Source organism: Streptomyces sp. NPDC043896, assembly GCF_056435605.1.
The window spans coordinates 113,080-168,149 of sequence record NZ_JBWKEE010000010.1 but is presented as its reverse complement, the minus strand read 5'-3'; the positions used below and the strand labels follow the sequence as shown (position 1 = coordinate 168,149).

At 71.3% G+C, this 55,070-nt stretch carries 64 protein-coding genes and 1 pseudogene (2 of these 65 only partly in view); 23 read left to right on the top strand and 42 right to left on the bottom strand.

Going from position 1 to position 55,070, the window contains the following annotated elements; genetic code table 11:
- The 8 genes from AC069X_RS17375 to AC069X_RS17340 form a co-directional block, all read left to right on the top strand.
- Positions 1-632, top strand: partial view of a hypothetical protein gene (locus AC069X_RS17375; protein WP_478729431.1) — the 3' end only. The gene continues 688 nt to the left of window position 1, outside the view; 632 of the gene's 1,320 nt are visible here — the last part of the coding sequence; its start codon lies beyond the left edge, outside the window; the stop codon is at positions 630-632.
- Positions 625-1,557 (top strand): NADH-quinone oxidoreductase subunit H, encoded by a 933-nt coding sequence (locus tag AC069X_RS17370; RefSeq protein WP_478729430.1) that lies wholly within the window; start codon positions 625-627, stop codon positions 1,555-1,557. The genes AC069X_RS17375 and AC069X_RS17370 overlap by 8 nt, the downstream gene beginning before the upstream one ends.
- A gap of 8 nt (positions 1,558-1,565) precedes the next feature.
- Complete coding sequence (locus AC069X_RS17365; RefSeq protein WP_478729429.1) at positions 1,566-2,126, top strand: NADH-quinone oxidoreductase subunit J; 561 nt, start codon at positions 1,566-1,568, stop codon at positions 2,124-2,126.
- Positions 2,123-2,428: an NADH-quinone oxidoreductase subunit NuoK gene (gene nuoK, locus AC069X_RS17360; RefSeq protein ID WP_478729428.1), complete on the top strand. Its 306-nt coding sequence runs from the start codon at positions 2,123-2,125 to the stop codon at positions 2,426-2,428. The genes AC069X_RS17365 and nuoK overlap by 4 nt, the downstream gene beginning before the upstream one ends.
- Positions 2,425-4,278, top strand: a complete 1,854-nt coding sequence (locus AC069X_RS17355) for an NADH-quinone oxidoreductase subunit 5 family protein (protein WP_478729427.1) — start codon at positions 2,425-2,427, stop codon at positions 4,276-4,278. Before nuoK ends, AC069X_RS17355 begins: the two co-directional genes overlap by 4 nt.
- A gap of 5 nt (positions 4,279-4,283) precedes the next feature.
- A complete protein-coding gene (locus tag AC069X_RS17350; RefSeq protein ID WP_478729426.1) occupies positions 4,284-5,792 on the top strand; it encodes a complex I subunit 4 family protein in 1,509 nt (502 codons plus the stop codon).
- 14 nt (positions 5,793-5,806) lie between these two features.
- Positions 5,807-7,201 carry an NADH-quinone oxidoreductase subunit N gene (locus AC069X_RS17345; RefSeq protein ID WP_478729496.1) on the top strand — a complete coding sequence of 465 codons (1,395 nt, stop codon included), beginning with the start codon at positions 5,807-5,809 and terminating at the stop codon, positions 7,199-7,201.
- A gap of 145 nt (positions 7,202-7,346) precedes the next feature.
- Positions 7,347-7,643 carry a heavy-metal-associated domain-containing protein gene (locus tag AC069X_RS17340; RefSeq protein ID WP_478729425.1) on the top strand — a complete coding sequence of 99 codons (297 nt, stop codon included), beginning with the start codon at positions 7,347-7,349 and terminating at the stop codon, positions 7,641-7,643.
- Positions 7,644-8,113: 470 nt separating this feature from the next.
- On the opposite strand, the gene AC069X_RS17335 is transcribed toward AC069X_RS17340, so the two are convergent.
- The 6 genes from AC069X_RS17335 to AC069X_RS17310 form a co-directional block, all read right to left on the bottom strand.
- Complete coding sequence (locus tag AC069X_RS17335) at positions 8,114-8,776, bottom strand: hypothetical protein (RefSeq protein WP_478729424.1); 663 nt, start codon at positions 8,774-8,776, stop codon at positions 8,114-8,116.
- Between the two features lie 86 nt (positions 8,777-8,862).
- Positions 8,863-9,234, bottom strand: coding sequence for a hypothetical protein (locus AC069X_RS17330; protein WP_478729423.1), 372 nt, complete (start codon positions 9,232-9,234; stop codon positions 8,863-8,865).
- Positions 9,235-9,518: 284 nt separating this feature from the next.
- The gene (locus AC069X_RS17325; protein WP_478729422.1) at positions 9,519-10,427 is read right to left on the bottom strand and encodes a F510_1955 family glycosylhydrolase; all 909 of its coding nucleotides are present in this window, start codon (positions 10,425-10,427) and stop codon (positions 9,519-9,521) included.
- Between the two features lie 90 nt (positions 10,428-10,517).
- Complete coding sequence (locus AC069X_RS17320; protein ID WP_478729421.1) at positions 10,518-11,153, bottom strand: DUF305 domain-containing protein; 636 nt, start codon at positions 11,151-11,153, stop codon at positions 10,518-10,520.
- Between the two features lie 125 nt (positions 11,154-11,278).
- Positions 11,279-11,683 carry a DUF6153 family protein gene (locus AC069X_RS17315; RefSeq protein WP_478729420.1) on the bottom strand — a complete coding sequence of 135 codons (405 nt, stop codon included), beginning with the start codon at positions 11,681-11,683 and terminating at the stop codon, positions 11,279-11,281.
- Between the two features lie 174 nt (positions 11,684-11,857).
- Entirely contained in the window at positions 11,858-12,484 is a 627-nt protein-coding gene (locus AC069X_RS17310) for a TetR/AcrR family transcriptional regulator (protein ID WP_478729419.1), read from the bottom strand.
- Positions 12,485-12,548: 64 nt separating this feature from the next.
- Between AC069X_RS17310 and AC069X_RS17305 the strand changes: the two genes are divergently transcribed.
- The gene (locus AC069X_RS17305; protein WP_478729418.1) at positions 12,549-13,568 is read left to right on the top strand and encodes a saccharopine dehydrogenase family protein; all 1,020 of its coding nucleotides are present in this window, start codon (positions 12,549-12,551) and stop codon (positions 13,566-13,568) included.
- A 194-nt stretch (positions 13,569-13,762) separates the two neighbouring features.
- Here AC069X_RS17305 and trxB read toward each other — a convergent pair whose 3' ends face one another.
- The 3 genes from trxB to AC069X_RS17290 are packed head-to-tail and all read right to left on the bottom strand — an operon-like array spanning position 13,763 to position 15,621.
- Positions 13,763-14,755 carry a thioredoxin-disulfide reductase gene (gene trxB / locus AC069X_RS17300; RefSeq protein ID WP_478729495.1) on the bottom strand — a complete coding sequence of 331 codons (993 nt, stop codon included), beginning with the start codon at positions 14,753-14,755 and terminating at the stop codon, positions 13,763-13,765.
- A gap of 5 nt (positions 14,756-14,760) precedes the next feature.
- Positions 14,761-15,180, bottom strand: a complete 420-nt coding sequence (locus AC069X_RS17295) for an arsenate reductase ArsC (RefSeq protein WP_478729417.1) — start codon at positions 15,178-15,180, stop codon at positions 14,761-14,763.
- 42 nt (positions 15,181-15,222) lie between these two features.
- Positions 15,223-15,621 carry an arsenate reductase/protein-tyrosine-phosphatase family protein gene (locus tag AC069X_RS17290; RefSeq protein ID WP_478729416.1) on the bottom strand — a complete coding sequence of 133 codons (399 nt, stop codon included), beginning with the start codon at positions 15,619-15,621 and terminating at the stop codon, positions 15,223-15,225.
- 76 nt (positions 15,622-15,697) lie between these two features.
- Here AC069X_RS17290 and AC069X_RS17285 point away from each other — a divergent pair, with 76 nt between their 5' ends.
- The 4 genes from AC069X_RS17285 to AC069X_RS17270 are packed head-to-tail and all read left to right on the top strand — an operon-like array spanning position 15,698 to position 18,505.
- The gene (locus tag AC069X_RS17285) at positions 15,698-16,012 is read left to right on the top strand and encodes an ArsR/SmtB family transcription factor (RefSeq protein WP_326476551.1); all 315 of its coding nucleotides are present in this window, start codon (positions 15,698-15,700) and stop codon (positions 16,010-16,012) included.
- A gap of 40 nt (positions 16,013-16,052) precedes the next feature.
- Entirely contained in the window at positions 16,053-16,847 is a 795-nt protein-coding gene (locus AC069X_RS17280) for an aquaporin (RefSeq protein ID WP_478729415.1), read from the top strand.
- On the top strand, positions 16,844-17,899 hold the full coding sequence (locus tag AC069X_RS17275; RefSeq protein ID WP_478729414.1) for an ArsO family NAD(P)H-dependent flavin-containing monooxygenase: 1,056 nt from the start codon (positions 16,844-16,846) through the stop codon (positions 17,897-17,899). The genes AC069X_RS17280 and AC069X_RS17275 overlap by 4 nt, the downstream gene beginning before the upstream one ends.
- A gap of 54 nt (positions 17,900-17,953) precedes the next feature.
- The gene (locus tag AC069X_RS17270) at positions 17,954-18,505 is read left to right on the top strand and encodes a DinB family protein (RefSeq protein WP_478729413.1); all 552 of its coding nucleotides are present in this window, start codon (positions 17,954-17,956) and stop codon (positions 18,503-18,505) included.
- Here the strand turns inward: AC069X_RS17270 and AC069X_RS17265 are convergent.
- On the bottom strand, positions 18,477-18,890 hold the full coding sequence (locus AC069X_RS17265) for a heavy metal-responsive transcriptional regulator (RefSeq protein ID WP_478729412.1): 414 nt from the start codon (positions 18,888-18,890) through the stop codon (positions 18,477-18,479). The genes AC069X_RS17270 and AC069X_RS17265 overlap by 29 nt on opposite strands.
- Positions 18,891-18,996: 106 nt before the next feature.
- Between AC069X_RS17265 and merB the strand changes: the two genes are divergently transcribed.
- From merB to AC069X_RS17240, 5 genes are all read left to right on the top strand, one after another.
- Positions 18,997-19,953, top strand: a complete 957-nt coding sequence (gene merB / locus AC069X_RS17260) for an organomercurial lyase (protein WP_478729411.1) — start codon at positions 18,997-18,999, stop codon at positions 19,951-19,953.
- A gap of 102 nt (positions 19,954-20,055) precedes the next feature.
- Entirely contained in the window at positions 20,056-20,394 is a 339-nt protein-coding gene (locus AC069X_RS17255) for a hypothetical protein (protein WP_478729410.1), read from the top strand.
- Complete coding sequence (locus AC069X_RS17250) at positions 20,391-20,837, top strand: MerR family transcriptional regulator (protein ID WP_478729409.1); 447 nt, start codon at positions 20,391-20,393, stop codon at positions 20,835-20,837. The genes AC069X_RS17255 and AC069X_RS17250 overlap by 4 nt, the downstream gene beginning before the upstream one ends.
- Positions 20,818-21,147 (top strand): hypothetical protein, encoded by a 330-nt coding sequence (locus AC069X_RS17245; protein WP_478729408.1) that lies wholly within the window; start codon positions 20,818-20,820, stop codon positions 21,145-21,147. Before AC069X_RS17250 ends, AC069X_RS17245 begins: the two co-directional genes overlap by 20 nt.
- Positions 21,148-21,238: 91 nt before the next feature.
- Entirely contained in the window at positions 21,239-22,183 is a 945-nt protein-coding gene (locus AC069X_RS17240) for an arsenic resistance protein (RefSeq protein WP_478729494.1), read from the top strand.
- 4 nt (positions 22,184-22,187) lie between these two features.
- Here the strand turns inward: AC069X_RS17240 and AC069X_RS17235 are convergent, their stop codons facing one another.
- The 3 genes from AC069X_RS17235 to AC069X_RS17225 are packed head-to-tail and all read right to left on the bottom strand — an operon-like array spanning position 22,188 to position 24,150.
- Positions 22,188-22,676 (bottom strand): N-acetyltransferase family protein, encoded by a 489-nt coding sequence (locus tag AC069X_RS17235; protein WP_478729407.1) that lies wholly within the window; start codon positions 22,674-22,676, stop codon positions 22,188-22,190.
- A gap of 5 nt (positions 22,677-22,681) precedes the next feature.
- Entirely contained in the window at positions 22,682-23,050 is a 369-nt protein-coding gene (locus AC069X_RS17230) for an ArsR/SmtB family transcription factor (RefSeq protein ID WP_362009032.1), read from the bottom strand.
- A gap of 41 nt (positions 23,051-23,091) precedes the next feature.
- Positions 23,092-24,150, bottom strand: coding sequence for a flavin-containing monooxygenase (locus AC069X_RS17225; RefSeq protein WP_478729406.1), 1,059 nt, complete (start codon positions 24,148-24,150; stop codon positions 23,092-23,094).
- A 111-nt stretch (positions 24,151-24,261) separates the two neighbouring features.
- Here AC069X_RS17225 and AC069X_RS17220 point away from each other — a divergent pair, with 111 nt between their 5' ends.
- The 4 genes from AC069X_RS17220 to AC069X_RS17205 all read left to right on the top strand — a co-directional run bounded on the left by AC069X_RS17220 (position 24,262) and on the right by AC069X_RS17205 (position 29,153).
- A complete protein-coding gene (locus tag AC069X_RS17220; RefSeq protein ID WP_478729405.1) occupies positions 24,262-25,623 on the top strand; it encodes an NAD(P)-binding domain-containing protein in 1,362 nt (453 codons plus the stop codon).
- Between the two features lie 5 nt (positions 25,624-25,628).
- Complete coding sequence (locus AC069X_RS17215; RefSeq protein ID WP_478729404.1) at positions 25,629-26,879, top strand: MFS transporter; 1,251 nt, start codon at positions 25,629-25,631, stop codon at positions 26,877-26,879.
- A 228-nt stretch (positions 26,880-27,107) separates the two neighbouring features.
- Positions 27,108-27,998, top strand: coding sequence for a transporter (locus AC069X_RS17210; protein WP_478729403.1), 891 nt, complete (start codon positions 27,108-27,110; stop codon positions 27,996-27,998).
- Between the two features lie 894 nt (positions 27,999-28,892).
- On the top strand, positions 28,893-29,153 hold the full coding sequence (locus AC069X_RS17205) for a hypothetical protein (protein ID WP_478729402.1): 261 nt from the start codon (positions 28,893-28,895) through the stop codon (positions 29,151-29,153).
- 61 nt (positions 29,154-29,214) lie between these two features.
- On the opposite strand, the gene AC069X_RS17200 is transcribed toward AC069X_RS17205, so the two are convergent.
- From AC069X_RS17200 to AC069X_RS17185, 4 genes and pseudogenes are all read right to left on the bottom strand, one after another.
- Positions 29,215-30,543, bottom strand: coding sequence for a DUF317 domain-containing protein (locus AC069X_RS17200; RefSeq protein ID WP_478729401.1), 1,329 nt, complete (start codon positions 30,541-30,543; stop codon positions 29,215-29,217).
- A gap of 27 nt (positions 30,544-30,570) precedes the next feature.
- Positions 30,571-31,707, bottom strand: a complete 1,137-nt coding sequence (locus tag AC069X_RS17195) for a DnaB-like helicase N-terminal domain-containing protein (RefSeq protein WP_478729400.1) — start codon at positions 31,705-31,707, stop codon at positions 30,571-30,573.
- Positions 31,707-32,912, bottom strand: a complete 1,206-nt coding sequence (locus AC069X_RS17190) for a DNA cytosine methyltransferase (RefSeq protein ID WP_478729399.1) — start codon at positions 32,910-32,912, stop codon at positions 31,707-31,709. The genes AC069X_RS17195 and AC069X_RS17190 overlap by 1 nt, the downstream gene beginning before the upstream one ends.
- Positions 32,909-33,253: pseudogene (locus AC069X_RS17185) on the bottom strand (hypothetical protein); the annotation flags it as partial. The pseudogene AC069X_RS17185 and the gene AC069X_RS17190, both read right to left, overlap by 4 nt.
- A 229-nt stretch (positions 33,254-33,482) precedes the next feature.
- Between AC069X_RS17185 and AC069X_RS17180 the strand changes: the two are divergent.
- Positions 33,483-34,739 carry an APC family permease gene (locus AC069X_RS17180; protein WP_478729398.1) on the top strand — a complete coding sequence of 419 codons (1,257 nt, stop codon included), beginning with the start codon at positions 33,483-33,485 and terminating at the stop codon, positions 34,737-34,739.
- A gap of 49 nt (positions 34,740-34,788) precedes the next feature.
- Here the strand turns inward: AC069X_RS17180 and AC069X_RS17175 are convergent, their stop codons facing one another.
- The 25 genes from AC069X_RS17175 to AC069X_RS17055 form a co-directional block, all read right to left on the bottom strand.
- The gene (locus tag AC069X_RS17175; RefSeq protein ID WP_478729397.1) at positions 34,789-34,935 is read right to left on the bottom strand and encodes a hypothetical protein; all 147 of its coding nucleotides are present in this window, start codon (positions 34,933-34,935) and stop codon (positions 34,789-34,791) included.
- A 419-nt stretch (positions 34,936-35,354) separates the two neighbouring features.
- Entirely contained in the window at positions 35,355-35,702 is a 348-nt protein-coding gene (locus AC069X_RS17170; RefSeq protein WP_478729396.1) for a hypothetical protein, read from the bottom strand.
- 152 nt (positions 35,703-35,854) lie between these two features.
- Positions 35,855-36,457 (bottom strand): hypothetical protein, encoded by a 603-nt coding sequence (locus tag AC069X_RS17165; protein ID WP_478729395.1) that lies wholly within the window; start codon positions 36,455-36,457, stop codon positions 35,855-35,857.
- A gap of 34 nt (positions 36,458-36,491) precedes the next feature.
- Positions 36,492-37,202: a hypothetical protein gene (locus tag AC069X_RS17160; RefSeq protein WP_478729394.1), complete on the bottom strand. Its 711-nt coding sequence runs from the start codon at positions 37,200-37,202 to the stop codon at positions 36,492-36,494.
- Positions 37,203-37,341: 139 nt separating this feature from the next.
- Positions 37,342-39,135 (bottom strand): type IV secretory system conjugative DNA transfer family protein, encoded by a 1,794-nt coding sequence (locus tag AC069X_RS17155; RefSeq protein ID WP_478729393.1) that lies wholly within the window; start codon positions 39,133-39,135, stop codon positions 37,342-37,344.
- Between the two features lie 48 nt (positions 39,136-39,183).
- Positions 39,184-39,963, bottom strand: coding sequence for an SPDY domain-containing protein (locus tag AC069X_RS17150; RefSeq protein ID WP_478729392.1), 780 nt, complete (start codon positions 39,961-39,963; stop codon positions 39,184-39,186).
- Positions 39,960-41,201, bottom strand: a complete 1,242-nt coding sequence (locus AC069X_RS17145) for an ATP-grasp domain-containing protein (RefSeq protein WP_478729391.1) — start codon at positions 41,199-41,201, stop codon at positions 39,960-39,962. The genes AC069X_RS17150 and AC069X_RS17145 overlap by 4 nt, the downstream gene beginning before the upstream one ends.
- Positions 41,202-41,238: 37 nt before the next feature.
- A complete protein-coding gene (locus AC069X_RS17140) occupies positions 41,239-41,832 on the bottom strand; it encodes a hypothetical protein (protein WP_478729390.1) in 594 nt (197 codons plus the stop codon).
- A 20-nt stretch (positions 41,833-41,852) separates the two neighbouring features.
- Positions 41,853-42,680: a DUF317 domain-containing protein gene (locus tag AC069X_RS17135; protein ID WP_478729389.1), complete on the bottom strand. Its 828-nt coding sequence runs from the start codon at positions 42,678-42,680 to the stop codon at positions 41,853-41,855.
- Complete coding sequence (locus AC069X_RS17130; protein WP_478729388.1) at positions 42,671-43,036, bottom strand: hypothetical protein; 366 nt, start codon at positions 43,034-43,036, stop codon at positions 42,671-42,673. Before AC069X_RS17130 ends, AC069X_RS17135 begins: the two co-directional genes overlap by 10 nt.
- Before the next feature lie 76 nt (positions 43,037-43,112).
- On the bottom strand, positions 43,113-43,904 hold the full coding sequence (locus AC069X_RS17125; RefSeq protein ID WP_478729387.1) for an SPDY domain-containing protein: 792 nt from the start codon (positions 43,902-43,904) through the stop codon (positions 43,113-43,115).
- Complete coding sequence (locus tag AC069X_RS17120) at positions 43,901-44,284, bottom strand: hypothetical protein (RefSeq protein ID WP_478729386.1); 384 nt, start codon at positions 44,282-44,284, stop codon at positions 43,901-43,903. The genes AC069X_RS17125 and AC069X_RS17120 overlap by 4 nt, the downstream gene beginning before the upstream one ends.
- 250 nt (positions 44,285-44,534) lie before the next feature.
- Positions 44,535-45,308: a hypothetical protein gene (locus AC069X_RS17115; protein WP_478729385.1), complete on the bottom strand. Its 774-nt coding sequence runs from the start codon at positions 45,306-45,308 to the stop codon at positions 44,535-44,537.
- A 25-nt stretch (positions 45,309-45,333) separates the two neighbouring features.
- Complete coding sequence (locus AC069X_RS17110) at positions 45,334-45,978, bottom strand: hypothetical protein (protein WP_478729384.1); 645 nt, start codon at positions 45,976-45,978, stop codon at positions 45,334-45,336.
- Complete coding sequence (locus AC069X_RS17105; protein ID WP_478729383.1) at positions 45,975-46,841, bottom strand: relaxase/mobilization nuclease; 867 nt, start codon at positions 46,839-46,841, stop codon at positions 45,975-45,977. The genes AC069X_RS17110 and AC069X_RS17105 overlap by 4 nt, the downstream gene beginning before the upstream one ends.
- A gap of 97 nt (positions 46,842-46,938) precedes the next feature.
- Entirely contained in the window at positions 46,939-47,355 is a 417-nt protein-coding gene (locus AC069X_RS17100; protein WP_478729382.1) for a hypothetical protein, read from the bottom strand.
- Positions 47,356-47,460: 105 nt separating this feature from the next.
- Positions 47,461-47,958 carry a hypothetical protein gene (locus AC069X_RS17095; RefSeq protein WP_478729381.1) on the bottom strand — a complete coding sequence of 166 codons (498 nt, stop codon included), beginning with the start codon at positions 47,956-47,958 and terminating at the stop codon, positions 47,461-47,463.
- Between the two features lie 34 nt (positions 47,959-47,992).
- The gene (locus tag AC069X_RS17090; RefSeq protein ID WP_478729380.1) at positions 47,993-49,792 is read right to left on the bottom strand and encodes a vWA domain-containing protein; all 1,800 of its coding nucleotides are present in this window, start codon (positions 49,790-49,792) and stop codon (positions 47,993-47,995) included.
- Positions 49,789-50,928 (bottom strand): AAA family ATPase, encoded by a 1,140-nt coding sequence (locus AC069X_RS17085; RefSeq protein WP_478729493.1) that lies wholly within the window; start codon positions 50,926-50,928, stop codon positions 49,789-49,791. The genes AC069X_RS17090 and AC069X_RS17085 overlap by 4 nt, the downstream gene beginning before the upstream one ends.
- 189 nt (positions 50,929-51,117) lie before the next feature.
- The gene (locus AC069X_RS17080) at positions 51,118-51,339 is read right to left on the bottom strand and encodes a hypothetical protein (protein ID WP_478729379.1); all 222 of its coding nucleotides are present in this window, start codon (positions 51,337-51,339) and stop codon (positions 51,118-51,120) included.
- Positions 51,340-51,439: 100 nt separating this feature from the next.
- Entirely contained in the window at positions 51,440-51,865 is a 426-nt protein-coding gene (locus tag AC069X_RS17075) for a hypothetical protein (RefSeq protein ID WP_478729378.1), read from the bottom strand.
- A 28-nt stretch (positions 51,866-51,893) separates the two neighbouring features.
- Entirely contained in the window at positions 51,894-52,997 is a 1,104-nt protein-coding gene (locus tag AC069X_RS17070; protein ID WP_478729377.1) for a hypothetical protein, read from the bottom strand.
- Positions 52,998-53,032: 35 nt separating this feature from the next.
- Positions 53,033-53,758 carry a glycosyltransferase family 2 protein gene (locus AC069X_RS17065; RefSeq protein WP_478729492.1) on the bottom strand — a complete coding sequence of 242 codons (726 nt, stop codon included), beginning with the start codon at positions 53,756-53,758 and terminating at the stop codon, positions 53,033-53,035.
- A 50-nt stretch (positions 53,759-53,808) separates the two neighbouring features.
- Positions 53,809-54,231 (bottom strand): hypothetical protein, encoded by a 423-nt coding sequence (locus AC069X_RS17060; protein WP_478729376.1) that lies wholly within the window; start codon positions 54,229-54,231, stop codon positions 53,809-53,811.
- Between the two features lie 182 nt (positions 54,232-54,413).
- A protein-coding gene (locus AC069X_RS17055) for a hypothetical protein (protein WP_478729375.1) crosses the window boundary here: on the bottom strand, positions 54,414-55,070 show its 3' portion. It continues 114 nt past the right edge of the window; only the last 657 of its 771 coding nucleotides appear in the window; the start codon falls outside the window, past its right edge; it ends in the stop codon at positions 54,414-54,416.

The window sequence follows — 55,070 nt, the reverse complement described above, 5'->3', positions numbered from 1 at the left end:
TCCCGGTGCGACCGGGTACGGGCCTCTCGCGACCGCCGTTCTGGAACGTGCCGTGGCTGGCTGCGGCTCAGGGGGAGCCGGTGCCGACCGGTATCGCCGAGCGGCGCCGGTGCACCGCGCACCTGGACAGCCTCGCGCGGCTCCTCGCCGTCGCCGGCTGGTCTCACCAGGCCGACCGGGCCCGCGGGCTGCGCGATGCGCTGCTGGCCAACGCCACCGCGGCGGACGTGGGCGGCGAACTGCGCCGTTTCACACGGCGGGTCCGAGCGTCCCGAGTGTTTCGTGGGCTGCTGGTCGGCCTGGGCCCCCTGCGGGCCGACCGAGCACGGGAGTTCGCCGTGACGGGCCCCGGGCTCGTGGCCGACGGGGACGTGTGGGACCGCCTCTGCGTGTGGCTGGATGAGACCGAGCGGGCGTTGGAGGCGGTGGACGAGACGAGGCCCTTGGCGGGACGGCGGGATCAGGGGCCGCGTGGTCTCGTCGGCCGCGAGCACCCTCCGTCGCAGGCGCTGCTCTCGGTCCTGCCCGGATTGGTGACCGGTGCCGAACTGGCCTGTGCGCGGCTCATCGTGGCGAGCCTCGACCCCGATCTCGACGAGTTCGTGACGCCGTCGGGAGGAGCCCATGGCTGATACAGCGCCGCTGTGGGCGGTGCTCGTCATGCCGCTGGGGCTGTTCGTACTGGCCTTGGCCGCCGCTGCGTTCGACTCCCTGGTGGGTGCCGCTCCGCGCGGTGGCCGCGCCGGGACCACACGGGCACTGGCGGCACCGGCACTCGACGTGGTCCGGCTGCTCTGCCAGCGGCGGCGCCGCACCGACGCCGCCGACCTCGCGCTCGGCCGAGTGGGGATCGGACTGGTGCCGGTCGCCGCCGTACTTGCCGCGGCGGTGGTGCCCTGGGGCGTCGGCGCGGTGACCGATCCCGACGTGGGCGTCGTGTGGTTCAACGCCATGGAGGCACTGGCCTGGGCGGCGGTCTGGCTGGCGGGCTGGGGCCCGAACTCGGCCCTCTCGCTGATCGGCGGCTACCGCTTCCTCGCCCAGGGGCTCGCGTATGAGCTCCCGCACATGTTCGCGCTGACGACGGCCGCGCTCGGGGCGGAGTCACTGCGGGTCGGTGACATCGTCGAGGCCCAGCGCGGGCTGTGGTTCGTGGTCTGGATGCCGGCGGCCTTCCTCGTCTACCTGCTCAGTGCGCTGGCCATGGCCTTCTGGGGGCCATTTGGGCACCCGTTGGGGCGGGACGCGGCCGGCGGCGCGGTCGCCGAGTACAGCGGTGCGGACCGACTGGTGCTGCTGGGCGGCCGGTGGCTGCTGTTCGTCGTCACCGCTGGGTTCAGCGTGCCGCTGTTCCTCGGCGGCGGGTACGGGCCGCTGCTGCCCGCGTGGGCGTGGACGCTGCTGAAGACGGCGGCGGTCCTCGCGGTGCTGATCGCCGTACGACGTCGGGTGCCGGTGCTGCGAATGGAGCGCTACATGGAGGTCGCCTGGATGGTCCTCGTGCCGTTGACGCTGGTGCAGGCGCTGTTCGTCGCCGTCGTAGTCCTCGGCCGGTAGGGCCGGCCATGGACGAGGTCGTGTTCTGGGCGCTCGGGGTACTCGCGGTGGCCGGCGGGGTGATGGTCTTCCGCTTCGACTCGATGGCCCGGGCCACGTACGCGTTGCTGCTGTCCCTGCTGTGCGTCGGCGGCCTCGTGATGCTGCTGGGCCTGGGCTACCTGGGCGTCGTCGTCATCCTGATGATGACGATCGAGATGGCCATCATGGCCGTGTTCATGGTGATGTTCATGATGAACCCGGCCGGTCTCATGCCGATGTCGATGGTCCACAACAAGCGCGGTGCGACGGTCCTGTGCGCGGCCGTCTTCGTGCTGCTCGTCGCCGGCATCGTGCTCGCTCCGTGGCCCGAGCGGGCCGGGAGGCCGGTCGACGATCCGACCAAGGCCCTCGGCGAAGCCCTGATGGGCGCCCAGATGCTCACGATGATGACCCTGGGCTTCGCCCTGTTCACCACGATCGTCGCCACCGTGGTCCTGTCCACCCGCCGCGGCCGCTACGACAGGATGGGCGACGGCCTCGACGCCCGCCGGGCGAACGACCCCGTCCGGGGAGGGGTCGGACGGTGAACCTGGAACCCTTCCTCGTGGTGGCGGCCGCGCTGTTCAGCGTGGGACTGTTCGGCGCCCTCACCCAGCAGTCCATCGTGATGCTGATGATGGGCCTCGAACTCATGCTGGGCGCGGTCATCCTCGCCGGCGCCGCCGTGTGGCACTTCATCGCACCCGCCTCCACGGACGGTCAGGTGCTGATCGTGCTCGCGGTCACCGTCATGGCCGTCGAGATGGCCGTCGGCTTCGCCATCGTCACCGCGCTCTTCCGCGCCCGCGAGGTCGACACCACCGACGAGGCCGCGGAGCTGCGCGGATGAGCGCACTGCTCTGGGCGCTGATCGCCGTCCCGCTCGCCACCGGTGCCGTCCTGGCCGGTTGCGGCAGGCGGGCCGACCGCGCGGCGCCGGGAGTCGCGGTGGCCGCGGCCCTCGTGGCCCTGGGCTTGGCCTGCGTGGCGGCGTGGTACCAGCCGGCAGCGGTGGCGCCTCTGCTGAGGACCGCGCCGTTCGCCCTGGCCGTGGACGGGCTCTCCGCGTTCATGGTCGTCACGGTGGCGGCGGTGACGGCGGCCGTGCTCCTCTTCAGCACCGCCGACATCGGCCGCCGTGAGGCCCGCGCCCGGTTCTTCGGCCTCATGCTGCTCTTCAGCGGCGCGATGCTCGTGACGGTCACCGCCACCACCCTGCCGGCCCTGCTGATGGCCTGGGAGGTGATGGGCGCCACGTCCTGGGCGCTCATCGGGTACTGGTGGCAGGACCCGGTCCGCGCCGCCTCGGCAGGTACCGCCTTCCTCACCACCCGCACCGCCGACCTCGGCCTGTACGTGGCCTCAGGCGCGGCCCTCGCCTCCGGCCCGGGCATGGCCTTCACGGGCCTGGAGGCCGCCCCGGACCCGTGGCTCGGCGTCATCACGGCCGGGGTGATCGCCGCTGCCCTGGGCAAGTCGGCGCAACTTCCCTTCAGCTTCTGGCTGTCCCACGCGATGCGGGGCCCCAGTCCCGTCTCGGCGTTGCTGCACTCGGCCACCATGGTCGTCGCGGGCGCCTACCTCCTCCTCCGGTTCGCACCCCTCCTCGCCGCCTCCGGGTGGGGTGCCTCCGTCGTGGCCTGGACCGGGGCGCTCACGGCTCTGGCCCTCGGCCTGGTGGCAGTCGCGCAGAGCGACCTCAAACAGCTGCTGGCCGCGTCGAGCTGCGCCCAGATCGGCTACATGGTCCTCGCCGCAGGCGTCGGCTCGACCGTCGGCGGAACCCTCCAACTCATGGCGCATGCCGCGGCGAAGAGCCTCGCCTTCCTCGTCACCGGCTTCTGGCTCACCCGTCTCGGTACCAAACAGCTCCCCGAACTGCGCGGGGCCGCCCGTCGCAACCGCACCGCCGGGGCGGCGTTCACCGTGGCGGCCCTCGCCCTCGCCGGGGTTCCGCCGCTGGCCCTGTGGGCGGCCAAGGACGTCGTGCTCGCGGGAGCCCTCGAAGCCGGCACGTCCCTCTACACGGTCGGGCTCGCGGCGGCCGCCGTCTCCGCCGTCTACAGCGTGAAGGCCCTGTGGTACGTCTGGCAACCGGAGCCGGCGACCACCGTCGGCCCCCTGAAAGCGCCGCCTGCCACGGTCGCCATCCCGTTCGCCTTCCTGGCCGTCGCCGCGGTGGGCCTGGCGATCCTCGTCCTGCCCGCGCCCCTCCAGTCCGTGTCCCGCGCCCTGGGAGCGAGCGGTGAGCCTGATCCGCACGCATGGGAGTTCGTCCTCAGCGGTCTGATCGCCGTCGCGGCCGCCGCCGTCACCTGGAACCGGGGTGAGAGCCCAATTCCTCGCGCACGGGGTGTAGTCCGCCCTGCCCGCGAGTGGCTCGGCCTGGAGGCCGCAGCCCGGTTCGCGCTCGTACGCCCGACGCTCCGCCTCGCGCACGCCCTCGCCGCCTTCGACGACCAGGTACTGGACCGCGCCGTGCACGGCCTCGCCCGTACGACCCTGCGGCTCGCCGCCTTCGCCGACCGCCGGGCGGAAAGCGCGGTCGACGGCGCCATCGAAGGAGTCGCCACCACCAGCCGGGCATTGGGCCGCGCCGCCCGTCGCCCGCAGACCGGCCTGGTTCACCAGTACCTGGCCCAGGCGGTGGCTGCCTTCACCGTCCTGGCCGTCGGCCTCGTACTCGTCCTCGTGAGGTGACCTCCGTGCTCACGGCCATCATCCTGCTGCCCACCGCCGCGGCGGCACTGCTGCTGTGCCTGCCACGGAGCACACCCCGCCACCTCATCCTCGGCGTGTGGATCGCAGTATCCGGCGCCGGCCTTGCCCTCACGATCACGGTCTGGGCCGGCTACCAGGACGGCGGCGGCATCCAGTACGAGACCAACGCCCGGTGGATCCCCAGTGCGGGCATCGGCTACCACGTCGGGATCGACGGGCTGTCCCTGCCCCTGCTGGCGCTGACCGCCGTCCTGTTCCTCGCCTGCTCACTCCATGCCGTGAGACAGACCCACCGGATCAGGGAGTTCGCGGCCCTCTTCCTGTTCCTGGAGACCACCTGCCTCGGGCTGTTCGCCGCCCTCGACCTGATCCTCTTCTTCGTCTTCTTCGACCTGTCCATCGTCGCGATGTATTTCATCATCTCGGGCTGGGGCCATGCGCCCGGAGCCGCCCGAGCCGCGCTGAAGTTCTTCCTCTACACCTTCACCGGCTCGCTCGCCCTCCTCCTCGGCTTCATCGGGCTCTACCTCGCCGCCGACCCGCACACCTTCGACATCCTCGAGCTCGCACTGCAGAACCCGCTCGCCGGGCGCTCCGCCTATGGCGCGGTCGTCCTCCTCGCCGTCGGCCTCGGCCTGGCCGTCAAGACCCCCACCGTGCCCTTCCACACCTGGCTGCCGCCCGCCCATACCGAAGCGCCCGCGGAAGGATCGGCCATCCTGGCCGGCGTCCTCCTCAAGATGGGAACGTACGGGTTCCTCCGCATCGCCATGCCGCTGCTGCCGGAGGCGTGGCGGTCCTACGCGCTGGTCTTCGTCGCCATCGGCCTGGTCTCGGTGCTGTACGGAGCGTTGGTCGCGCTCGCCCAGACCCAGTTCAAGCGGATGATCGCTTACACGTCGGTGAACCACATGGGCTACATCCTGCTCGCCGTCGGCGCCGCCGCCACGTTCGGTGCGGACACCGCCGATGCGAGCCACCTCGCGGTCACCGGGGCCACCTACCAGATGGTCAGTCACGGACTGTTGACGGGCGCCCTCTTCCTCATCGCCGGCATCCTCTACGAACGGGGTCGGACGTACGACATGGACGCCTACTCCGGCATCGCCGCGAGGGCACCGCTCTTCGCCGCGCTCACCGGGCTCGCCGTCTTCGGATCGCTCGGCCTGCCGGGATTCTCCGGCTTCATCGCCGAGTTCCAGATCCTCGCCGGCAGCCTCGCCCCCAGGCCCGTGGCGACGGCACTCGCCACCCTCGGCATCCTGCTCACCGCGGCCCTGCTGCTGAGGGCCCTACAGCGCATGTTCCTCGGCCCGCTGCGGCTGCCGGACGCACCCGGAGCCGCGCGGCCCTTCGGGGACATCCGCGCCCACGAGGGCCTCGCCGTCATCCCGCTGCTGGTCCTGGCCGTCGTCCTCGGCATCACCCCGCGCTTCCTCCTCGACGTCATCGAGCCCGCGTCGAGCCGGGTACTGGACCTCCTCGCCCGGTGAACGGGACGAACGGGATGGACGAGAACCCGCTCGACCTGCTGCCCGAAGTGCTCCTCGGCGCCTCGGCCGTGCTCGGCCTGCTCCTCGGTGCCTGGCTGCCACGCCGCCGGCAGTGGCTCGTGCCCGCCTTCGCCGGCGCCGCCTGCGTGGCAGGGATCGTCGCCGCAGCCGTGGCCGCGGCCGGCACGCCGAGGACGGCCTTCGACGGAGCCTTCGCGATCGACCAGGTCACCTCGACCGTCCGCATCATCGTTCTCGGGGGCACCCTCGTCGTCATCGCCCTCGGCTTCCACCCGTTCCGCGGACACCCCCGCGAGACCGAGTTCCACGTACTGGTCCAGCTCTCCGCGCTCGGCGCCCTCATGCTCGCCGGAGCCCAGGACCTGCTGCTCCTCGCCGCCGCGTATCTGCTGGCCAGCATCCCCGCCTACGCCCTCGCAGGCTTCCGCAAGGACGCGCCGGGCACCGAGGCGGCCCTGAAGTACTTCGTCGTCGGGGCCCTGCTCGGGGTCGTCCTGCTCACCGGGATCACCCTCCTGTACGCCGCGGGCCGTGGTACCGGATATCCGGAACTGGCCGCCGGGCTTCCCCGCGCACCGAAGGCATTGGTCGCGGTTGGCGTCGTCGGGGTCCTTGCGGGACTGCTGTTCAAGGCCGGTGGAGTGCCGGGGCACTTCTGGGTGCCCGACGCCGTACAGGGGAGCTCGCCACCGGTCGCCGCCCTGCTCACCACCGTGCCCAAGGTCGGCGCGCTCGCGGCCCTCTATCGGCTCGTCACCGTGCCCCTCGCCGAGACCGCAGTGCCCGTGCCCGAGGTCGTCGCCGTACTCGCGGTCCTCTCGATGACCCTCGGCAACCTCGCCGCGTTCTTCCAGACCGACGTCACACGTCTCCTGGCCTACTCGACCATCAGCCAGGTCGGGTACCTGCTCATGCCCATCGCCGCCGCCCACGGCAGCGAGCTCGCGCAGCCCGCCCTCCTCTACTACCTCGCCGCCTACACCGTGACCAACCTCGGAGCCTTCGCCGTCGTGTGCGCCCTCCCGCAGGCGCGGACCCTGGCCGACTACCGCGGACTCTTCGCACGCCGTCCCGGGCTCGTGCTGAGCCTGATCATCTGCCTCCTGGGCCTCCTCGGCACCCCGCCGACCGCCGTCTTCCTCGGCAAGCTGGAGGTCTTCACAGCCGCAGCCGATGCCGACCTGGGCTGGCTCACCGCGACGGCCGCCGTGAACACCGTCGCCTCCCTCTTCTACTACCTGCGCTGGATCCGTCCCGCGGTGGCACGCACGGTGCCCGGATCTCCGCCGCTCCGCATCGAGGCGCGCGCCGCCGTACTGTCAGGCGTCCTCGCAGTGGCGTCCCTGGTCCTGGGTGTCGCAGGTGGCATCGTCCTGGAGGTTCTGTGAAAGGCGCACGGGTGATGCCGTTGAGGCCTTTTCCACACAGCCCGGCATACCCCCTGGGGGTAGTATGTTCGGTAGTTGTGCGCGGTGCTGAGGCAGCAGCTGCGAAGCCCACGGCCCGCGGTTCCGAAGCCATGAAGGAGAGACCATGACCACCGAGACGAACACCAGCTCCTGCTGCTCTCCCAACGGCTCCTGCGGCACCGGCAGCGCGTCCAGCGCGCAGGCCGGGACGATCACCACCGTCTACAAGGTGTCCGGCATGACCTGCGGCCACTGCGAGGGCGCGATCTCCGAGGAGATTTCGGCCCTCGCCGGTGTCGTCTCGGTGCAGGCCGTGGCCGACACGGGTGCGGTCACCGTCGTCTCCACCGCGCAGCTCGACGACGCGGCGGTACGAGACGCCGTGGACGAGGCCGGCTACGAGCTCGTCGGCCGCGCCTGAGCAGCGCGTCCCGCCCGTGATGTTCGGGCCGACGTCCTCCCCGGGAGGCCATCGGCCCGACGCGTATGACCGGGTGGCGAGGCGCCTGCGAAGGCGCATCGTCAGCCCGCCGCAGTACGACACGCTCCAGCCGGTGGGCGACGGCCCGCTCTCGGCACAGCAGCTGCAGGAACCTACGGCACGCACTCGGGGACGCCGTCGCCCTGCACGCGTCCTGGCCGCCGGCCACGATCACTAGTGCGTGGCCCGGGTGCCGGTCGGCTGCGGGCCTGGGCCCGATGGCGTTGAGAGTCAACGGCATCGGGCTCAAGCGCCGGCGCATGGACGCAACGACGAGGCGTTCGCCCGCGAGAGCGCACCGCATGCCGAGCCGGTGGACGGCCGGCGCAAGCGCCATGAGCGAGACTGAACGAGCCCGGCTTGGTCCACGCTGGGCTTGCGGAGAACGGCTACGAGGTGCCGGACCGGCGTCAGTGGCTGTGGGACGAATGGCCATCCTGTGCCGGCGCGGAGGGTGCCTTGGCCGGCGGGGTCTGCTCAACGGGAGCCTGGTCCGGCTGTGCGGGGGTTCCGGTCGTGGTGCCCTGGTCGTGGCTGTGGCCGTCGGAGCTGATGGTGCCGGCGAGGGCGGTCATACCCAGCCAGGTGAGGGCCGAGATGGCCACGACGGCGGCCGCGAACGGGCTGATGAGGTGCCGCCAGCGGCCCTTGGAGTCCTTGGCGACGAACGCGATGTACGACATGAGCAGGCCGATGGGGGTCATCCAGGCGCTGCGCTCGGGGAACTGCTCGAAGTGCTGGATGCCGCCGCCGACCATGCCGACGCCGAAGGAGAGCAGCAGGGAGAACGCGACCAGCGAGATCGCCTGGCGCAGCACCGGACGCTCGTCGGCCAGTACGAACTCGTTGACGAGGGTGCCGAGGAGGAACACGAAGGCGCCGACGGCGCAGATGATCGCGTACAGCGACGGATTGATCGGGTAATGGACGACGGCGCCGGCGATGAGGGCGGCGCCCAGGAAGTAGAGCATCTGGCCGCTGTAGCGAGCCGGGAGTGACTTCTTGTCGAAGGTGGGGCGGCGATGTCCCGGGGCGGGAGGCTGGTGGAGCTCGGGCTTGAGAGTGGTGGTCACGCGGGTAATGCCTTTCAGATCTTGACGGTTGAGAGCAGGCAGAAGCCGCGCCGGCACCGGTGGTGCGGCGCATGCTGGTTCAGCTCTCAGCAGCGCAGGATCGAAAGTCGGTGGAGGCACGGCGGGTCGCCGCTGCGGCTGATCCAGGCGTGCGCGCGTTCTGGGAGTCGGCCTAGGACGCGGTTGGAGAGCCTGCGCCTGCGGGCGAACGTAAACAGGGCAGCGACGATGAACAGCAGCGCCAGGCAGGTCTCTTCGACTCCGCCGTGGTCGCAGGAGGACTCACCGTCCGGGCTGTGCGCGCTGTCCGGTGTCCTGGCGGCGTCCCCGGGAGCGACGTCGGAGTGAGCGTGCTGAGCCTTGTCCCCCGCGTCGACGAGCGGGAACGCGGCGGCGTGCCCGCTGTGGGCCGGCTGGTGTGAGGCCAGGACGTGGATCGCGAAGAGGGCAAGCACCATCGCGAGGAGCGTTGCCCGCAGCAACGCTCCCGTGTGATGGTCGCGACGGACCTTGCCTGATATCACGCTTCACGACCATAGGAGGGCTTGGTAGCGGAAATGCCGGCAGGAGCGCCCCTGCCAAGTGTTGCGAGGAAGATAGCACCAGGCGGAGATGCGTCTGAGCGGCGTCCACGGACTGGCCGTGCCCGCAACCTGCCGTGAGGGCGACACGACTCGACACACCGACAGCCCCCGACGGGAGCCTGCGGCCGGAGGCGCTCGCTTCCGAGGCGGAAGCCGCTTTATGGGTGTTCCGCTGCTGCCGAGGGCCTGTGGAGAACCGTCCACGTACGTCCGCCGTCGGTTGACTGGTAGACGGCGTCGGAACTGTCGGCTGCCAGGAGGCGGTCGGAGTTGACCGCTGTCAGAAGGACGGGCCTGGTACCCGGGGGCAGACTGCCCCGAGAGCTCCATGGACCGCCGTCGCGGCTCGCCAGGATCCGACCCTCCGGATCGAGCGCGAGGATCAGGCCGGGCTCGGGCCTTTCTACGGCCACGGCCGTCGGCGCGTCGGCCACTGGCTCGAAGGTGGCGGCGCCGTTGGTGCTGCGCATCAGTCCCTTACCGGTGGCCGCCCACACCTGCTCCGGCTGTGACGGGTGTGCTGCGAGGTCGAGCAGCGGCTGCTTGGCGCGCTTGTCCCAGGTCAGGCCGCCGTCGGTGCTGGCCCACACCTTGGAGCTCTGGCTGTCGAACCCGTAGGTCGCTGTGCCGGCCTGGACGAGGGAGTGGAAGTCGGCCTCGCCTTCGGCGGAGACCTTCTGCCAGGTCTGGCCCGCGTCCGTGCTCCGGACGAGACCCAGATGGGGCGAGCGGGCATCGGGGTCGGTGGGTGAGGGATGTCCGGAGGCGAGGAAGGTCGACGGGCCGATGACGGTGAAGCCCATCGTGTCCTGGTACCGGTCGGCGACGCGGACGGCCTTGCCGTCCGCGACCCGGAAGACGCCGAGGTGGCCCGCGGCGTAGATGGTGTTGTCGGCTGGGTCGACGCCGAGTCCGTGCAGATGCCCGGTGCCGGGGTCGGGATCAGCCGACCCGGTGCCGGCGGGCGAGTCGGGTGTCGCAGAACAGGCGGCCAGGAGGAGTCCAGCCGCGGCGAGCGCGACAGTCGCGAAGCGGCGGCGCGTTCCGAAAAGGGCAGGGGTGATCACGCGAGGGAGTCCAAGCTGTCGAGCAGGCGAAGGGAGGGGAACCGGGGCGGCGTTCGGACGCCCGCCCCGGTCCCGTGATCAGTCAGACGGTCAGTTCTTGCCGAGGAGCTTGTTCATCTGTTCGATCTCGGCGGACTGGGAAGTGATGATCGCTTCCGCCATGGTCTTGGCCTCGGGGAAGGCGCCCTGCGCCTTCTCCGTCTTGGCCATGGCCACCGCGCCTTCGTGGTGCTTGATCATCAGCTCCATGAAGGCGGTGTCGAACGCCTTGCCCGAGGCGCCCTTCAGCTTGTCCATCTCCTCCATGGTCATCATCCCGCCGCCTGTGCCGTGCGCGGAGTGGTCCATGGCACCCTCGGCGGGCACCTGCTCACCCCAGGACGTGAGCCAGCCCGAGAGGGTCTTGATCTCCGGGTCCTGGGCCTTCTTGATGTCCTCGGCCAGCTTCTTGACGTCGGCGGACTCGGCGCGCGACGGCGCGAGGTCGGCCATCTCGATGGCCTGGCGGTGGTGAGGGATCATGCCCTTCGCGAAGGCTGCGTCGGCTGCGTTGTGCTGACCCTGCGAGGCGGGTGCGGAGGCCGCAGCGGACGGCGAGGCGCTGGTGTGGCCGTTGTGGCCGGCCGAGCTGTCGTCGTTGCTGCCGCAGGCGGCGAGGACGAGCGCGGCAGTCCCGGCGGCGACGACGGCGGCGGTACGGCGGAAGAGGGAACGCTTGGTGGTCATGGTGGTGCAACTCCTTGCTGCGCATGCCGCGTAGTCGGGCATGCGCGAGGAACGGATGAGAGGCAGTCCGCAGATGCGGCCGTCCCGGCGCCGATGCGCGCGGTGGCGAGGCCGCAGCGGGCGCTCTAGATCCGTAGGAGTTGCAGTTCGGCGAGATCCGGCGGGGCCCGGCCGCTCACAGCCCCCTCGGGGGCGGCTCCGCCCATCGCCGGGAGGCTGTCGGCCGCCACGGTGTCGGCGACCAGGGGCGGCGGCGCATAGGCGGAGGCGACGCCGGTCGCGGCACAGGTGGAGTCCGCGTGGTCGCCGTGACCCGAGCCCCCGGCTGTGTGGGAGCAGTCCTCGCCCGGCCCGGCCATGGCCGATTCGTGGGTCGTGGCCGTGGTGTGCCCCATCGCCGCATGCGGGGCGGGGGCCGGTCCGGGCGGCAGGGCGTGCATGCCGAGGATCCCGGCGAGCAGGACCAGGACGAGCAGCCCGAAGCCGCGCCCGGCGGGGCGGCGTCTCGTCGGCTGCACGGCGAAGGTCACGCGGTCATCGTACGGGCCTCTCTGTGAAGGGACGTGACCGGTTCGGCCAAGCGGGAGGGGAGGGGCCCGGCCCTTGCGGTTCGGGGGCTGGGTGAAAGCAGCGCTGCTACCGGTCGTGCTGGATCTCGCAGCGATCTGCGGTTCGGGTCCTGGCCGCGGCTGCTGCCGGCGTGGTCAGGCGAGAAGCTGGCGGGCCAGGGCGTCGGCAGCCCACTGCTCCCAGTGGGCCGGGCTCCAGCCGCGGCGGGTGACGAGCAGGCCGTAGGTCTCGGGGCTGAGCACCGTCATCGTGATGTCGGCCACGGTCTGGCTGTCGTGGCCGTGTCTTACGGCTCCGCCGGCCTTCGTGAGCAATGCCTCGGCGAAGCGGAGCTGGACGGCGTGCCGCTGCTCGTGGTTGGTTGCCCACAGCACGGCGAGCTCCGGATCGGCGGTCGCGGCGCCTCGCACGACCTCCAGAATTGGCGCGGCACGCTCCATGATGCGCCGGGCGCCCGCCGCCTGGAGGGCGAGCTGTGAGGCCGGGTCGGGTTCGTCGAGGACCTCGCTGGCCCAGGGACGCTCCAGGGTGGCCACCGGATCGGAGTCGCCGGCGACGGCCGTGTCCAGAAGCTCCTTCAGGAGCGCCCGCTTGTTGCCGAACGTGAAGTACACCGTCTGCACGCCGACCTCCGCCGTGCGGGCGATGTCCTCGACGGTCGTACCGGACCAGCCCTTGTCCACGAAGAGCCGGGCTGCAGCGTCGAGCATCCGCTGCCGCGTGCGGCGGGCCTTCTCTGCGCGGGTCAGGGGCGCGGTCACTCTGCTCTCCTACCGATCCCAGGCTCTTTGACTGTAGTGACACTACAGTGTATTTCACTAGAGCATGACTACAGTGAAATCTGGACGAGTCCTGGTGGTCGGCGGTTATGGCGCCGTGGGTACGACCGTGTCGTCTACGCTCGCCGACTGGTTCCCCGGGCGGGTCGTTGCGGGCGGACGCAGCGAGGCGAGGGTGAGGAAACTGGGCGGGGCGCGTGTCGACGTCACCGACCCGGCCGGCTTTCGGCAAGTCCTGGAGAGCCTGGGCGACGTGTCGACGGTCGTCCTGTGTGTGGAACCGCCTGACGCCGGCATCGCGCGCGTCTGTCTCGAACGCGGGGTGCATCTCGTCGACGTCAATGCCACCCGGCGGCTACTCGACGGCGTGGGAGACCTGCACGACCTGGCGGCCAGAGCCGGAGCCACCGCGGTGCTCAGCGTCGGCGTCGCTCCCGGACTGACGAATCTGCTCGCTCTCCGGGCACACGACGCCATCGGCGGTGCGGAGACGATCGACCTCGCCGTGCTGCTGGGTGCTGGTGAGCGCCACGGCGCTGATGCGGTCCGCTGGACGGTCGAGCAGCTGGCCCTGCCGACGGTGGCCGGTCCGCTGCGCGTCGAGCTGCCCGGATACGGCATGCGGAAGGCGCACCCGTTCCCCTTCTCCGACCAGCACACGTTGCCCCACACGCTCGGCGTCGGTCAGGTCGCCACCCGGCTGTGCCTGGACTCGCGGCCGCTGACCGCAGGACTCTTCGCGCTGCGGGGAGCCGCTCGTCGGCGGGGAGTGCGGCGGGCATTGACCGGCGCCTTCAGCCGCGTCCACATGGGCGGTGACGGATTCTGCGTACGGGCGGATGCCCGCCGCGCAGGCCTGCACGCGGCGTATGCGCTCACCGGCCAGGGGCAAAGCCGCGTCACTGGCCTGGTCGCTGCATACGTCGCCCGGGAACTTCTCTCCGGCCTAATACCTCACGGGGTACATCACATCGAGCAACTGTCCGCACTGTCCTCGCTTCCGGAGTCGTTGGCGGAGCACGGGGTCACCCTTCACCGCCTTGACCAGGGGAGATCGGGGAAGTGATCAGGTACCTGCCGCGACCTGCCCACGCTCATCCGGTGAGGACAGCTGGAGCCCGGTTCCTCTCGTTCCAGGTGTGGCCCACCCTGGACCCGAGCACACCCATCGAGCCGAAGGCGAGTCCTGATCCCGCTGCTGGAAGACGGCAGGAGGAGACCGTTCCGTAGCTGCCCCCACCATGGGGTGGGGGCAGCCAGTCAGGCGTTGACCTGTGCCGTGTTGATGTCCGCGCTGCTGTCGCTCAGGGCGGCGAGGTAGCGCTCGGCGTCCAGCGCCGCCGAGCAACCGGTGCCGGCGGCGGTGATGGCCTGGCGGTAGGTGTGGTCGACGACGTCGCCGGCGGCGAAGACGCCAGGGATGTTCGTACGGGTCGACGGCGAATTGACCAGGATGTAGCCCTCGTCATCGAGGTCGACCTGTCCGGTGAACAGCTCGGTGCGGGGGTCGTGGCCGATGGCGATGAACAGGCCTGTGGCGTCCACGTCGCGGAGCTTGCCGGTGAAGGTGTCGCGCAGGACGACGCCGGAGAGCATGCCGCCAGTTTCCTTGACCTCGGCGATTTCGCTGTCGAAGGCGAAGGAGATCTTGTCGTCGGTGAACGCCCGGTTCTGCATGACCTTGGAGGCGCGCAGGGTGGAGCGGCGGTGGACGACGGTGACGGAGCGGGCGAAGCGGGTGAGGAAGGTGGCTTCTTCCATGGCGGTGTCGCCGCCGCCGACCACGATGATGTCCCGGTCGCGGAAGAAGAACCCGTCGCAGGTGGCGCACCAGGACACGCCGCGGCCGGAGAGTTCGTCCTCCTTGGGAAGACCGAGCTTGCGGTAGCCGGATCCGGTGGCGATGATCACGGCCTTCGCGCGGTGGACAGTGCCTTCGGAGTCGGTCAGGAGCTTGATGTCGCCGGTGAGGTCGACGGAGACGATGTCGTCGTCGATCATCTCGGCGCCGAACCGCTCGGCTTGAGCCCGCATGTTCGCCATGAGGTCCGGGCCGTCGACGCCGTCGGGGAAGCCGGGGAAGTTCTCGACCTCGGTGGTGGTGGTCAGGGAGCCGCCGACGAAGATGGAGCTGCCGAACAGCAGGGGCTTCAGCTGTGCGCGGGCGGTGTAGAGGGCGGCGGTGTATCCGGCGGGGCCGGAGCCGATGATGACGACGTCGCGTATGCCGTCGGCGGGAATCGTGTCGGTCACCTGGGTCACGCCTTCTGCTTGGCGTCGATCTCGGCGATCAGGCCCTCGATAAGGCCCTTGATCTCGTCGCGGATGGGGCGGACGGCCTCGACGCCCTGGCCAGCCGGGTCCTCCAGCTGCCAGTCGAGGTAGGTCTTGCCGGGGAAGTACGGGCAGGCGTCGCCGCAGCCCATGGTGATGATGTAGTCCGACGCCTGGGCCGCCTCGGGGGTCAGCACCTTCGGGGTCTGGTCGGAGATGTCGATGCCCAGCTCGGCCATGGCGGCCACCGCGGAGGGGTTGATCTGGTTGCCGGGCATCGAACCGGCGGAGCGGACCTCGACGCGGTCGCCGGCGAGGTGGCGCAGGAAGCCCGCGGCCATCTGGGAGCGGCCGGCATTGTGGATGCAGACGAACAGGACGGAGGCGGCAGGAGCAGAGGACATGGTTCTTCCTTGGGGATCAGGCAACTGCGGGGATGTGCGGAGTCAGGCGCCGAGCTGGGTGAGCAGGTCGGCGATGCGGGTGTCGATGGCGTCGCGGATGTCGCGGACGACGGCGATCGGGGCGCCCTCGGGGTCGGGGACGGGCCAGTCGAGGTAGCGGCGGCCGGGGACGACGGGGCAGGCGTCGCTGCAGCGCATCGTGATCACGATGTCGGCGGCGTGGACGACCTCGTCGGTCAGGGGCTTGGGGTAGGCGTCGGTCAGGTCCACGCCGGCCTCGGTCAGGGCCTGGACGATGTGCGGCTCGACGTCGGCGGAGGAATCGGCGAGCAGGCCCAGGACGGTCTCCGGCGCGAAGCGGCCGGCATAGCGAGAGGCGAGACGGGCGGCCCCCGCGGCGAGACGGTCGTCCGGCAGGAGGGGCGAGGAAGGCGTGGGCATGGCGTTCCTGTTCAAAGGAGCCAATAAGGTCAGCTCGGACTGGTGTCAGCCCCAGCTGATGTGACAGTATCAGTCCATGATGACGTCAGTCGACACTGATCTGATCCGGGTTCTGGCCGACCCGCTCAGGCTCCAGATCGTGACCCTCCTCGCCAAGGAAACGCTCTGCACCACCCACCTTGTGGAGGAGACAGGCGCGAAGCAGACGAACCTCTCCAACCACATGAAGGTGCTGCGGGAGGCGGGGGTCGTGGAGACGGAGCCCTGCGGGAGGTACATCTACTACCGCCTGCGTCCGGAAGTCATCGAAGCCCTCGCCGGTCAGTTCGCCGACCTCGCCCAGACCGCGCGAGCCACCGCAGAAGCGAACCTCAAGCGGTCCTGCCCCTAGCTTTCCGCGCCTTGCCTCACCTGCCCGAGGAGAACCTGTCTTGACCGCCACCGAGCCCGTCGGCACTGCCCCAGCCGCGGAGTCTGTCATAGCTGCCGACGTGCCCCAGCCCGCCCCCGGCGCGACCCCGCCCCGCACCCCGCTGATTGCCCGCGCCGCCGCCGAGCTGGTCGGCTCCGCCGCCCTGGTCGCGGTCGTGGTCGGCTCCGGCATCCAGGCCACCCAGCTCACCGACGACGTGGCGCTGCAGCTGCTGGCGAACTCGACCGCCACGGTCTTCGGGCTCGGTGTCCTGATCGCCCTCCTCGGTCCGGTCTCCGGCGCCCACTTCAACCCGGCCGTGACGCTGGCCGAGTGGTGGACCGCCCGCCGCGGCGGCGCCGGCGTTACCGCCCGCGAGGTCGCCGTCTACGTGCCGTCCCAGATCGCCGGGGCGATCGCGGGCGCGATCCTGGCGGACGCGATGTTCGGCGAGCCGCTGGTGAAGTGGTCCACCCACGACCGTTCCGCCGGGAACCTGCTGCTCGGCGAGGTGGTCGCCACCGCCGGCCTGATCCTGCTGATCTTCGGCCTGGCCAAGACCGACCGGCTGCGGTTCGCGCCCGTCGCGGTCGCCTCGTACATCGGCGCCGCGTACTGGTTCACCTCCTCCACCTCCTTCGCCAACCCGGCCGTCACCATCGGTCGCGCCTTCACCGACACCTTCGCGGGCATCGCCCCTGCCTCGGTGCCGGGTTTCATTGCCATGCAGCTGCTGGGCGCCGCCGTCGGCCTCGCCCTTGTTGCGGTCATCTTCATGCGCGGCAAGGCCGACCAGGGACAGCCCGCGGCATGACGCAGCACACCGGCGTGGTGGTGATCGGCGGCGGCCAGGCCGGGCTCGCCGCCGGCTACCACTTGCGCCGCTTGGGCATCGAGCACGTCATCCTCGACGCCCAGGCCGCGCCCGGGGGAGCCTGGCAGCACGTCTGGCAGTCCCTGCGCCTGTTCTCGCCGGCGGCGTACTCCTCCCTGCCTGGGAGGCTGATGCCCCTCCAGGAAGGGCAGCTCTACCCCGGCGCTGGGCACGTCGTGGAGTATCTGGCGGACTACGAGAAGCGGTACGAGCTTCCCGTTCAGCGCGGAGCGTGGGTCTCGGCCGTCCATCGCGACGGCGTCTGTCTGCGGGTGGAGACGGACTGTGGTGACTGGCGAGCCCGGGCCGTCGTCAGCGCCACCGGCACGTGGACCCGTCCCTTCGTGCCCGCCATCCCCGGCCGCCGTACCTTCACCGGCCGCCAGCTCCACACCGTCCAATACCGCAGCCCCGCCGAGTTCTCCGGGCAGCGCGTGATCGTGGTGGGCGGCGGGAACTCCGGCGCGCAGATCGCCGCCGACCTCACCGGCCACGCCCACGTGACGTGGGTTACCCAGCGGCCTCCGCGCTACCTGGCGGACGACATCGACGGCCGCGCCCTCTTCGACCACGCCACCGCACGGCGCCGCGCCCTCGACGAAGGCCGCACCGACACCGGCGGCGTGGCCTCCCTCGGCGACATCGTCGCCGTCCCGCCCGTACGAGCGGCCCGCGACGCCGGGCTCCTGGCCGCGAAGCCGATGTTCACCCGCCTCACCACCACCGGCGTGGAGTGGGCCGACGGCAGTCGGCAGGACGCCGACGCGGTCCTCTGGTGTACCGGCTTCCGCCCTGCACTGGCTCACCTCGCCGGCTTGGGGCTCAGGGGGACGCGGGGGCACATCAGTACCACCGGCACCCAGTCGGTCGAAGACTCGAGACTGCACTTCCTCGGCTACGGCGACTGGACCGGCCCCGCCTCCGCCACCCTCATCGGTGTCGGCCGACCCGCCCGCGAAGCAGCCCGCAGCATCCGCGACCTACTGGCCTGAGGCCCCCGCGCCTACGCTGGAAGCCGATTCCACACCCGGGCGACAGGAACGCTGATGGACGCGCCAGACCCACCCCTTCTGGACCGTCGGGCAGTCCACCAGGAGCTGGAACGGGTGCGAGCCGAGTTCCTCCAGCTGCTGGAGGCGGCCACAGACGCAGATCTGGTCATGCCGACCGCGGGGACGCGGTGGACGAACGAGCAGTTGTCGTTCCGCATGCTGTTCGGATATCTGCTTGTCCGGCCTCTGCTTGTCGTCTTCGCCCTGTTCGGGAGGCTGCCGTTGGCGGCGAGCCGTGGGTTCGCACGTCTGCTGAATGCCGCGACCGGCCCTTTCGACCTCGTCAACTATCTGGGTCCGGTCGGCGGGGCCAGGCTGTGGAAGCGCCGACGAATGATGTGGCTGTTCGACCGGATCATCGCCGGGCTGCACCGCCGGGTTGACGCGGAGTCCGAGGCCCATCTGGCGCTGCGGATGCACTTTCCGTGCCGGTGGGATCCCTTCTTCCGGGATGTCATGACCGTCGCCGACCTCTACAGATATCCCGCCCGGCACTTCGACTTCCACCGGCAGCAGCTCACTCCGCCCGGCGCGTCTCAGGGGTGAGGATCGTGCAGATGTCATCCACACCGCACGCAGCGGGATCGGTGGCGGCGGCACGATCGGCGAGGGACCGGAGGGCCTCGCGGGTGGCGTCCAGCTCGGCCATGCGCCGCTCGATGTCCGCCAGGTGCTCGTCGATCAGCGTGGTGACGTGCGTGCACGGGGCATGGCCGTCATCGCGGAGCAGGAGGACTGAGCGGATTTCGGTGAGGGTGAGGCCGGCGTGCTGGGCCTCGCGGATGAAGGCGAGCCGGGTCGCGGCCTGTTCGGGGTAGTCGCGGTAGCCTGCGGGCGTGCGTGGCGGTGGGTGGAGCAGGCCGCTGTCCTCGTAGAAGCGGATGGTCTTGGTCGTCAGCCCGGTGCGGGCGGCAAGGTCGCCGATGCGCATACCTCCAGGTTAGCCCTTGACCTTCCAGTGCACTGGAAGGTCTACGGTCGCAGTGCACAAGGTGGCGGCCGGAAGGACAGAGAAGATGCGGATCACAGTTTTGACGGTGGCTGAGTGCCCGAACGCGCGGCCCGCGGTCGAACGCGTCACGGCAGCCTTGGCAGGCCGGGAGGCCGACGTCGAGCTGGTGGAGATAGCCGATGAGGCGGACGCCGCCCGGCGGGGCATGTACGGCTCGCCGACGATCCTGATCGACGGCACCGACCCGTTCACACTGCCCGGATCGGTGCCGAGCCTGTCCTGCCGCCTGTACCGGGACGCCGATGGCGCGGTCTCCGGGGTGCCGAGCGAGGCCGCCCTGCGCCGGGCGTTGGCCGGCGCGGCCCCGTCCAACGAGGCCGCCCCGGTCGCCGAATGCTGTGGACCGCAGCCCTTGGATGTCGTCGGCAGAGATGGCCGGGGCCGCCGCGCACCCAGCGAGCGGGGTCTGCGGGCGGTGCACCAACAGGTACTGCGTGCCTTCGTCGCCACCGGAACCGCCCCAGAGCTGCAGACCTTGGAAGCGTCGGCCGTGGCGGTCGGCCGCACTGCCCGCGATGTGCTGGCGGAGCTGGCCGAGGAGGACTTCCTCACCCTCGACGAGTGGGGGAACATCCGGGCCGCGTACCCGTTCTCTGCCGTCCCCACCCGTCACCGGGTCGCCATCGCGGGAGGGCCACAGGTGTGGTCGATGTGCGCGATCGACGCGCTGGGCATCCCCTTCATGCTCGATGCGGACGCCGTGATCTTCTCCACCGACCCCGTGACCGGCGAGTCCATCGAAGTCACCGCGACCGAGGGAGGTCTGCGCTGGGAGCCCCCAGGCGCGGTGGTGTTCGTCGGGCGGCGGCCGGGGCACGGGCCGGCGGCCACGGCCTGCTGCGACGCGCTGAACTTCTTCGCCGACGACACCGCCGCACAATCCTGGATGCAGGAGCACCCGGAGGTACCGGGCCGTGTCGTCTCCCAGGCCGACGCCGAGCACATCGCCCGCCAGACGTTCGGCCCCCTGCTCACCCCGTAAAGCAGCTTGGCGAGCCGGCTTGCATCCGGTACCCAAGTACAGGTTTGCCGTCGGAGATGTCCCTGGAGAGCCGGGGAGGTACGACGACGGGAGTGAGAAGCGATGACCGCACCGGAGTGGGTTCCGCAGTCCTGCACGCTGCCGACCACCGAGCAGCCGCTGAGGGTCGCGGAGTGGGACACCCTGTTCGCCGAGCGGCTGCGCCAGGTCACACGGCCCGACCCGCGCCTGGTCACGCTCGAGCTGACCGCCGGGCAGGGCGTGGAGGAACGCGTACGCGATCTCGCCGCGCGGGAGAGCGGCTGCTGCGCGTTCTTCACCTTCACCGTCACCACTCGGCCCCACGCCGTTGTGCTGGACGTGGCGGTGGACGAGGCGCACGAGCCGGTCCTGCATGCCCTGGCCGCACGCGCCGAGACGGCCTGCGGGGGCGCTCGGTGAGCGCGGGACTGCGCAGCGGGCAGGTCGCCGAGGCGGCCGGGGTGAACATTCAGACCCTGCGCTACTACGAGCGGCGCGGGCTCCTAGCAGAACCCGACCGGAGCACCGGCGGGCACCGTCTGTACGACGAGGAAGCCGTGACGGTACTCCGGGTGATTAAGGCCGCCCAGCGGCTCGGTTTCACCCTGGACGAGGTAGCCGAGCTGCTGGAAGCCGGACGCCACCGCCACGGCCGCCCCGTTCCCGGACTTCAGGAACGCGCGGCCGTCAAGCTCGCCGAGGTCGACGCGAAGATCGCAGATCTCACCACCATCCGCGGCGCTCTGGTCGCCGCTGTGGAAGCGGGCTGCGACGACCTCACCGTGTGCGCCACCAGCAGCTGCTGCCCGATCCCCTTCACCGACCTCGCCGAGGAGAACCGCTATGCCGGCCCCTGCTGCTGACCCCCGCCCCACCCCGCGCCGCACTCCGAAGGCCCTCGCGGGCCTCGCCGGGCTCGCCTGCGTCGCATGCTGCGCTCTGCCCGCCCTGATCGCCGCCGGCGTCATCGGCGCCGGGGCCGCCACCGTCGTCGACTGGCTTCCCGCGCTCGCCATCGCCCTGGCCGCCCTTGCCGCGGAAACCTGGTGGCTCGGCCGGCGCCGGCGCCCCTGCTCCTGCGCCGCGAAAACCACCGGCGCTCAGGGCTGCGGCTGCTCGAAGACGCACATCCCGCAGACGAGCCAGTCCTCGTCAGCAACATATGGTCGGTGACCGGCAGACCCGCCACTCAGGGGCCGGGATGAGCAGACATGCGGAGCGAGCACCGGTGACACAGGAGCAGGATCAGGGCCTGGTGGCCGCGATGGAACGGCACCAGGTCGCCGTCTACCTCGGCGCGATGGTCGCCGGTGCCGCAGTCGGGCTGGCCGCACCCTCAGCGGGTCCGGCTTTGGCGCACGCCATCAACCCGGTGCTCGCCGCCCTGCTGTACGTCACCTTCCTCCAGGTCCCGGCCGCCGAGCTGCTGCGTTCCCTGCGCGCCGGACGGTTCCTGGCTGCGGCCCTGGTGGTGAACTTCGCGGTGGTGCCAGCGGTCGTGGCGGGCCTGTACGCGTTCCTGCCTGACGATCGGGCGCTGCGGATCGGGGTTCTGCTGGTGCTGCTGGCGCCGTGCGTGGACTACGTGATCGTCTTCAGCGGCCTGGCCGGTGGCAGCAGTCAGCGGCTCCTGGCTGCGACCCCCTTGCTGCTGCTTGCGCAGATGCTGCTCCTGCCGGCATTCCTGTGGCTGTTCATGGGTCCAGACCTGGGCGACGTGGTGGAGGCGGCGCCTTTCCTGGAGGCGTTCGTCTTCCTGATCGTGACCCCGCTTGCGCTGGCCTGGCTCACCCAGTGCTGGGCTGCCCGCTATCCGGCCGGGCAGAAAACCTCGGACGCCGCCACTGCGGCCATGGTGCCGCTGATGGCAGCCACCCTCTTCACCGTCGTCGCCTCTCAGGTACCGAAGCTCGGAGGCAGCCTCGGCGACGTCGCGGCGGTCATCCCCGTATACGCCGTATTCCTGATCGTGATGGCCTTCGCCGGGCTGGCCGTCGCCCGGCTCTTCCGCCTGGACGCCCCCGACAGCCGCGCGATCGTGTTCACCGGCGCGACCCGCAACTCCCTGGTCGTCCTGCCACTCGCCCTCGCACTCCCCGACGACCTGGCCGTGGCCGCCGTCGTCGTGGTCACCCAGACCCTCGTCGAGGTCATCGGAATGATCGTCTACATGCGTGCCATCCCACGCCTCGTACCCACCACGCACTGACGATTCAGCCGACCGACGGGCTACGGCGCTCCAGCAGTACGACGTCCCTCCACTCACCGTGGTGGCGGCCGATGCGCTCGCGGGTGCCGATGACCCGGAAGCCGGCGCGTCCGTGGAGGGCGAGGCTGGCGGCGTTCTCAGGGAAGATCCCGGACTGGATAGTCCAGATCCCCGCCGCCTCCGTGGAAGCGATGAGGGCCTCCAGCAGCCTCCGGGCAACACCACGACCGCGGGCGTCAGGGTGGACATAGACGGAGTGCTCCACCACCCCGCCGTACGCGCACCGGTCCGAGACCGCGCTCACCGCGACCCAGCCGAGCACTGACTTGTCCTCGTCGAGCGCGACCAAGCGGTGCCCGACCAGCTTCGCCGCGTCGAAAGCCGCCCAGTCGGGGGCGGTTGTCTCGAAGGTGGCGTTGCCCTCGTCGATCCCGGCCTGATAGATCGCGAGGACCTGCTTGGCATGCTCGGGCAGTAGCGGAAGGATGTTCACCGTCGTCATGCTGCTTTCGCGGCGCCGGCCAGCAGCGCGCCCATGGCGGCGAGCACGGAGGGCTCGACCCGGTAGTACACCCAGGTGCCGCGCCGCTCGGAGGACAGCAGTCCGGCTTCCTTGAGCTTCTTGAGGTGGTGGGAAACCGTCGGCTGGGAGACGCCTACGTCCGAGATGTCGCACACGCATGCCTCTCCGCCCTCGTGCGAGGCGACGGCGGAGAACAGCCGCAGACGCACCGGGTCACCGAGCGCCTTGAACATCTTCGCCGCGACCTCGGCCTCGTCCGCCGACATGGGGCGCTCGTTCAACGGCGGGCAGCAAGCAGCGACGGCTTCGGGCTCCAGCAGCGGCAACACCTTCGCATTCGACATAGGTCTATGTTGACATACGTCGAACTAATGCGGGAGGGGCCTCACTGTCGGGCGAGGTGGGCGGCCAGGCGGCGGGCCGTGCGTTCGGCGTCACGGCCGCATCCGCGCAGGGAGTTCGAGGACAGGCTGCGCTGCCACTCCAGACCCACGAACGCCAGCCCGGAATGCGCGAGGGAGGCGCCGTCGCGGTGCCGGGGCCGCTTCGAAGCGTCGAGGGCTCCATCGAGGTTGGCGAGATAGGGCAGGTGGGGGCGGTAGCCGGTGGCCAGGATGATCGAGTCCACGACCTCCGAGCTCCCGTCCGGCCACACGACCTTGCCGCCGTCCAGGCCGGTGAACATCGGGCGGCGGTCCGGAAGCCCGGCAGTGAGGGCGGCCAGGTAGCGGCCGTCGTCCAGCACTGGCTGGGCTGGCGGGGTACGCAGCAGCCTGCCGAGCGGAGCGGCGTCGAGGCCGGTACGGGTGAGCCAGAAGTGCAGGTCGCGGCCCAGGAGTCGCTGGCGAGCGAACTTCACCGGCGCCCGCGTCGCCAGCGTCGTACGGCTCACCCGGGAGAGCTCGGCGGCGACCTGGACCGCGGAGTTGCCCGCGCCGACCACCACGACCCGCTGCCCGGCGAACTCGGCGGGGGCGTGGTAGTCGGCGACGTGAAGCACCTGCCCGGTGAACGCCTCCCGCCCGGCCAGCGCGGGGTGGTGCGGACGGCCGAAACTCCCGGACGCGGCGATCACCACACCAGCCGAAATCCGCTCGCCGCACTCCAGGTCGACGCGGAAGCCGGCAGGGTCGGCTTCGATGCGGACAACCCGCCGGCCGGTGCGGACGTCGGCGTCGAGGCGTGCGGCGTAGCGGTCGAGGTAGGCGACGACCTCGTCCCGGTGCGGATACCGCTCCGGATTCCCGCCGAACGCCAGGCCCGGCAGCGAGCTGAACCGAGCCGGGGAAAACAGGGTCAGGCTGTCGTAGTACCGCGGCCACGATCCCACCGCCCGATCCGACGCCTCCAGCACCACCGGCACCACACCCTGCTTGACCAGCGCGTGCGCGGCGGCAAGGCCCGACTGCCCACCTCCGATGACGACGGCTTCCACGTGCTCCACGGCAACCTCCACGGATTCGATGAATGTCTATGTTGACGCACATCGAAACAGGTGCCATGCTGATCACACAAGCCATCGACAGACATCGAAACAAGCAACGAGGAGCCGACCGTGAACGCGCCTGCCACCACCGACCTGCCCGTCGTCGTGATCGGGGCCGGACCCGCCGGCCTGGCCGCCGCCGCCCATCTGGAAGACCGCGGCCTGGACTTCCTCGTCCTCGAGACCGGCCCGCACGCTGGCGCCGCGACCCGTGACTGGGCCCACGTACGTCTCTTCTCCACCTGGGGCGAGGTCGTCGACCCGGCCGCCGAGAAGCTCCTCGCCCCGACCGGCTGGATCAAGCCCGATGCCGCCTCCTACCCGACCGGCGGGGACTGGGCCGAGCTCTACCTCCAGCCCCTCGCCGACGCCCTCGGTGACCGCGTCCGCTTCGGCGCCCGCGTCACCGGCGTATCCCGCACCGGCCGCGACCGCATCGTCGACGCCGACCGCGATACCCAGCCCTTCGTGCTCCACGTCGAACACGCCGACGGCCGCGAGGAGCGCCTCTTCGCCCGCGCCGTGATCGACGCCTCCGGCACCTGGTCCACCCCGAGCCCGGCAGGCGCCAGCGGACTGCCCGCCCTGGGCGAGAAGGCCGCCGCCGACCGGATCACCTACCGCGTCCCCGACCTGAAGGACCCGGCCGTCCGGGCCCGGTACGCGGGCAAGCGCACCGCCGTCATCGGCTCCGGCGCCTCCGCCTTCACCGCCCTGGCCTACCTCGCCGACCTCGCCAAGAGCGGCGGAGGCTCCGGCACCAAGGCGCTGTGGGTCCTGCGCCGCGGCATCTCCGGCTCCACCTTCGGCGGCGGCGAAGCCGACCAGCTCCCGGCGCGCGGCGCCCTCGGCCTGGCGGCGAAGGCTGCCGTGGACGCCGGGTACGCAGACGCGGTCACCGGCTTCCGTACCGAGGCCATCGAGCGGGACGGCGACGGGCGCCTGGTCCTCGTCGGCGAGGACGGCCGCCGCCTCGATGTGGTCGACGAGGTCATCGTGCTGACCGGCTTCCGCCCCGACCTGACCTTCGTGAACGAGCTGCGCCTCGGTCTCGACGAGCGCCTGCAGGCCCCGGTGGAGCTGGCGCCGCTGATCGACCCGAACCAGCACTCCTGCGGCACCGTCTACCCGCACGGCGTCAACGAGCTGTCCCACCCGGAGAAGGACGTCTACCTGGTCGGCATGAAGTCCTACGGCCGCGCCCCGACCTTCCTGGCCATGACCGGCTACGAGCAGGTTCGCTCCATCGCTGCCCACCTCGCCGGCGACCAGGAAGCCGCCGAGCGCGTCGAGCTGACCCTGCCCGAGACCGGTGTCTGTGGCGGCGCCGGCCTCTTCGACCAGCCTGAGACCGCCGAACAGAACAGTGGCTGCTGCGCGGCCCCGGCCACCCTCACCATCGGCGCACCCGCCACCAGCGGCGGCTGCTGACCAACATGCAGCAGACCAAGGCCAGCGTGGCCGTGACCGGGACGGGGGTCCGGTCACGGCCACGCGCCGTCCTGCCGGCCCTGTGCGTCACGCAGATCACCAGCTGGGGCGTCCTCTACTACGCCTTCCCCGTCCTCAACCCCACCATCACGAAGTACACCGGCTGGCCCGCGGGAGCGACCACCGCCGCGTTCTCCGCCGCCCTCATCGTCTCCGCCATCGTCGGCATCTACGTCGGCCGCGTCCTGGACCGCCGAGGCCCCCACGCCGTGATGACGGCCGGATCCGTCCTCGGCCCTCTCAGCCTCCTCGTTGTTGCCGCCGCCCCCAACCTCGTCGTTTTCACAGCCGGGTGGCTCCTCGCCGGAGCGGCGATGGCCGCCACCTTCTACCCGCCCGCCTTCGCCGCCCTTACCCGCTGGTGGGCCCCCGACCACGTCCGGGCCCTCACGATCGTCACCCTCGTCGGGGGACTCGCCTCCACCGTCTTCGCGCCCCTTACCGCCCTCCTCGCCGAGCATCTGTCCTGGCGCGGTACCTACGCAGTCCTCGCCGGCATCCTCGCGGCCGTAACCGTTCCGACCCATGCCCTCGCGCTCAAAGCCCCCTGGCCTGCCGCCCCTCCGAGCCCGCCGCACATCACCGGCGGCCACGAACGCGTCGTGCGCAGCCGGGCGTTCTGGATGCTGGCTGTCACCCTCACCCTTTCTGCCTTCGCGATGTACGCCGTCGTCATTGGCCTCGTTCCTCTTTTCCTCGAACGCGGCTTCACCACCACCCAGGCGGCGTGGGCCCTGGGTCTTGGCGGTGCGGGGCAGACCCTCGGCCGGACCCTGTACGCAACCCTCGCCCGCCGCCTCGGCGTCACGGCCCGCACCATCAGCCTTATCGCGCTCGGCGCCCTCACCACCGCAGCACTCGCCACCGTGGCAGGCCCGTATGCCGTACTCGTCGCTGTATCCATCCTCGCCGGGGTCATCCGGGGAAACCTCACCCTGCTCCAGGCCACCGCCGTCACCGACCGCTGGGGAACTACCCACTATGGCCGTCTCTCCGGACTACTCGGAGCGCCATCCCACGCTGCAGCCGCCCTTGCCCCCTTCGCCGGCGCAGTCCTGGCCGGGCCCCTGGGCGGATACCCCGCGCTGTTCGCGCTGCTAGCCGCACTTTCGATCGCTGCTGCCGTGACAGCCTTCGGGGCCCGCACACAGCAGCACGAATGCACCCCTACTCCCAGTAGTGGTCGAGCAGCCTGACTTCCTGTAGGAGCCCCGCTTCCCGCATCCGTGGTTGCCGCGAACGCACTGCGTGAACGTATGGGGCAGTGGGCGCGGCTGGGGCTCGCTGCCTTGGCCCGGCCAGGCAGAGCAGAGGAGCAGTAGGAGCCCTAGACGCTGTGCACGCTCCGTAAGCGGCGCAGTCGATCGGCCACCCTCGGAAATAGTCTCGATGTCGTTTGTGTTGGGGGAGGTCGACGATGGGGGGTGTCGACGCTGAGGCTGTTCAGCACGAAGGGTGGCGTCACGGAGGTTGCGCCGCGATTGGCCGACGAAGAGGCAGAGGTGCAGGCCCTCGTGGAGGGGGCAATGGAGCCCATGCTCGGGGTGAGGTTCCTCGCCACTGAGTACGTCACCGGCCCGGTCCATGGCGGGCGCATCGACTCGCTGGGGCTCGATGAGAACGGCGCCCCGGTGATCGTCGAGTACAAGCGTGCGACGGACCCGGGGGTCATCAACCAGGGCCTGTTCTATATGGCGTGGCTGGTGGACCACCGGACTGAGTTCCAGGCGCTGGTGCGTGAGCGTCTCGGGGCGACCGCGGCCTCGCAGGTGCTGTGGAGCGCACCCCGGTTGATCTGCATCGCCGGCGACTTCACCCGCTACGACCTTCACGCGGTGCGCGAGCACCGCCGGTCGATCGACCTGGTCCGCTATCGCCTGTACGGCGAACACCACATCGCGCTGGAGACGGTCGCCGCTTCGGTCGACGCCCGGGCCAAAGCGCCCAAGCGCCTTCGCCGCATGGGTGCTGCCGGCACCCCGCCCACCCAGCCGTCGCCCGAGGCAATCGCATACCTGGCATCGGCAGTGGACGAACTGCTGCTGGGGCTGGGGGAGGACGTCAAGAAGGTCAGGCGCCAGCAGTACGACGCCTACCAGCGGCTGCGGAACTTCGCCTGCGTGACGCCACGGCAGGACAAGGTCCTCGTGTACCTCAAAGCCGCCCCCGCGGCGGTTGACCTCGTGCCGGGCTTCACAAGGGACATGACCGGCCTGGGGCACCATGGCACCGGCGACCTGGAGGTACAGCTGCGCTCGGAGGAGGACGTAGAGCGAGCGGCGGAGCTGTTCCGGCTGTCCTACGCAGCGGCGTAGGGGCCGTCGACTCGGCGCAGACTTCACGTGCCGGGCGCCGGAACGGGGCGTTCGCGAGCAGCGGGAAGAGTGAGGGTCCTTGGCGGGCGCCTTTCGACGTGACGGGTGGGACGTGGCGGTGGAGTTCTCCATCTTCCGCACGATCCCCGGTTTCGGAAACCGGGGATCGTGCGCTATGTATCGCCCGGCCGCCCATGGAGGGGCATGCGCGCTGCTTGGCCACCTCGACGAGCTCGCCGCCGCTGTCCGGCTCGGGCCAAGCAGGCAGGTGATCGGCGAGTACCGGGAACTGCTGCGGGCCAGGGCCCACGGAAATGGAGACCTACGTGCAGCCCACCCTGGATGACCTTCGCACCGTTCCGCACGACGACGTCCTGGCCGAGGCTCAGAAGCGCACCGGCCGCGTCCGGGACCCTACCCGTGGCCACTACTCCCGCTTCAACGGCACAGCCGGCTTCGAGACCGAAGCGGGCACGTGGCTACGGCTGGCATGGTGCCGCCCCGAACGGCTCAACTCGGCGGCCTGGACCGGCATCGAGGCGTCGGTCGCCGTGCACGGGGTGCCGCGCCCGGAATGGTTCGCCGGCTCCCAATGGCACGACCCGGCCCGGGGCGTGGTGTGGCGGGTCGACGAGATGAGCCTCGCCGCCTCGCCGTCCATCTCCCCGACCGGCAGCGTCGACCGCGACCCGGAACTACCGCCCACCTGGTGGGTGGAACTCCGCGACGCCCTGGTCGCGCTGGCACTCCACGGAGCGGGTCTGCCTCAGCCAGGACCACCTGGCCGGCCGGATCCGCGAGGCTTACGGAGACCAAGCCGACACGACCGTCACCGAGTGGGCATGTGCCCATGGGGACATCGGATGGGCCAACTTGACCGGCCCGGAGTTGACCGTGCTGGACTGGGAGAGCTGGGGCATGGCGCCGGTCGGGTACGACGCGGCCTGCCTGTGGTCGGCGTCCCTGCCCATGCCGGCCTTGGCGAGTCGGGTGCTGGCAGAGTTCGCCGATGTCCTCGGTACCCGGGCTGGCCGCCTGGCCCGGCTGATGCTGTGTTCCAACGTTGAGCGTGTGCATCGCCGTACGGGGAAGACCACCCCCCTGACCGGGCTGGCCCAGGCGGCGGCGACAGACTTGCTGGAGTCGCTGACCTGAATGTGCCAGTGCCCGGACGCAGCATCCGGAGCAGTGCCGCGTCGTTGCGGACGGCACCCGGTCAGCGAACGCGAGAAAGCGGGCGAGGCACGACGGCGGGGAGCCGGGGAACGGGCGCCAGCTGCCGCTGGCGACCGGCCGGATGCCCGGTCGCCTCGTACAGGTCGGAGGCGGCTTCGGTGAGCCGAGCAAGCAGGTCGTGCGGAACACCAGGGGAGAGGCGGATAGCCCAGGCGATCTTGTTAAGGTCCTCCCCGCCGTACAGGGCCCACCCCTCGTCGTTCGAGCGGGGGGTGTGCTCGAAGGCCATGCTGCGGTTGGGCGCTTGCCAGGTGGTACGCGCCGGGTGGCTAGCAGGGTGCCATCCGGCATCCTGTAGCGCGGAGTGCGGTTCCGTGGCGTCCACGAGGACCGGGGCATCGAGGTGACTCAGCATCGCGTGGATGAGAGGGACGGGGGTGCCGACGGTAACGGTGGCACGCCAAAGCCGCTCGCCAACAGGCCCGTCGTACTCGGCGAACGTCCAGGCGATGTCCGTGCGATGGCGGGCCTCGTGGTCGAACTCGGCTCTGGAGGTCAGGCTTTCGTGGGAGGCGATCGTCGTCTCGTCGCTCCAGGTCCTGTACTTCTCCCACTGAGGGCTGGAGTCCAGGAAGGATGCGAGGAACGCCTCGTGCTCGCCGGGGCCGGCGGTCGGCGGCGCCGCAGCCTTGACGGCCGACGTGGCGGCGGCCCCCGCGGGGTTCCTCGTAGGCACGTTCTCCTTTCGAACGCCGGCAGTGAGCGCGTTGCGTGCAGATCGCTCGCGTCCGGTCAGAGGAGCGGGGCCGGGACGGACGGCGACGGTGTACAGCTTGTGGAACTCACCGAGTGCTTCTGCTTCGTCGTCGTACTCCTGGGCGATCTGGCGGAGGTGGTTCTCGCCGTGGAGGTGGACAGCGCGCTTGACCCCGCTGGTGTAGGTGCCGGCGGCGACGGTGGTGTGGCCGTCGTCGGCGTGGAGTTGGATGATCAGGCGGCCCTCGGCGATGTCGTCGTGGATGCGCTGGGCCTCGGCGCTCACCTCGCGGACCTCGTCGCGGGTGCACCAGGGGTACGGGTAGTTGCCCCAGGACCACTCCGTGTCGATCTCTTCCTGGAGCGGCGGGGTGATCTCGACGGTGAAGCCGTACCGGCTCAGCTGCGTGGCTGCGGCGTTGGCGTAGTACGGCTCCTCGTGATCGATGCGGGCGAGGACCATGGTGTCCGGGCCGGTGCTGCGGAAGCCGAGGCCGTGCAGGTGTGAGCGGGCGGCGTCACTTGTGGGGCCGGATGTCGTTGCGATGACGCTCGGGTGGTGTTCCGAGTGGAGGGTGAATCGGATGTGGGCGTCGGCGGAGGCGTGAGACATGAGGGGCCTTCGGTTGGGGTGGGTTGGTCATCGGCTGGGCCGGGCCGGGGTGCGCGCGGCGGGGCCGGCTCGTGCGGTCGGGCTGCGGACGGATGGGGTACGCGATGCCGTGGGCTGAGGAACGGGGGCCTTTTCGACGGGGTCGCTGGTGGCCTGGCGCCAGCGGGCCCGAGTGGATGACAGGGCGGCGAGGGCGCGCCGGCTGCCGGTGGCCAGTTGGTGGACGGAGGTGGCCTGGTCCGCGGTGAGCGCTTCGATGCGGGCCGCGACGGATGCGGCCTGGCTGAGGAGAGCGCGTTGGAGGATTTTCTGGCCCCAGTGCTCGGGCGCCCCGGCGGGGTGGGAGACCAGGTCGAGGAACTCGGCGGGCCCGAAACCCTTGTGGAGCAGGCCGCGCTGCTGGGCTTCCCACAGCAGGGTGATGGGGTCCACTGGTGCACCCCGGCGGGCGAGTGTGGTCAGGCAGGCGAACAGGGCGGCGTGAGAGGGGACCGTGAAGTCGCTTTCGTGCAGCCACCGCATCCGGGGCAGCTCCTCGGGGTGGGCGGTGGCTGTGGCGAGCAGCATCCGCTCCTGGTCCTCCGCCTCCGTGGACGTCTCCGCTGCCGGTTCGGGCCCAGGCGGGGTCCGGGGCATCGAACCGGGGTGGGAGGGAAAGGCCGTGGCCAGCTCATCGAGATAGACGGCGAGCTGGTCGGCCCGGGCGAGGACAACACCGGCGGGGTCGGGCCCCGGGGCACGGGCGGCCTGGGCGAGGAAGCCGGCGTGCTGACGCAGGACGCGGCGGGCGTGTCCGGAGCGGACCATCTGTGCGTAGGCCGGGGCGTGGGCATCGGCGGGACAGACGCTGATCAGCAGGTGAAGGTAGGCCGCCGTCAGCGCTCGGGCCTGGGGCTGCGCGGCGGCAAGGAGCTGGTTCGGCCACACGGGGCTGGTGCGGTGGACCTCGGGGGCGGGCGGGGACACGGTGCGCATCGCCGCGAACAGGGCGCTGTGGGCGGTGTTGGCGAAGTGCTCGGGCTCGAGGAGCCCGATGGTTTTCAGCCGCTCAGGGACCAGGAGCAGGGCCCCGAGCAGCGCCTGCTCGGCGTAGTGGACCACCGGCGTAGGCGCCGGGTCGGCGGAGAACTCTGCCTCCGCCTCGGCGCGGGCGTGATTGGTCATCACGCCGCCAGGACGAAGTCGTCGCGGCTGACCGTGCGTTCCACGTGGGGCGCGATCAAGTGGGCCGCGAGCAGCGGGGGTACCGCGTTGCCGATCTGGGAGAAGCGCTGGCCCTTGTTGCCCTGCCACGGGTAGGACGCCGGGAAGGACTGCAGGATCCCGGCCTCCTCGGCAGTGATCCGGATCGCCGGCGGTGCTCCCTCTGCAGCTGAGCCCGCAGGGGTGGCGGACCGGGTGGTCCAGACGCACTCGTTGGCCCGGTTCCCGAAGAACAGCGTGGCCGCCGGCTCGGTGACGGCGCGGACCGCCGCGTTCGCCTGGCTGTTGGTGCGCAAGACCCAGTCACACCGGCACGGCGATGCGATCTTGCGACTCCGGCCGGGCATCGGGCGGTGCGGGGGGTTCTGCCAGGCGCCACGGTCGCGGGCGTCGGAGAGGGTCTTGCGGGAGCCGGAGGGGAAGGGCTCCGGTCCGCCGCCGGGACCGCCGCCGGCGCACACGGTGGGCACGGGACCGTCAGTGCGGCCCCAGCCGAGGGCTTCGGCCATGGACACCCACTTGTGTCGGCCGGGCCCGAACAGGGACTCCGGTTCGACGAACTTGGCGTGCGTAGGTTCGGGCGGGACCGCCCGGCGCGTACGGGAGGCGATGAGGATCGCCCGTCGCCGGGTCTGCGGCACGCCGAAGTCGGCCGCGTTCAAGATGCCGCTCCAGGCGGAGAACCCCCAGGTGCGCAGCACTGCGGCGTACTGCTTCCACAGCGGTGCGACGTCGGGGACCTCTTCCATCAGCACCCATTCCGGCTGGCTGGCCTGGTGTAGGGCGTGGAGGTAGCGCATCGGCTCGGCGGCCAGCAGCGACCTCGGGTCCTGGCAGGCTGAGAGGAGTTGGGGGCGGGTGTCCCGTCCGGCGGCCAGGTCTGTCACGGCCTGGTGGACGAGGGGCTGGTCGACCAGACCGAGGCGTTTGCCGGCCATGCTCCACGCCTGGCAGGGCGGGCTCGCTATCAGGCCGCGGGTCCGGCCGACGAAGGGGTGGACCGGATAGAGTGCGACGTCGGTGCGGATCGTGGTCTGCCCGGTCGCCGCACGGGTCTTGCAGGCCCATTCGTCCCACTCCAGACCGACGTCGCGCACACCCAGGACGTGCAGGGCGTGCCCCCAGCCGCCCGGACCGGCGAAGAGGTCCAGGACGAGGTCTCTCATACGGCCAGCCCGAAGCCGTCGCGGTCCGGTGCGCTCTGCTCGCCCCGACAGGCCCAGGGCGAGCAGCCGTCCACGACCCCGGCTTCGAGTTCCTCGGCGTCCGGTACGTCGGTCTCCTGCTGCAGGGCAGCCCACTCCGAGGCGGTGACATGGTCGATCGGCGCCTCGGAAAGCGGCACCCGGGATCGGTGCAGATAAGCCTGTCCGAGCAGCCGGTTTCCGTTCGCGTTCGCGCGGGCGTTGCCCTGTCGTATGGCCGCGTCGAATTCGACGACATCAGCCCACTCGCCCGGGGAGGAATCCCTGATACTCCGCCACTGGGTGTTTCCGTGGAAAGGGCATGTTATTGGGAATCGAGACAGTGTTGTGATCTTTCTGGTGATGTGTGCAGGCCGCTCTGTAGGGCCTGACATTGCTGGGCTGTTGCTGGCCTCACCGTGTGCGGTGCAGCCGTCGGGACCGTGCCCGGCCTGGTCCCGCTGAGGGGCTGCGGTCCGGCCGCCCCTGCTGGACACCTTCTTCGGCTACCGTGCGCCGAGATCGACGGCTGGTGCAGTGGAGGAGCAAGTGATGAACACGGTGGGGGCCTCGACGGGCTCGGGTGAGCTGAAGCGCCGCCTGGGCGTGTCCGACGCGGTGATGATCGGCCTGGGGTCGATGATCGGGGCAGGGATCTTCGCCGCGTTCGCCCCGGCAGCCGACGCCGCCGGTTCCGGACTCCTGCTCGCCCTGGCGCTGGCCGCGATAGTGGCGTATTGCAACGCCACGTCATCGGCCCGGCTGGCCGCCCGCTACCCGCAGTCCGGGGGAACCTACGTCTACGGCCGTGAGCGCCTGGGCGACTTCTGGGGCTATCTGGCCGGCTGGGCGTTCGTGATCGGGAAGACCGCGTCCTGCGCGGCGATGGCCCTGACCGTCGGTTTCTATGCGTGGCCCGACCAGGCCCACGCTGTCGCGGTCGCCGCGGTGGTGGCGCTGACCGCCCTCAACTACAGCGGCGTGCAGAAGTCAGCGGTGCTGACCCGTGTCATCGTCGCTGTCGTGCTCGCGGTACTGGCCGCCGTGGTGACCGCCTGCCTGACCAGTGACAACGCCGACTTCGCGCGCCTGGACATCGGCGCGGACATGACCGTCGGCGGGACGCTCCAGGCGGCCGGCCTGCTGTTCTTCGCCTTCGCCGGTTACGCCCGGATCGCCACACTCGGCGAAGAGGTTCGGGATCCCGCCCGCACCATTCCCCGCGCGATCCCTCTCGCGCTGGGCATCACCCTCGTCGTCTACGCGACTGTCGCCGTGGGCGTTCTCGCGGTGCTGGGACCGGACCGCCTCGCTCAGAGTGCCGCGCCGCTCGCCGAGGCGGTATCTGCCGCTGGCGTCCCGGGGCTGGCCCCGGTGGTGCGTGTCGGCGCGGCTGTCGCGGCACTCGGGTCGCTTCTGGCACTGATCCTCGGGGTCTCGCGCACCACCTTGGCCATGGCCCGCGACCGTCACCTGCCGCACGCGCTGGCGGCGGTCCACCCCCGTTTCCAGGTTCCCCACCGTGCGGAACTGGTCGTCGGTGCCGTGGTCGCAGTCCTGGCCGCGACGGTTGATGTACGAGGTGCGATCGGCTTCTCCTCCTTCGGGGTCCTGGCCTACTACGCCGTCGCCAACGCGGCCGCGTGGACTCTCTCTCCTGGAGAGGGACGGCCGCCCCGTCTCGTGCCCGTCGTTGGTCTAGCCGGGTGCGGGGCCCTCGCCTTCGCCCTGCCGGTGGTCTCTGTGATCTCCGGCGCCGCCGTGCTCGTACTCGGCGCTGCCGTATACGGCGTGCGGAAGGCCAGGTAGAACGGTTCCCGGAGCTGAGCCTCCTGCTCGCCGCATTCGGACCAAGGCCTCACTCCTCTCGCTCATCGGCGCGTGCTGGGACGGTGCCCTCGGGCGCAGCGGCGAGGGCTTCTTGCGCCTCGGTCAGGTGGCGGGCGGCCTCGCTGCTGAGGTAGGCGAGCTGTTTGATCCGGACCAGGGCGTCGCAGGTCGGCACTCCCGTACAGCTGCTGCTCGTGGACCGCCTTGAGCGCTGTGAGGGACTCGTGGGCCAGGTGCTTCGCCGAACCGGCGTGGGCCCCCAGGTCTGGAGGCGAATCCGCGGTGGGCCGGATGAGGTCGATGGCGTCGTTGTGCCGCGTGAATTCACCGGCGAGGGTGAGTAGGCGCTCGACGGGGGTGAGCGGCTCGGGTATGTAGAACAGGAGATCGTCGGGCATGGGTAGGAGGGGCTTTCGGTGAGGGAGGTACCGGAGCGGCAGGGGGGACGCTCTGTGGTGAGCCGGGGTGTCCGGGACAGGTCCGGGTGGCTCAGGGACGGGATCGGACTGGAGCTCCGGCGGTGGGGACCGGCATGGGGAGGGCCGCCACCGGAGCGGGGGGAATGCCGGCGCCCGGTGTGAAGGCCGGGGCCAGCTACCGCAGTTCGGCGGACAAGTGCTGAGCAAGCGCCTGACTGGTCACGAGGCGGGAGGCCACCGTCTCCGGCAGCTGGCGCCAGCGGGCCTGGTGGCGGGCCCGCTCGATGAGTGCGGCGGCGGCCTCCAGCTGGGTGGCGACCTGGTCGAGCACGAGCTTCTGGTCGTCGTCGTGCCCGGTGGCCTGGAGCAGTTCGTCCAGTGCGCCGGGCAGCGGTGGACGTTCGCCCGGCAGGCCGTACAGCTCGGCGTGCAGGGCGTTGGCGAGGCCGAGCACAGATCCGCCGGATGAGCGGTTTCCGTAGCGGGATTCGGCGCCGCGCAGCAGCGCGAAGTGGAGGGTCACGACATGGGGTGGGGGCGGCGGGTTGGTGGAGATGCGGGTGGCGAGGGCGCGGGCGATGTCGGCGGGCGTGGGGCTGCCGGTGGGATCGGTCGGGGACGTGAGAACTCCTGCAGGTGGGTGAGGGTGCCGAGCGCCGGCTGCCGGTGGCGGAGCTATCGGCTGCGCGGGGAACCGGGCTGGGCGGGCAGAGCGGCGATGGACGCCGACGCGGGAGCTGGCGAGGCGAACGTCGAGGGGCGGACCCGACTGCTCTGGTGCTCTGCCGGTGTGCTGCTGCGTTCGATGGCCGCGGCGATGTAGTGGCAGGAGATCGAGGCCAGTTCAAGCTGGTGGGCAGCGTTGTGAAGGTGCTCTTCCATGAGAGGTCGGGCGTTGTCGCAGATGGCCTTCCACACCCCGTCGGGGTACGGATCGGGTGCGTCACCCATGGGCCTGCCGGGGTGGGCGTTCTCGCCGAGGGCGAAGCCGAGTTCCGCGGCGGCGTCGGTGACGCCGGCGAGTGCCGAGGCCAGCGTGTTGAGGGACTGACGGGATCCGGGGGTGCTGGTGAAGGCCGTGCTGCTGCTCATCGCGGTCAGCTCGTCCACCAGTGTCTCGGCGAGGCTGAACGTGCTGCGCAGGAGAGGGCTGAGCTGCTGCTGGGTATCGAGGCCGGGTTCGAGCTTGGTGCCCCGGACACGGGCGCAGTGCTGTTCGAGGGCACGGGCCAGAGCCCGGAGCGTTTCGGCGTAGTCAAGGGGCGTGGGGTTGGCCAAGGCAGGACTTCCTGGTGAGACGAAAGAGGGGGTGTCAACGGCGCGGGCCAACGAGGGGCGCTGCCTTCGGCACTGGTGCCGCAAGGGGAGCGGTGAGGGACGGGCTGCGGGGTGGACGGGGAGCGGCGGCGAGGAGGGAGCGAACGCCGTCGGAGGTGACCCGCAGGCCGAAGTGGTCCGGCTGCGTCGGGAGCGGCGTGAGGGTAAGCAGGTCCCTGGAGGCGAGGGCGTCGATCGTGGCGGCTCGTACGGACACGTACGCGGCCAGGGGCGCCACGACTTCGCTCAGGCCGCTGCTCGCCTCGCGAAGGACGCCGTTGCCTCGTGCGAGGGAAGCGAGGGCCTTCCGCTGGGCTTCGCTGATCTTGACGGTGCCCTGTCCCGTCCCGAGGTTCTCGCGGGCGGCGCGGTCGTGGGCGTGGAGATAGCCCTCGTGCCGTAGCAGAGCGCTGCTGACGTGCTGGACCGCAGACGGGGTCCCGGCCAGGTGGGCGGCAGCCTGCTCCAGGAGGATGCCCGCGGACGCGGTGTCGTCGTGGGCGAGGGCAGAGACGGTGTCCGCCGCGCGTACCGCGGCGAGTGAGGTCGCCTCGGTGAGATGGCGCAGGAGGGTGATGGCCTCGCGGCCGTCGAAGGTGGTCGTCGCGTCGCTCAGTGCGGCCTTGGTGAGCAGTTGGCCGGCGGCCAGCGAGGTATGCCGCAGAGTGCTGGCGGCCCGGACAGTCTCCTGTAGTCGCTCGGGCACCGCGCCGCGCTGCCGCTGGAGGTCATCGAGCCGGAACGCGTTGAAAGCAGGCGCTGGGTGAGGGCGAACAGTTCTTCGTCGTAGGGGAGTTCGTGAGGCAGTGGGGCTCCTTAGGGGCGGGGTGCTTGGGCGGGTGCCGTCACGCGGCCTTCTTGAAGTCGGCTTGCGTGGGCGCGACCTTGGCGATGGCGCGGGCGGTGATGGCGTCGGAGGCGGCCTTGGAGGCGGCGGCGAGTTCACCGGCGCCCGGCTCGAGATACCAGGGGCGCAGGTCGAGCATGGCGGCGCGGAGGCCGGTCGCGAAGAGGAGGGCGGTGCCCTTGGGTAGGGCGCGGATCCGGTCTGCGGGCAGGATCCGCTCCTGCCGCATGCTGATCGAGGTGGACTTGCCCGACTCGGAGATGCTGGTGGACTTCGTCTCCACGTCGTGGTCGCCGATCAGCCGGGAGAGCTTGTCCGCGAAGTCCGGGTCGTCGATTCCGCTGCCGATGACCTTGATCGTGGCTGCGGACCACATGGCGTCCATTCCCGCGTCGCCCCAGGTTTTCTGCCCCTGCCTGTAGGACTGCAAGATCGTTATCGGGATGATTCCGCGCGACCCCAGGTGCGAGTACAGGTCGGGGAGGTCGCTGATTTTGCACACGTTTGCGGCCTCGTCGAGGATCGCGAGTATGGGCGGGTCGAGACGTCCGCCGGTGCGTTCGGCTCGGGCGGTCGCGGCCCGCATCACCGAGTCCGCACACGCCGCGATCAGCGCGGAGGCTCCGCCGCCACCATCCTTGGAGAGCAGGAACAGCGTGTCGGTGGAGGCCACGAACTCGGCCGGGCGGAACTCTGGCACGTCCTTCTGAGGGGTCACCCAGGCTGCGATGTCGGCACTGAGCAGGGCGGATGCGTACTGTCTCGCGGTCTCGTAGATGCCGTCTCGGGTCTCCGGCGGGCCCTCCACGGTGCCCTTCAACTGGGCCGCGACGGAGGTGAACCCGTGGTCGCGCAGGATGTCGAGCGGTCGCCGGTCCGCGGGGAAGGCCAGCCACTGCATCACGTCCGTGATCGGGCGGTTGTCGAGGGCCGCGGCCAGGAACAGCTGCGACAGGATGTTGGATCCGGCCTTGGACCAGAAGTCGCCCTGCTGGCTCGCGTCTACCGACGCGGCGAGGAAGTGGCCGGCGAGCCGGTTCGCGCCCTCCAGGGACTTCGCGTCCGCGAGCGGGTTCCACCACATGGTGCGCGGAGCGTGGGCGATCTGCTGAGGGTCCATCGACCACACACGTCCCACCTTGCAGCGGGCGTCGAAGCAGGTGGTATAGGCATCACCAGCGGCCTTGTTGCTGGTCAGGAGTACGGCGCCGGGCGCGGCCAGGATGGAGGGGATCGCCAGCGAGGTGGTCTTCCCGGAGCGCGGTGCCATGATCGCCACCGCGACGTCCTCGTACCCCATGCGGACTTCGGTGCGGCTTCCCTGCAAGTTGCCGAGGAGGATTCCGGTGTCGGAGGCCGCGATGCGTTCGGAGTTCTTCAGGCTGGGCCGCAGGGAGCGGGCCTTGGCGGTGAGCGCACTGGCCAGGAGCGGCTCGATGTCCTTGGCCTTCGCGGTGCCCTGGACCCGGCGCTTGTTTTTCCCGCCGAAGGCGCCCTTGTGGCGGCTCCACCACACGCCGCCGACGGCGGCGAGGGCGATCAGGGCAAGCACGGGCAGGATACGGGCACCGATCAGCAGGGACGTTTCTCCCAGGCCGGGCCAGAGCTGGTCGGGGCGTATGAGGGCGTCGGCGGGCCGGTAGGCGGCCCAGGTGTTGCCGGTGGCCAGGGCGGTGAGGTTCCCGCTGAGCCAGGCCAGGTGGGCGAGGGGGATGGCGACGGCGAACAGGCCCAGGAGGACCTTGAAGGCTATGTCGTAGCCGTCAGATGAGGAGGGGTTGGGCTGGGACAAGGGCGGCGCTGTTCCGTGAGGGGGCGGGGGCGGGAAGGAGGGAGAGGCTCAGCGCGTGCGGCGCGGCAGCGGCCCGCCGGGCGGCTGGGGAGGCAGGGGCTGGCCGGTGTGGTGGGCGGTGAGGCGGTTGATTCGGGCCCACAGGGCGTCCTCGGCCGTTTGGGCGGGGACGCGTTCGCGGGCGATGCCGACGCTGTAGCGCAGGAAGGTGGCCATCTCCTTCTCGTCGCGCAGCAGCGGTTCCGGGGAGGCGAGGCCGGCGAGGACTGCGGTGACCAGGTGGGGCGGGGTGTGGTCGGAGAAGTACGCCCGCCAGACCGGCCGGTCGCTCGGCTCGGAGGCCCAGGGGCCGTCGAAGGCGGTGACCTTGATGTGCACGGCGCCGAGGGGATGGTGTGAGACGGTGACGAACTCGTCGGGTGAGTCGACGCGGTGGTCCAGGATGGAGCGGTGCCATCCGGCCTGTTCCAGGACTTGGAGCGGGTCCGCCGGGCTGTTCGCGTCGGGGTTGGTGGTGAGGGCATCGGTGGCGGTGGCGACGATCTCGGCGGGAGTACGAGCGTCGAAGCGCATGGTCCACGCTTTGCCGTCGTTGTCGGCCCCGGTGTGGCGCAGGGTCCACCAGTGATCGTCCGGGCTTGGGTTGAGCAGCAGCTCGGTCTGGTGGTCGCGGTGGGTCAGCCGTACGACCGGGCTGAGCGGGAGGTGCGCTGCCCGCCAGCGGAACGCCTGCTGCAGCGGGGCGGTCACCCAACGGGGATCCCCGCCGCCGGCCAGGTAGCGCGGAGCGACCTGGGCCAGTACCGGCGGCTTGCCGGGCTCGCTCACTGCTGTCCGTCGGCGGTGACGGTGAGGGCGATGTGGTTGGCGGTGACGGTGCGGCGCGCGACGGCGAGGTCGAGGGTGTCGGCGTGGGTGGCGAACAGGCCGACGCGGGCGGAGTCGAGGTCGCCTTCGGGCGGCAGGAGGACCTCGTCGCCTTCCTCCATCAGCCAGGCCGGGCCGTGCACCCACCCGGTGGTCTTGGCGAAGCCGCCGGGGATGGCCCGCTGGGCCAGGGTGCCGGAGGCGGGGGCGTAGAGGACCTTGATGGCGACGGCCTCCTGCCGGGTGGGGGTCAGGTCGGGGGCCTGGCCGACGGCGAGTCCGGCGGCGATCCGCGGCAGCGACTGGCCGGTGGCCCGCCAGACCGCCCAGCCGATCCAGTCCCCGCCGATCCGGCCGTTGACCTCGATCACGCGAGGCCCGGACGGGGTGAGCCGCAGCTCCACGTGCTGGATGCCGTTCACGGTGCCGGTCGCCTCCACGGCCGCGAAGGCGATGGGCGCGACGGTGGCCAGCAGCGGGTCGCCGGCGGCCAGGGTGTGGCCGATCTCCTCGAACAGCGGCTCCGGCCCGAGCTCCTTCCGAGTCACCGCCACCGCGGTGGTCACACCCTGGTACGTGACGCACTCGACGCTGACTTCCTCGCCGGACAGGTACTCCTCCACGAGGACGACGGTGTTGTCGCCGCCGTGGAGCTCCACGCCGCGGGTGGCGAAGGCGTACGCCGCGGCCAGGTCGTGCTGCGTCTCGGCCTTGATGACGCCGATACTGCCGCCGACCGAGGCGGGCTTGACGACGACCGGGTACCCGATGGCCTTGGCCGCAGCCAGCGCCTCGGCCAGGGAATTCGCCGCGGTGGACTGGGCCGACGGAACGCCGTGGGTGGCGAAGACGGCGCGGCTGGCGGCCTTGTCCCGGCAGATGCGGACCGACTCCACGCTGGTAGTGGCGAGGCCGAGGTGCTCGGCCAGCCGGGCCACCGCGGTCAGATGCCCTTCCGCCCAGGTCACCACGCCCGCGACTGGGTGGCGCGCGGCGAGCGCTTCCCCGGCGGCGAAGAGTCCGGCTTCGTCATCGAAGTCCTCGACGATCTCGTGGTCGACGACGTGGGGCTGCTCCCAGGTGAGGGGGCCGGTGGTGATGACGGCGACGTCGTACGCGTCGGCGACCTGGCGAAGGCAGTAGCCGCGATAGATGTCGTCACCCGGGGCGACGACGAGAACGAGGGGGCGCAGGGACAAGCGGACTCCAAGGCAGAAGGGAAGCGAGAGGGGTGGTTCAGCGGCGGGGCGTGTGACTGGTGGTGGCGGGTGGAGCAGGCGGCGGCGCGAAGGTGGTGATCCGGAGGCCGGGGGCGGTGCGCGCGGCGGTGGTGTGGATCTCCAGGACGGCGCGGCCGTGGACGAGCCAGCCGTAGAGGGCGCTCCACGCCTCGGCGTTACGGGCGTCGACTGCGGCGTGTCTGGCTTCGGGACTCGCATGAGGATGGGCAGCGAGGAGTTCTCGGTACTCCGCCCTGGCGGCTGCTATCTGGTCGAGTGCGTCGCGCAGTTGGGCCAGTTGCCAGGCCCAGCGGTTGTGGACGGAGGGGATGGGGATCCGGCCGAGGTCGGCTTCGGCGGCGTCGAGCAGGACGCCGGCCTCCTCGCGCACGGGCTTGAACGCCGTCCACACCGCGCGGTCCCGCTCGGCCTTGCGGTCGTCGTAGGCCTCCGGGTCGTACGGCCAGCCGTCGAGGTCGGCGTGCTCGTCGGAGTACAGGTCCCAGGCGTCGATCGCCGCGTCCGCCGCGCGGAGGAACACGGACAGGCGGCTGATCATCTCTCGGTGACCGGGGACGGAGGCGCTGCCGGGGCGAGCGGAGTGGGGCACGGGCGGGCCTTCGGAGGGGGTTAGGGGCGCGTTGCGCGGGAGGAGGCGGGAGCTGCCGGGGCGGCGGCCGGGGCCGGCAGGCGGGTGGTGAGGCGGGTGCGGCGCTGGGAGCGGGCCCGGGCCTGTGCGGCGTCGATGCGGGTGAAGTGGGCCTCGACCGCCTGCTGGGGCGTGAGCGGGCTGGGCTCCTGCCGGGCGCTGTAGTGATCGAGGTCGTACATGCCGCGCAGGACGGGGGCGTCGGAGACGAGCTGTTTGGCCAGGCCGGCCATGAGGTGGTCCGGGACCGGGCCGCTGATCCACATCTTCCAGACCGGCATGCCTATGTGGTCGGGCTGGGTGATGCGCCAGGCAAAGTGGTCGGACGAGTCGTTGAAGATGGGGCGCAGCTCGGCGCGGATCGGTAGCTCTGGCGTGGGCGAGAGGGCCTTGCCGGTGCCATCCGGTTGGCGTTCCACAGCCCAACCGGCCCTCTGCATGTGCTCCCACGGACTGATGTCGCCCCGGCGCGGTCCGTGGAGAAGACCGTCGGTGAATCCCGCGATGATCTCCGCAGGCACCATCCGGTCGAAGGAGGCGTTCCACGTCCAGTCGGCGGACTGGATCCGCCACGGCGAGCCGGAGGCGAACGGATCAATCGCCATCTGGTGCCGGGCCTCGTCGGGGCCGGTCAGGGTGATCCGGGGGTCGCCCGGGGCGGAGGTCAGGGTCCACCCGGAGGCGAGCAGGGCGTGGGTGACATGACGGGGGTCGCCAGGTCCCGCGAGGGCGCGGGGCGCCGACTCGAAAGGGATCTTCGCGTGGTGGTCGTTGGCGTAGGAGGCCCGCTGGGCAGGGCTTACCGCCACGGGGCTGTCTCGGCGGGGCTCGTACGGACGGGGGCGGTGCGCAGGGGTTCGAGGGTGAGGTCGAGCAGGCGCAGGTCCTGCAGGACGGACGCGGCCTCGATGTACTCGCCCAGGGTCGCCTCGACGGTGTCGGTGCGGGGGACTGTGGTCTCCTGCGCGAGGTAGCGGGCGATGCCGCGCAGGGCTTCGCCGAGGCGGACTGCGGTGCCGGTGTCCGCGTCGACGAGCGCCGCGATCAAGGCGAGGACCTCGTCCAGGTGCGGGCCGGTCCGCAGGTGTGCGGTGAGGCGGTGCAGGGTGTGTGCGGAGGCACGGATGTCCTCGGCGGTCAGCCGGGTGGTGTGTGCGTCAGTCATCGAAAGCTCCAGGGAATGAGGGCGGTTCAGCGGCGCCGGGGTGTCGGGCTGCGGCCGGAGGAGGGAGCCGATCGGTTCACCGGGTCCTTGCGTAGCCGGACGCCTTGGCGCCGGTGCGGGCGCGGGAGGAGACCCAGTTGCGGCTCCAGGCTGCGGCGCGGGCGGCGGAGAGACGAGCCTGCTGCCAGGCGCCGAGCTGGTCGGGCAGGACGGACACGGAGGTGACACGGATGCGGTTGCTGAGCGGTACGTGCCCCAGCGGGCGCATCACCGGCTCCGGGTCGGCCATGGCCGTGGTCAGGGACTGCATCAGGTGCAGCGGGGTGCTCGCGGTGGCCTGCACGTTCCAAACGGGTCCGTGCTCGTTGCGGGCGCCGACCCACCAGTGCTCCTGGCTCCCGTTCCCGTCGGCTTTGACGTACTGCACGACGGCATGCCGGTCGGGGCTCTGGGCGACGAAGTGGCCGTCCTCCCGCTGCACGCTCCACGAGTTCCCGGTGAGCGGCGCCCACACGTTCGGGGCGTGCGCCGAGCGCGGCTTGGTGAGAGCGTCGGTCAGGCCCGCGACGATCTCCACCGGGGTCTGCGGGGTCAGGGTGACCTGCCAGGCCGGCTGATGTCCGTGGGCGGCCCCGTGAACCTGCCAGCCCCCCGGCGGCTGGTAGGCGATGCGCACCATCTGGTCGGGCGAGTCGAAGGCGAGCATCGTGCCGGACTGGCGGGTGATGTCCTTCCACCCCGACGCGCGCATGTACTCGCCGACGTGCCGCAGGTCCCCGCCGCCGGCGAGGTAGCGGGGCTCGACCAGGTAGTGCTGCTGTGCCTGCTGGGCCTGACCCCAGCCGGACCACTGGGCTCTCTTGCTCAACGGTGCCTCCCCCGTGCCACCAGGGCGGTGGCCTGCGTGGCCACCGGGGAGGACGTGGTCAGGGCTCGGCGGGAGGCGATCTCCTCGAACACTCCCTGGTGTTCGTCCAGGTCGAGGGCGAGGTCGTGCAGGGTGTTGGCGGTGCGCCCGAGCGCCAGCCACATCTCCGCGGGGAAGACGCCGCTCTGGGCATGGTGCTTGGTGACGTAGGTGCCGGTGCCGACCAGGGCCGACAGCCTGCCCAGGACGCCGTTCTCGGCGTCCAGGACCTGCTGGAGGATCTGTGCGGCCTGCTGCGGCCCGGCCTGGGACAGGTGCGCAGAGAGCTGGTCGAGCTGACGGGTGATGCTGTCGGTGAGCGCGGTGGCGGGTGGGGTCATGGGCGGTCCAGGGGGCTGTGCGGTACCCACGACGGCGGTCAGCGGGTGCAGCGGTGGTTGAGGGCGGCCGGCGCGGTGGCGCGCGGTGGCCGTTCGGGCCGGGGCAGGTCGCTGCCTGCGGCTTTGACTACGGCGGCGCGCAGGTACCGGCGCAGCAGGAATCGGGCGAGCCGGGGGCGGCTGGCGGCGTCGAGCGGTGGGACGCGGCGCCGGTTGCGGGGGATATCGGTGGATGGCCGGGGCGTACGGGTCACCGGGTGCGGGCGGTGCTCCGGGCAACGGGCGGCGCAGCGGGCAGCGTGGCCTCCGCGGCAGGGCGGGCGGCAGCGCGCAGCACGGTGGCGATACCGAGGTGGGCGAGGCGGGCGCCGGCCGCCTGGACGGCGTGGCCCTGGGCCCGGGTGTCGTCCCCGGAGAGCACGTACGCGTTCGCCGCGGTGTCCCACACGAACCCTTCGGAGACCAGGGCTTCGGCTGCCGGCCGGGCGGTGGTGACGGCCGCGAGGGAACCGTTCTCGAGCCAAGTCATCACCACCTGCTGCGGCTGAGCACCGGAGGCGGGGAGGGGCTGCGGGGGGTTCATCGCGTTGTGCCGGACCTGGGCGAGAGCGACGTCGTAGCGGGGCAGCAGGTCAGCGGTGATGGCGCGGGCGGCGCGCTCGGGGTCGGCGGGCACGGCGATCCCGTCGGGTCCGCGGACCCGAGCGAACGCCTCCGGGGCGACGCCGGACGGGGCCATGGCGGCCACCAGGAACTCCTCTTCGTGCCGGGGATGGAGGGTCACGTACAGGCGGGTGCCGTCGTCGCGGAGCATGTGGGCGTCTGCGCCCAGTGCGTACTCGGCGAGGGCAGCGGCTACGTCGTTTAGGTCCCAGACCTCTTCGGCGTGCAGGAACTGGTCTTCGTGCCGCTGGTGCTGGTGGTGGTGCACGGTCCAGGTCCCGGGGAGTTCCTCGGAGAGGACGGTGGCGAACGACTCCACGTCGCGGCTGTCGTCGTCGGGCAGGGTGCGGGGGGCGGGCATGGGCTCCTCGAACTTGGGGCGGGGGTCATCGGGTCCGTCCGGAGGCGGTAGGTGCGGCTGTCGGTCCGGCGGGCAGTGACGTGCCCGGCCGGACTGGGGCCGTGGCGCGGTCGGCGAGATCTGCGCGTGTATGGAGCAGGTCGGCGGTGATGGGACCGAGCCGGTGCTCGGCCAGGTAGCGCATCCGTGCCGCGATGTGCCGGTCCGCAGGGCCGCCGAGGCCGTCGTAGACGGCGGCGAGGGAGTGGAGGAGCTGGTCCAGGGAGGCGAGGATGCCGTCGTGCGCGGCGGTCACCTCCTCCAGCCGGTTGGACACTTCGGCCGGGCTGGCCGCCTCACGGATGGAGGCAGCGAGGTTGGCGATGGACCGGCCGTTCGTGACGTAGCGGTCCTGCGTCGTCTCCGTCGCGCATTCGGCGTCGGCCTCGACCCGGTACCCCGCGGCCTGGAGCCGGGCGACGGCGAGCTGGGCCACTGCGGCCTGGTCCGCCGGCGGAACGGTCGGAGACATCCGGTGCCAGGTAGCGCCGTGGACTTCGCGGAGGAAGAAGGTGCGTTCCAGGATGCCGTGAGCCAGCCCGTCACCGCCGCGGGCGATGATCCGGCCGGTATCGATGTCCCGGGCGACCGCGATGGGCGGTGCCTCCCGCGGGGTGGCCGGCTCGTTCACCGGGCCGACACCCGCGATGCGGCAGGCGCCTGTACCGGCCGGGCCGGAGCAAGAGCGGCCGGAGCCGCAGGAGGCTGGAGTCGGGAGGCGATCTCGCCCAGCTGCTCCTGCAGCCCGTGCAAGCGGCGGGCCGCCCAGAACAAGTCCCTTGCGGCGGCGTCCGTTTGGTGGTCGGGCAGCGCGGCTGCCTGCCGCCCGACCTCCTCCACGAGCTGGCGCACTGCGGCGATCGGACCGGACCGCTCAGCGGCGAGTTGCCGCAGAATGCCCGCGAGCGGGCCGGTCGCGGTCGGCACCCGCGGGGACACGACGTGCTCCAGGCCGGGCGCCGGGCCCGGGCGTGCGGAGTCCCGCCCGTGGCTGGAGTGCAGAAGGAGGTCAGCTTCGATCTTCCGTGCCTCGGCGACCAGGGTCTGCAAGAGGCGTCGGGGTTGGGCACTCCAGGTGCCATCGAGGCGTATGAGGTTGGCGATCACGTCCAGGCGGCCGGGCTGGCCCTGGACTGCGATCCACCGGCCTGCCGCGTCGTCGCCGGGTGTCGCGATGCCGGTGACACGGGCGATCCGGTGACCGATCTCGGACCACTCGGCGTGGCTCAGCTCCCGGTCCAGCGGATGCATGTGCGCGGTGACATGGAGGATTGCGCGCCGGTCGCCGTCATGCCCGGAGGCGAGCGGGTGCTCCAGCGACGGGTCGGCGAGATGGCCGGCCCACCTAGCCGAGCTCCACGTCTCGTCCTCGCTGGTGTAGTGGTCCAGCCGGTTCCAGTGGGCCACCACCGTGCCGCCGAGCTCGGTGGTCAGGCCTTCGGCCGTGCTGGTCTCCCGTCCGAGTGCCTCGGCGAGTGCTTCGTCGGCGGTCACGCCGCGGGAGTGGATTGCAATGATCATGGTCTCGCTCGGGAGTCGCATTTCGAGGGGGTGGCGGAAGGCCTGTCCTTCCGGGGTGCTGCGACCGTGCTCAGCGCCCGGGCCGGGCGTCGGCGACGTGGACGAGCTGGTTGAGGGCGTTCAGTGAGTACCAGCGGCAGTCCACGGCTTCCTCGGTATCCCCGAGGCGCTTGACCAGGTACTCCCGCAGCGCCTTCTGGTGCATCAGGCACTCCGGGCACCGCTTGGACAGGTGCACCAGGTAGCGGGGGTGGGCGGTGACGTAGGAGCGGTCGCCGCCGTTGGGGTCCAGCAGCCGCCACCCGTCTTCGTCGGTGGGGGTGTGCCAGGAGGAGACCACGACCTTCATTGCGTCGCCCCACAGCTCTCCGCCGGCGGCGCCCTTGAGGATCACGACGTGTTCGCCGGGGCGGAAGTGCTGGTGGGTGATGTCCCGCTTCGGGGTGAGCGGGTCGGGCGGCAGGTACACGGGGCGGGTCTCGGGCACGGAGGGTCCTCCACGAAGGCGCTGGGCGGCGGTGGAAGACAAAGGGTCCGGAGAATCCCCGGTTTCCGAAACCGGGACTTCGCCGCTATATTGCGCGCCGCGCGCCTACCGGAACGGGTTCTCCGTGGGCCGGTCGCGGTCGTCGGCGGCGTCCAGCAGCTCGGGCAGATCGGTCCCCTTCGCCTCGCGCTGGTCGACCCACCACCCCGCCCGCGTCAGCAGGCGGACCTGCTCCTCCAACTGGGCCCAGTCGGCTTCGTCCCAGGTGCCTTCGATGACCAGCGCTGTGTACGCGCGGGTCACCAGCTGGTGGCGGGTGCGCTCGCCCCAGCCCAGGATCTTTTCGGGTCCTTCCAGGGGCGGCATGTCGAACTGGGTTGCCCAGTCCGCAGCGGCGGTCTGCTCTTCGGCGCGCTTGGCGGCCAGCCACTCGGCCGTGCTGGCGGCATCCGCCTGGTGATCGGCCCGCCAGCAGTCGGTGCACTGGCGGGCGGCGAGCCAGCGGGCGTATCCGGCGCGCTGGTCCGCCGAACGACGGGACAGGTCATGGGTGGTGGTGTGTCCACAGCTGTGGACGATCTCAAAGGATGTGGGGACTGCCATGTGGTTGTTCCTGCTTTCTGTCTTCTGTGTTGTCTCAGCGTGTCCGGCGGATGGCGTCTGTGGCCGCCGTGGCGATGGCGGCGGGAGCGCTGGAGGGCCGGGGCAGGTGCAGCAAGGTGGTCCCCGGCAAGTGGCGGGACTTCGCGGTGAGGGTGAGCTGGAGTACGGCGCAGCCGGCGGTCGTGAGCTGCTTGACGCGGGTGACGGCGTGAGCGGTTTCGTCGCTGCTGTACTGGGCGTCGGTGACGATCACGAGGAGGCGGCCGGCGCCGGGGCGGCTGAGTTCGAGGCCGTGGTCGAGTGCGTCGATGGCGTCGCCGAGGTTGTGGTTGCCGCCGTTGGCATTGAACGTCGTCACGCGCTCTGGTGCTCGGTGGGTGGGTCGGGTCAATGCGGTCAGGTGCATGTCGTAGGCGATGGTGGCGGTGCGGGAGTCGGGGTCGGTCAGGGCTGCTGCGCGTGCCACGATCCAGGCAGCGGACGCGACGGGCGCGCAGGCGGCACGCATGGAGCCGGAGACGTCGACGGCGATACCCACGCGCAGCGGTGGGGTGGGGGAGTTCCGGCGGCGGGTGTGGGTGAACGGTTCTGCGGTGGGGGCCGACCCGGCCGCGCGTTGAGCGTCGCGGGCGAGGGCCGCGCGCATGTTGAGGCGGCCGGGCGGGGTGGGGCTGGTGGTCCGTTCCTCGGTCCGCTCGCGGTAGGCGGCGGCACGCAGGGCGCGGCTCAGGCGTGCGGCGGCGCTCTGCTCGGCGGCGGTGGGCCTGCGGGTGCCGGTGACCGGGTTGCTGTAGGGCGCCGGTGTGCCGTCGGGGGTGACGGTGGTGCCGCGGGCGTTGAAGACCGACTTGGCGGTGGCGGCGGCTTTGCGTCGCTGGCCGGCCCGCTGGGCGCGGTCCTGAGCCTGCGCCTTGGACTGCGCGGCCATGGCGTCGGTCGCTGCGGCCTGTGCCGCGAGGTCGGCGGCGTCGGTGGCCGCCGTGCTGTCCATGACGACCCCCACGGCGCCGGACAGCAGATCGGTGAGGTTCTCCGGCACGGGCAGGGCAGGGGCCGCGATGTTCAGAGCGTCGCACCAGTCCTGAGCGTGCGCGAGCATGGTCGTGGCGTCGTGGTCGGCGCACAGGTGGGCTGCGGTCCAGATGCGGGTGAGCGTGGCCAGCAGGTCTGCGCCCAGCACCTTTTTGCACAGATCGGCGACGGCCCGGGTCTCGCCGGGGTCCAGGATGCCGACGTCACGGCGGCCGAGGACCAGGGCCGCCACGGCGGCGGCGTGCTCGATGCCCTGGAGGGTGGGGTTGGCGATGTCGGGCATGACCAGGGTTCGGGCGCTGGTGCGCAGGTAGGTGCGGTCCGTGGGCCGCGTGATCAGGTGTGCGCCTTCGACACGGCTCTCCTCCAGCAGGAGCGCGGCCTCGACGAGACGGGGGTTCGCTCCGGCAGGCGCCGTCCAGACGGAGTGGGCCGCGTGCGCGGCCTCGTGGACGAACACTCCCCAGGCGGCGGGATACCGCTCCTCGTCGCCCACGATCCGCGGATGGATCTCGTGGGGCTTCAGCGGGGCGAACAGGCCGGCGTCGAACTCGACCTCGCCCAGGGTGGGGAAGAACGCGGCCGGTGCGCCGCTGCGCGTGCCGGGGCGGCAGGTGACGATGAGGTCCTGGCGGCCGGAGAGGGCGACCAGCCGATCGCCGAGTTCGGCTCCCACGCGCAGCCACGCGTCCGGGGAGGAACGGGGTTGCGCGGGCGGGGCGCCGTCGTCGTCCCATCGCGCGAGGTCGGCGTCGTCGTCCGGCGTGGTGGCGGGGGACTGGACGTGGTGGTGGGCGCTCATCGCGAGCGGCCCCGGGGCGCGGAGCGGGCGATGCCCGCCTTCCGGACGGCCGAGGCGGAAAGCTGCTTGCCAAGGGTGAGGGGCGCGACCTTCTTGACGCCGACAGCCTTGATGACGGCGTCGGCGACGGCGTCGCGGTCCTCCAGGGGAGCGATGCCGACGAGGTTCGCGAGCGCGGCGTTGGTGCCGAGGACGGCCTCGGTCTTCTGGTAGCTGAGCAGCTCTCGCAGCTGGGGCGCCCAGCCCAGCTCACCGAGTTCGACTTGGTGAGAGAGGTGTCGGGCGACCCGGACCACCCGGGCGTCGATCTTCAGCGCCAGGGCGAGGTCATAGTCCGTGCCGATCTGGATCTGCACGCTGAACCGGGACGACAGCGCCTCCGTCAACACCGCCCCGTGGACGCCGGGATTGTGGCCCGCCACCACGTAGAAGCCCGGCTCGGCGTTGATGGTCTCGCCCTTGTGGGCCTTGACCTGGATCTGCCTGCGCCCGTCCATCGCGGGATACAGCGCCGCCAGGACCTTCGGCGAGATCAAGGTGGCATCGTCGATCAGCAGGGCGCGGCCCTCGGTCATCGCGGTGACCAGCGGACCGTACTGGAAGACGTAGGCTCCCGCGTCATTCTGTGTGTACTCGCCGATCAAGTCGCCGACCGTGGTGTCGCCGTCACCGGCGACGGTGAGCAGGTCCGGGAACGCCGCCTCGACCAGACTCGTCTTGCCGGTGCCCGGAGGGCCGTAGAGCAGCACCGGCACGTCGGCGTCACGCAGCCGGTTCAGCGCCTCGACGTCGGGCAGATCGGCCAGCTGCCGGGGGTGGTAGACCTGACCTCCCGCGCGGCGGATCGGGCCGGTCTGCCTGGGCGTGGCTGCTGCGGGACTGGTCGTGCGGGGCGTAGTCGCCTGGGCGCGGGGAGAGTGGGTGCCCGGTGGGCTGATCACAGCGGTCTGCGCGGCTGCGGCGGTCTTCGCGTTGGCACGGAACTCCGGTTGTCCGGTTCCGCTTTGGTCGGCCTCGCCGCGTCGCACCAGGGTGAGGGCGGCATTGCGGACGGCGCCGTGGGAGTGGCCCAGCTGCCTGGCCATCTCCCCGATGGTGAGCGTGTCCACCGGCCGGTCCGCCAGCAGTCGGGCCACCTTGGCCCGCAGTTCGCCGCCCTTGGTGCGTGCTGAACTGGTAAGCGTTCCGGGTGCGGTCAAAACGAGGACCCTTCAATAGGTGCGGTTTCGGGTGGGGTTGGTGATGCTCTGGATTGGCCGCTCTCGGAGCGGATCACGGACTGCGCCGACCTCGGAGACCGGGCCAACCGGGCGTACCGTCGGCGCTCACCGGCCGGCCGAGGGCTCGGTCCAGGTGCACGGGACGGCCGGCGACGAGCAGCTCGCTGGCCGCCGAGCAGGCCCGTGGGTCCGCTCCGAACCGGGTTCCGTCGCTCGGCAGGCGCATCCTGGTGTCTCTTCAAAGCCGTCCTGGAGCAGGATCCGCCGGGCGGCGGCGTTGTAGCCGGTGGTGGTGATCTCGCCGGTGATGGCGTGCCGGATTGTCATGAACGGCTCTGCTGGTGCTTCGGGCAAGGCGGATCTCCTGTCGGTGGTGGAGGGAAAGCGGTGGGGTGTGGCTGTCTGGCCAGGGAGGGGCCCGCCGCGGTCACCGGGCTCGTCTGGTTGTCGAAGCGTGGGCGCCGAAGGCCGGTACGGGCACGGACGCGACCGGGGAGGCGTTCACGCGGTGCTGCGGAGGTTGGGAGGCGGCGGCCCGGGCGATGCGAGCCAGCCGTTCGGCCGCGTAGTTCGCGCGGATCGGGGCGTTCGGCGGGGCGGTCTGGGCGGGATCGAGGGAGAGGTCCGCCTGCACGGTGAACCCGTGTTGGCGGAGATCATGGACGGCCTGTCGGGCGCGGCGCCGCAGATCGTGATCGGGCTGGGCCAGGCGGAACAGATCGGCTCGGCCCGGTACTGGTTCGAACTGCTCGCGCTCCAGGTACCAGGCCGCGAGGTGGGAAGTGATGGCTGCGGTGGGACGGGCGACCACACCGTGCTCGGCGTGCAGCCCGAAATGGAAGTGCGGTTGCATGCGGGGCGTCCTGACGGGTCGGGGAAGGTCATCGGCTGCGCGGCGCTCGTTCGGGGCCAAACGGCGCGGCCTTGCCTGCAGCGGGGAGTGCGGGCCGGACCGTGGCCGCAGGGCCGACGGGTCGGGTGGCGCGAGCCTGCCGCAGCAGGGCTGGCGCGTCGGTGCGCCACCGGCGGAGGGTCTCGACCGTGCCGGGCGGCAGCACGGCAGACGCGGATGGCGCCGCCGGCCACGAGGAGGTCGCCGCGTCCGGGTGAAGGAGCTGGCGGAGGCGGTCCAAGGAGGCGGAGTCCTCGGCACCCGCCGCGGGGTGCACACGGGAGAGAAGCTCGGCGGCGTGGGGGCGCAGCCGGCGCCACTCCACGGAGCCTTCTTCCAGGTACTGCTGCTCGACGTGCCCGAGCGTGGCCGGGTCCAGGCGGATGCCGTCGCTGTAGCGGCCGGACTGCTGGTTTGCCGTCCATGTCGCATGGAGTTCCTCGAGCCTGCCGTGCGCCGCTTCGACGACGGCTAGCAGCCGTCCGTGGACGGCCTGCTCGTACGCGGGCAGGAACGTGCCGGTCACCAGACTGGCGGCATGGGCAGCGTCGGACGGTAGTACGACCGAGCGGGGGGCGTGCGGGTTGGCGTAGTTGTCGTCGAAGGTGGCGCTGGCGAAGGCTCCGAGCAGGTACTCGTGGGCGCTGCCGGCGCGTTCGACCAGGAGGAGTTCGACGCCGGCACCGTTGGTGAGGTGCGCGCCGTACGGGATGCGGACGTGCTCCACGGAGTCGATGAGTTCGCCCGCGTCCCACAGGAGGGGGACGAGGTCTTCCTGCCACAACGGGTGGGCGTAGACCCCGACCTTCACCGTCCACGTCCCGGGCAGGCCGTCGGCCAGCGCGGTGGCATAGTCGCCCAGGTAGGTGCGGGCGCCGCCGAAGAGGAACACGCGGTGCCGGCGCGCGTTCTCCGCGAGGGCAAGCAGGTTGGGTTTGGCGGTGTCTACGTCGTGCAGGGCGTACGTGCCGTCGGGGCGCCGATCGAATCCGGGCGTGAGCCGCAGGGCGGTGTCGGCCCACCGGTACTGCTCGCCCACGGGGACGGCGACCAGGCCATCGGCCGGGCTGAGGGCGAGGATGATCTGTGCCATGCCCCTGGAGCGGGGCGTTGCGCGGTCGTCCATGCTCATGCTCGGCCGGTGAGGGCGTTGCGCAGGCCGTGTCCGAACGCGTGGGCATGGCGGCGGGCCGCAAGCTCCAACTCCTCGTACTGCTCGCCGCGGGTCATCTGCCCGTCGTGCTTGCGGTACCGGTAGACGGGCAGCCGCAGGAGCACGCCTGGGGCCAGCGCGGTGATGCCGACGGCGGCCATGTAGTCCTCGCCCTGGACGAGGCCGCCCATGCCGCCAGCCGCCCGGACCAGGCGGGTGCGGGCCAGGATGGTCGTCGGCCCGATCGGGATGGTGTCCTGCGGCCGGGGCCAGTAGGTCACCACGTCGCCGGCGGCGTGGTAGCCGGGCGGGGCCGGGCATTCCCACAGGCGCGTGGAGCCGTCCGGTAGCAAGTCCTCGCTCCATCCTGCGACCCACCCGAGTTCGTCGGTGAAGGTCTCCAGGCGTACGCCCAGGCTCCAGTCGGGGAAGACGTCATCGTCGTCGGCCCAGTTCACGAACTCGGTGCGCACCTCGTTCAGGCCGAGGTTGCGGGCGCAGGCGGCACCGACCGGGCGGGGCAGGGCGAGGGTGCGGATCCGCGGGTCGGCGGTGATCGGGGCAGGCACGAGGGCGGGGTCGGCGCCGTCAAGGACGAGGACGGCCTCCCAGGGCACGGTCTGCCGGGTGAGGCTGGCGTGCATCTCCTGGAGGTAGGGCAGGCGTTCGGGACGCAGCTGGGTGGCGATGACGACGGTGATCTGCGGGGCGGGCAGGGGCTTCTCCGGAGTGCGGTCCGTGGGCGGGGCGTTCAGCGGGTGATCCGCGGTCGGGCGGGTGCGGGTGCCGGGGGCACCGGCTTGGTGATCTTCAGTGGGGCGGCGGGGGCCTGGATGGGCGCGGGCCGGCACGGGTCCCACAGCGAGGGGGTGCCGGAGATCCGGGAGAGGGGGTCGGTGTCCCAGGGCACGACGGGACCGATGTCGTACCAGGTCAGGGCGATGACCTCGATGCCGTGGTCGTGCAGGACATAGCCCCATTCCAGGCCCATGGCATCAGCGTTGTCGTCGGTGACCGGGATCGGCGTCGCGGGGGTGCTGTCAACGTTGAACACGTTGTCGAAGGGTGCGCTCGGGCCGCGGTCGCCGTGGGGGTCGAGCCGTTCCCGGACGTTGTCGGGGGCCCTGTCCAGGAGGTCCATGCCGAGCTGCTTCCAGTCGTGGGGACCGTCCATCAGGTGCCGGCGCAGGGCGTCGAGGTCACCGCCGAAGCGGTAGCGGGCGGCGCCGAGCAGGAGAGGGAGCTGGTGGTCGGGGTAGCCGTCGTAATGGCAGTAGATGCCCTCGTATCCGTCCTTGGGGGTGGGGCGGGCGATGAAGCTGCGGGTGCTGATGGCGGTTTCCTTCTTGCAGGTGGTCAGCGGGCTCGGGCGGCAGGGGCTGCGGGCCGTGCTGGCACGGGCCGGGCTACGGCCGGTGGGCGGGGCGGGAGCGTGGCGTGGCGCAGATTCACGCCGATCCCGTGCGCGGCGAGGCGGAGGGCGACGGCCTGGATCCGTACGGCGCGACCGTCCTGGCCGTAGGAGGCAGGGAGGAGGAACGCGGCCTGGTGGGGCACGTACTGGAATCCGTGGACGTACAGCGCTTCCCGGGCTTCCTCCGGGACGTCCTTGTACGGCGTCCCGAGCGCCCCGTCCTCGTACCAGGTCAGGGTGACGGTCTGGTCGACCTGCGGCGGGGTCTTGCGGTGTGGGGGGTCGGGCCGGTCGGTGACGTTGCGGCGTACCGTGTGCCGGGCGGCTTCGTAGCGGGGCAGCAGCCGTCGGGCGATGTGGGCGGCGGCGCGGACGGGATCGTTGGGGACCGCGATCCCGTTGGGCTCGTCGACCCCTGCGAAGTGGTGCGGCTCGGCGTCGGGGCTGAGCGGGGCGACGACGAACTGGCCGGGCCGCAGTGGCCTGTCGTTGACGTATAGGTGCTCGCCGTCAGGGCCGTGGAGTACGGCCTCGTGACCCAGGACGTACTGGCTGACGATGTACTCGACGTGACCGGTGTCCCAGAGGCGCTCGATGGT

Coding starts and splice junctions, on each gene's coding strand:
- AC069X_RS17355 (WP_478729427.1), top strand. CDS start 2,425: ATGAGCGCACTGCTCTGGGCGCTGATCGCCGTCCCGCTCGCCACCGGT.
- AC069X_RS17215 (WP_478729404.1), top strand. CDS start 25,629: ATGCAGCAGACCAAGGCCAGCGTGGCCGTGACCGGGACGGGGGTCCGG.
- AC069X_RS17265 (WP_478729412.1), bottom strand. CDS start 18,890: ATGCGCATCGGCGACCTTGCCGCCCGCACCGGGCTGACGACCAAGACC.
- AC069X_RS17275 (WP_478729414.1), top strand. CDS start 16,844: ATGACGCAGCACACCGGCGTGGTGGTGATCGGCGGCGGCCAGGCCGGG.
- AC069X_RS17345 (WP_478729496.1), top strand. CDS start 5,807: ATGGACGAGAACCCGCTCGACCTGCTGCCCGAAGTGCTCCTCGGCGCC.
- AC069X_RS17365 (WP_478729429.1), top strand. CDS start 1,566: ATGGACGAGGTCGTGTTCTGGGCGCTCGGGGTACTCGCGGTGGCCGGC.
- AC069X_RS17245 (WP_478729408.1), top strand. CDS start 20,818: ATGCCGGCCCCTGCTGCTGACCCCCGCCCCACCCCGCGCCGCACTCCG.
- AC069X_RS17195 (WP_478729400.1), bottom strand. CDS start 31,707: ATGACCAATCACGCCCGCGCCGAGGCGGAGGCAGAGTTCTCCGCCGAC.
- AC069X_RS17190 (WP_478729399.1), bottom strand. CDS start 32,912: ATGAGAGACCTCGTCCTGGACCTCTTCGCCGGTCCGGGCGGCTGGGGG.
- AC069X_RS17290 (WP_478729416.1), bottom strand. CDS start 15,621: ATGCCCACGCCTTCCTCGCCCCTCCTGCCGGACGACCGTCTCGCCGCG.
- AC069X_RS17320 (WP_478729421.1), bottom strand. CDS start 11,153: ATGACCACCAAGCGTTCCCTCTTCCGCCGTACCGCCGCCGTCGTCGCC.
- AC069X_RS17080 (WP_478729379.1), bottom strand. CDS start 51,339: ATGACAATCCGGCACGCCATCACCGGCGAGATCACCACCACCGGCTAC.
- AC069X_RS17120 (WP_478729386.1), bottom strand. CDS start 44,284: ATGACCCCACCCGCCACCGCGCTCACCGACAGCATCACCCGTCAGCTC.
- AC069X_RS17285 (WP_326476551.1), top strand. CDS start 15,698: ATGATGACGTCAGTCGACACTGATCTGATCCGGGTTCTGGCCGACCCG.
- AC069X_RS17115 (WP_478729385.1), bottom strand. CDS start 45,308: ATGCCCGCCCCCCGCACCCTGCCCGACGACGACAGCCGCGACGTGGAG.
- AC069X_RS17340 (WP_478729425.1), top strand. CDS start 7,347: ATGACCACCGAGACGAACACCAGCTCCTGCTGCTCTCCCAACGGCTCC.
- AC069X_RS17095 (WP_478729381.1), bottom strand. CDS start 47,958: ATGGCAGTCCCCACATCCTTTGAGATCGTCCACAGCTGTGGACACACC.
- AC069X_RS17180 (WP_478729398.1), top strand. CDS start 33,483: ATGAACACGGTGGGGGCCTCGACGGGCTCGGGTGAGCTGAAGCGCCGC.
- AC069X_RS17130 (WP_478729388.1), bottom strand. CDS start 43,036: ATGACTGACGCACACACCACCCGGCTGACCGCCGAGGACATCCGTGCC.
- AC069X_RS17255 (WP_478729410.1), top strand. CDS start 20,056: ATGACCGCACCGGAGTGGGTTCCGCAGTCCTGCACGCTGCCGACCACC.
- AC069X_RS17075 (WP_478729378.1), bottom strand. CDS start 51,865: ATGCAACCGCACTTCCATTTCGGGCTGCACGCCGAGCACGGTGTGGTC.
- AC069X_RS17295 (WP_478729417.1), bottom strand. CDS start 15,180: ATGTCCTCTGCTCCTGCCGCCTCCGTCCTGTTCGTCTGCATCCACAAT.
- AC069X_RS17330 (WP_478729423.1), bottom strand. CDS start 9,234: ATGGTGCTTGCCCTCTTCGCGATCCACGTCCTGGCCTCACACCAGCCG.
- AC069X_RS17200 (WP_478729401.1), bottom strand. CDS start 30,543: ATGTCTCACGCCTCCGCCGACGCCCACATCCGATTCACCCTCCACTCG.
- AC069X_RS17370 (WP_478729430.1), top strand. CDS start 625: ATGGCTGATACAGCGCCGCTGTGGGCGGTGCTCGTCATGCCGCTGGGG.
- AC069X_RS17060 (WP_478729376.1), bottom strand. CDS start 54,231: ATGGACGGTCCCCACGACTGGAAGCAGCTCGGCATGGACCTCCTGGAC.
- AC069X_RS17230 (WP_362009032.1), bottom strand. CDS start 23,050: ATGTCGAATGCGAAGGTGTTGCCGCTGCTGGAGCCCGAAGCCGTCGCT.
- AC069X_RS17305 (WP_478729418.1), top strand. CDS start 12,549: ATGACTACAGTGAAATCTGGACGAGTCCTGGTGGTCGGCGGTTATGGC.
- AC069X_RS17270 (WP_478729413.1), top strand. CDS start 17,954: ATGGACGCGCCAGACCCACCCCTTCTGGACCGTCGGGCAGTCCACCAG.
- AC069X_RS17090 (WP_478729380.1), bottom strand. CDS start 49,792: ATGAGCGCCCACCACCACGTCCAGTCCCCCGCCACCACGCCGGACGAC.
- AC069X_RS17070 (WP_478729377.1), bottom strand. CDS start 52,997: ATGGCACAGATCATCCTCGCCCTCAGCCCGGCCGATGGCCTGGTCGCC.
- AC069X_RS17240 (WP_478729494.1), top strand. CDS start 21,239: ATGGAACGGCACCAGGTCGCCGTCTACCTCGGCGCGATGGTCGCCGGT.